The following is a 57,671-nucleotide window of genomic DNA, read 5'->3' as shown; positions in this document are numbered from 1 at the left end:
GTATCCACCAAACCTGTATCCTGCAACTTTTTCATTGCAGTGCCTGCATGTCCCACACCTGGAATAATAATGTGGCTATATTTTCCGAAGTCTTCTACGGTATTAATCATGCCATGCGTCACTTGGATTCTATCCAATGCCGCCGTCAATGAAAATATATTCCCCGCTCCGTAATTTACTATTCCAATCATATTTATGAAGTAGTGAGTATTGCGTATAGAGACTAATTTATCTCTATACGAAATACTCAATTCTCAGTACTATAACACTCCCTTCGTACTTGGCAACTGCATATTATCTGCATCGCGTCGTACAGCTTTTTTGATAGATTTCGCAAAAGCTTTGAATATTGCTTCAATCTTGTGGTGCTCGTTATCACCTTCTGCTTTGATATTCAAATTTGACTTCGAAGCATCGGAGAATGATTTAAAGAAATGGAAAAACATTTCTGTTGGCATATCTCCGATTTTCTCACGCTTGAATTCTGTATCCCACACAATCCAATTACGACCACCGAAATCCAACGCCACTTGTGCCAAGCAATCGTCCATCGGCAAGGTATAAGAATACCGTTCAATACCACGCTTATCACCTAATACTTTCAAAAATATTTCACCTAAAGCGATACCTGTATCTTCAATCGTATGGTGCTCATCAATATGTAAATCACCTTTCGCCTTCACCGTTAGGTCAATCGCACCGTGACGTGCGATTTGGTCCAACATATGGTCAAAAAAAGGTAAACCTGTATCAATATCTGCTTTACCCGAACCATCCAAATTCAACTTGATATAAATATCCGTTTCGTTTGTTTTACGAATGTGTTCTCCAGTACGTGTTCCCAATTTTAAGAACTCATAAATCGCTTTCCAATCTGAAGTTTCTAAACCAATAGAATCTTCTGCATACTCCACACCTTCAGCTTTACCTAATTCATCATTGTTACGTAACCAGATCGCTTTAGCACCTAAATTTTGTGCCAATTTCACATCATTTACACGGTCTCCGATGACGAATGATTCTGCCAAGTTGTATTTTGTAGCATCAAAATATTCACTCAACATACCAATTCCTGGCTTACGAGTTTCCGCATTTTCATGCGCAAAAGTACGGTCTATATGTTCTTTAGCAAAAGTAACACCTTCGCCTTCTAATACTTCAAGTATAAAATTGTGTACTGGCCAAAAATTCGCCTCCGGGTGTGAATCTGTACCCAAACCATCTTGATTCGACACCAGTATCAATTCAAAATCCAATTCTTTAGCAATTCGTGGAAGATATTGCAAAGCACCTGGATAAAACTTCAATTTTGCAAAAGAATCAATCTGTTGATCTTCAGGCTCAATAATTAATGTACCATCACGATCAATAAATAAAACTCTTTTAATCAAATCAGCCATGTTTTCTTATATATAAAATTGCTTAATAGCCTCTATTAATTTAATATTCTCTACCGTTGTACCCACTGTAATACGTAAACAGCCTTCACACAGCTCCACTTTCGAACGGTCACGTACGATAATTCCTTTGTTCACCAAGAAATTGTACAACTCGCGAGGTTCAATCAATTTGGCTAGTATAAAATTAGCATCCGAGGGTGTGATATGATGTATTTGTTCAATTCCTGCTAGAGCTTCTACTAATTTTTCACGCTCCTCTACTGTATCTTTTATCCAATTATTTACCTGTTCCACATTGCCTAAAGCTTCCAAAACTAAGTCTTGTGTGGCTTGATTGATATTGTAAGGAGGTTTTATTTTATTGAATATGTTTATAATTTCCTTACTTGCGAAAGCCATACCCAAACGTAGAGCTGCCAATCCCCAAGCTTTAGACAAAGTCTGTAGAATCACCAAATTTGGAAATTCATTTAGCTCTTGCGTCAATGAACGTTGCTTCGAAAAATTGATATATGCCTCGTCAATAACTACGATACCATCAAAATTTGTCAATACTGTTTCAATATCTTGACGACGAATACTATTTCCTGTAGGATTATTTGGCGAACAGATAAAAATCATTTTTGTATGTGCATCAATCGCTGCTGCAATCCCGTCCAGATTTAATTGATAATCCGCTGTAAGATTCACTTTGCGGATCTCTACATCATTAATATTCGCTGACACTTCATACATTCCATATGTAGGTGGAACCAGAATCACATTGTCAGCCCCTGGTTGACAGAACGCTCTGTACAGAATATCAATAGCCTCGTCACTACCATTCCCCAAGAAAATATTTTCAGCAGGAATCCCTTTAATTGTCGAAAGTCTGTCTTTAACTTGATGCTGTAATGGATCAGGATAGCGGTTGTAATGATGAGGTAGAGGTGAACCAAATGAATTCTCATTCGCATCCAACAATACCGACGCTTCTCCTTTGAACTCATCACGAGCAGAAGAATAAGGGACTAGTTTTTTTATGTTGTCCCGTAATAGATTTTCTAAGTTAAAAGACATAATTAGAGCCTGTTAAAATTTTGGCGTAAATATGAGGAAAAATACACAAAAACACTAAACATTATACCAATTTCCTTCTAAACTTAGCTCTGTATTATCAAATTCTAATTTTGCCTCCGCTAATAAAGGAGAAAGATCACGGTACCTAGCGGAGTAATGTCCTAATAATAACTTCTTTGCACCAACTTGTTTTGCAACTTGGGCCGCTTCCAAACTTGTACTATGAAATGTTTCAATAGCTCTATCCACCATCTCATGCAAAAATGTACTCTCATGATAAATCAAGTCTACATTTTGTACACTAGACAAATATGATTCGAAGGCACGCGTATCTGAGCAGTATGCATAACTTCTAGAAGGTGGAGCTGGTTTTGTTAACTCTGATGCCTTATACACAGTTCCATCGATATCAACACAATCTACTCCCCTCTTTAATTGCTGTAGAAATACGGTAGGAATATTCATATTTACAATTCTTTCACGTATTATTGAGGCGTTGCGTGGAGCTTCATCAAATCGAAAACCTGTTGTAGGAACGCGATGTTTTAATGGAAAAGATTTTACAGAAATCGTATTATTTTGAAATATAAATTCCTCCTCATTTGTATTAGTCGGATGAAAAATCAGATTATACTGTAGATACGTTTCTGAATATTTAAGTTGGATATTAATAATATCGATTAACGGTTCGGGGCCATATAAATGAAGATCACTAAAACGACCGTGCAAATTCATTGATGACAATAAACCTACCAATCCCAAATAGTGATCCCCATGCAAATGACTAATGAAAATATGTGATATCTTGTTGCTCTTTACACCATAGCGGTGTAGTTGCATTTGAGTCCCTTCTCCACAATCAATTAAAAATATTTGTTCATTGAAATTTATAATTTGAGCGGTTGGATGACGTTCAAACATCGGTGTGGCTGAACTGTTGCCCAAAATTAAAACTTCAAATTTCATATACCTATTATCCTCCTATTAAATCACGCTGAAGTTCATTACCAAAAATCATATCCTCAGCTGTAGACAACGATTTTAAGATGATAAAATGCTGATCCAAGTGTAGCATTTTTAAAGTCTTTGCTACCTCTGGATTCAAATTTATTAATATAAATATTCCTCCAATTGAATTACATAAACGATGAGCCAACAGCCCCATTCGTAAACCTTCTTCGTTAATTTCATTTACCTGATTAAGATCTAGCACAATATTACGCTGACCAGCAGTATTACGTAACATAAACTCTCCTTTAAGATAATTTGCAGCTATTCCATCAATTACCTCACGTAATGGTTCTATTACTACGTAACGCTCATGTTTGTCTATTGTGTATTTCATAATCAAGTATATAATATTTATAGTTCTAACAATGCTTTGCTGACATTATTTTCTACACGATCCAAAACCTCACCAGCATCTGGATATTGAAATTTTTCGCCTGTAATATGATCGTATAACTCAATGTATCGCTCAGAGATTGATTTCACGATTTCATCAGTCATCTCAGGAACCTGCTGTCCGTCTTTACCTTGAAAACCATTTTCAATCAACCATTGACGTACAAACTCTTTCGACAGCTGCTTTTGAGACTCCCTATTGGCTTGTCTTTCTTCATATCCTTCTAGGTAAAAGTAACGCGATGAATCTGGTGTATGAATCTCATCCATCAAATAGATAATTTCATCTTTCTTTCCAAATTCATATTTCGTATCAACTAATATCAATCCTCTTTCTTTAGCAATTTCCGTACCTCTTTGGTATAATGCGTGTGCATAGTTTTCTAATTGCTCATAATCCGCTTTGCTTACTATTCCTTTGGCTATGATATCTTCTTTCGAAATATCTTCATCATGACCTACAGCCGCTTTGGTTGTTGGTGTTATAATAGGCTGAGGAAATTTATCATTTTCTTTCAACCCCTCAGGCAATTTAACCCCACAAAGTTCACGTCCACCATCGCGATAGGTACGCCAAGCGTGACCAGAAAGATATCCACGAATAACCATTTCTACTTTGAATGGCTCACACATATGCCCAATTGTAGCAGATGGATCTGGAACAGAAATAACCCAGTTAGGAATAATATCTTCAGTAGCCTTTAAAAACTTAGCTGCGATCTGATTTAACACTTGCCCTTTGTAAGGAATCGGCTTAGGCAACACCACATCAAATGCTGAAATACGATCTGACGCAACCATCACTAGATATTCATTGTCAATCGTATAAACATCTCTAACCTTACCTCTGTAAAATGCAGTTTGCTTATCAAACTTAAAATTAGTTTCTTTTATCGCACTCATTGTATATTCAAAATAGGCACCTTAATTGGTGCCCTTTATTATGTAATTAATTTTTATTCAAATCTCCGTAAGCTTCTAAAATACGTTTCACCAATTTGTGACGCACGACATCGCTTCCTGTCAAATAAACGATTTCAATACCTTTAATACCATCTAAAATATTAATAGCTGTAGCCAATCCAGACTGATTCTTCTTAGGCAAATCTATTTGTGTTAAATCACCCGTAACAATAAATTTGGCAGTAGGGCCCATCCGTGTTAGGAACATTTTCAGCTGCATGTCGGTCGCGTTTTGTGCTTCATCTAATATCACAAAACAATTATCCAATGTACGCCCACGCATAAAAGCAAGCGGTGCAACTTCAATCGTTCTATTTTCTAGGTAGCCTTTCAGCTTCTCTGCTGGAATCATATCATCCAATGCATCATACAATGGTCTTAAATAAGGATCAACTTTTTCCTTTAAGTCCCCAGGCAGGAAACCTAGATTTTCACCAGCCTCTACGGCAGGACGAGTCAAAATAATTCTTTTTATTTCTTTGTTTCGTAAAGCACGAACGGCTAAAGCTACTGCGGTATAGGTCTTACCCGTCCCTGCAGGTCCAACAGCAAATAGAATATCATTTTTATCGATGCTATCTACCATCTTACGCTGATTGGCTGTACGAGCACGAACTATTAGCCCATTTGGGCCATACACAATAGGTTCTCCTTTGAACCCTACTTGTGCATCGTTTTTAACTTTGTCACCAGCGGTATCCAAATTTGATTTTACACCCAACAATTCCTCTAATTGGATTAACTCAAGATTATTGTATTTGGAAACGTGATCTAATATAGTAACAAATATGGATTCAAATATCTTTTGCTCACTCTCCTCACCCAATACTTTGAGTTCAGTTCCCCTAGCGATTAGTTTTAGCTTTGGAAACCTGTGCTTAATAGATTCAAAATTTTCATTTTCTGGCCCCCAAAGTGAAGCTAAATTGACACTCTCTAAATTGATTATTAATTCACTCAAGTTATTTTCTTTTTTAAAATAGGGTTTGTATTAAGAAGAAAGATTTCCTGGCTTAAAATATGCAAGATATTTTATCTTCCAAAGCAAAAATACAAACTAAAATTCTGACTCACACCAATTATGAAAAATATTCATTATTTTGAAGCGAAATAAGGTATTAACATCTGTAGTTTTTATACCTTTGTAATCTGTTTTTAGAAAATATTAAGGAATAAGATTTAGCGCGAATCTCTGACGCACTAACAAAAAAAATGAGTGTAATTACGTTAACAACTGATCTAGGGTATCGCGATTTTTATCAAGCGGCACTTAAAGGGAGCATTATATCATTGCTTCCTGACGTCAGGTTGATTGATATCACGCACGAAATCCCTTCTTTTAATATTCAAAATGCAGCTTTCGTCATACAGAATGCCTATCATTATTTTCCTAAAGACACCGTTCATCTTATTGGTATTGATACTGTATTCCAAGAAGGCAGTAGATATATTGCAATGAAATTTAATGGCCACTACTTTGTTGGCGCAGACAATGGTATTTTTAGTCTTATATTGGGGGAAAACAAAGCTGAAGACTTACATGAAATTGAAATCATGCAAGACTTACGCTTTTTGCATTTTCCATTAGCAGATATTTTAGTGAAAGCGGCATGCCATATTGCATCGGGCAAAGATATTGGCGAATTAGGTAGTAAAATTGACGCTCCTCTTCAAAAAGTTACTTTATTGCCAATCATTGAAAGTAATATTATTAAGGGCCACGTATCTTATATAGACTCTTTTGGAAATGTTATAAGTAATATCAGCAAGGACTTATTCAATCAGGTACAAAAAGGACGTAATTTCATTTTACATTTTAAACGTAATGAGAGCATTAACAAGATGAGTTGGCATTACAATGAAGTGTCTGAAGGTGAGAAGCTCTGTCTTTTTGGAATCTCAAACTATCTCGAAATTGCCATCAACAAAGGTAACGCAAGCGCCTTGTTAGGGCTTTATCCTGATGAAACAATTATGATTGAATTTATTGCTTAAACTAAAAACCAAATCCCAACATAATGGATACTCTATGCATATGATATTTGGTATGCGTATAATTATCAAAGCCCTTTAATTTTTCATCGCCCGTCTCCACTTCTATCGGCGTTTTATTAGGCCACGTATAGGTATAATATCTATTTTCTGTCGCCCCTTGATATTTGTATCCTATTGAAAATGTCAAAAACTCTTGTCTACGTTTCGTATTGAACACAAACCCAATTTGAGGTGATGCGAGTAAACCTCCTTTGAACGTAATTTTTTCTAACTCGGAATTGACATCCTTATTAACACTTCCTATCCCATAACCTAAATCAATTGCACCAAATATAGAAGTTGATTTATCTGCACGATGTACATATTTCGCTTGAGCAAATAAGGGAATAATCTTAAAAGTATTGTTATCGTGTTCGTTCAACTCATATTTTTCATATCCAGCACCTATTCCTGCGTACATATCTGCAATCAATTTTACACTATGAATCCCTCGAAATGAAACTCCTAATTCATGTGTAGCTGGGCCATAAGTCAATATACCACCTTCGAAGAGCGTTATATTTTTTTTGTCCTGACCAAAAATAGATGTACTGGAGAAAGCTATAAGTAATAATAATAATATCTCTTTCATATTATTCGACAATGGGCTGCACAGAAATACAACTTAACAATTTCAACTTGGCTTTGTTAGAATAATCATACTGACATACACCATTTTCACCAATGACTATTAAAGATTTTGGACCTGGAATTACATCTGTACTATTCAATTGCGCTAGATGTTCCAATTGCACATCTCCAACTTTGTTGACATCCTTCGCATCAAAACTTTTAAACCCAAATTTACCCTCACAAATATAAAGCACATCATTCGCCAAGCCTAATCCATGCGGGTTTTGCATTTGAAAAGTCTTAACTAATTTAGGCTTTGTCAAATCTTTGATATCAACGACTTCTAAGACATTCACCACACCAGCACATATTGCTCCTGTGCGCAAGGTCACAAAGGCATAATCATCATTGACTACTACCGGATCACAAGCACGAACGTGTTCATAACGCGAAAGTTCCTTTGGCTGAGCTGCATTATCAATATTATAAATATACATACCCGCATTAGAACCAATAAACAAGTTGTTCTTATAAGGAAATATGGTCTCAATACCCCAACCTAGCTTGATATTTTTAGTAAATGATGGTTTAGAAGTATTCGACACATCAAATAAGTTTAAGGAAGCATTATCTACTGCGTATAAATATTCATTTGCTAATGTAAAACGTGCCATCGAACCACCTTGACCATAGCTACCTCCTGATGAATTACTATTATTGTAATACACCATTTCGGTTTTAATACTCACATATGGATTATATTTATGAAAATATTCTCTATTGACTACTGTATCGACATATCGAACTATTACATCATTCAGAGATTTTGTTTCATAATTGTATTGATAGACATTTTTGAAAACTTCCTCTATGCGGTTTAGCAACTTAGGATTAGTAGGTGTCGACAAATCAAATGTTAAAAGATCCACATAACTATCAGCATACAATACATTGTCTTTGACAGCCATATCGACATTACCAGGAATATTCAAAAAAGCTACAGCTATTGGTGTTGAAGGATTTGAATTATTAAAAATATGTATTCCTTTCATTGGCTCATTTATGAACAAAAAGTCCTTGAAAATATAAATCTTGCCTGTGTATTCTAACGGTTGAGGTGCTACTACTGTTGTCATCATCTTGCGCACATCTGACATCTTCTCAAAAATCGGCAATCGAGTCTTGTAATATGTATTACTATCTACCTTATCACATCCCGACAAACAGCATAAAGCAAGCCCAAGGAATAAAAAATATTTTTTTAAATTCATAATTTGGTTATTTAGTATACTTTTTAAACGTGACTAAAATCTAATTGCTACAATTTTAAAGAAAAAAATTAAACTTATTAAACAACACCTAGTCTTACCGCACAGTCACAACTACAAAAAAAATGAAAAACTACTTATTCGCATTCTTCTTTTTGCTACAATCATCTCAATTATTATATGCACAGAGTCCTTTAGATACGACGACCACTTTCGAAGATCAACGTCAGCGTGTCAACAACCTTTTAGATGCCAGAAGTAAAAAATTCGGGGATTATGACAACTCTTTAACACAAAAAACTGGAATTTTTGGATTATTCAAATCTAAAAACGACATGCAAAAGTCTATTGATATCTTAAAACAAATTGTTATCACCGACAACAATATTTTCTTAGAAACGCGGAAACTATTAGAACTTAAAGACAGTGAAACGCAAAGATTTGAAAAACTCGCAACTGAATATGATCAGCAGGTAACAGCATATATGAAATCTATTTCCAAATTGCAAGCTGAGAACGAAAAGCTACGTAAAGACATCGAAAAATTTGAAAATGAAGATCACGACAGCAGTAATCAACTCTATATATCCACATTTGTAATAATAGGATTACTCATCGCAAATTTATACCAGTTCAAATTATCAAAATCAAAAAATGTGACGCAAGTTTGATGTCTTCATATAGGAATATATGTACATTTGTCGCCATTAAACAAGCATTGAGTGAACAATAATGGCTAGACAAAGATTGAATAGTGGCAATACCCAAGCTGATGAATTACCAAAACCGAAGATTAACAAAGAACTTCTAAAAAAAGCTCTTCATATTTTCTCATACTTAAAACCGTATAAAGGAAAATTTATCATTGGTATGATTTTCTTGATTATGTCAAGTCTTACAATGATGACTTTCCCAGCTTTGTTGGGCGCTATGGTCGATGCAGCTCAAGGAAAGCAAACTTTCAGCTGGCTACCTGCAGAAATTATCTATATTGGAGGAGTATCTTTTGCTATCCTTTTTATTCAGTCGCTCACTTCATTTTTCAGAATACGTCTATTTGTAGAAATTGCCGAAAAAGCCTTAACAGCTATACGTCTTGAATCTTACAGTAAACTGATCACTTTACCTGTAGATTTTTTTGCCAACAGAAGAGTTGGAGAATTAAACAGTAGACTTTCTTCGGATTTATCACAAATACAAGATACGTTGACGACGACATTAGCCGAAGTCATCAGACAAGCGATTTCATTAATATTAGGTGTGTTATTACTTGTTTGGGTTTCACCAAAATTGGCCTTAATGAACCTTAGTATATTACCTATACTTGTCGTTACAGCTATTTTCTTTGGCAAATTCATCCGCAAAATATCAAAAGAAACACAAGATCAACTTGCTGACTCTAATAGCATCGTGCAAGAGACGTTATTAGGCATCACTAATGTTAAAGCCTTTGTAAATGAGTTTTACGAATCGCAACGTTATAGCCAAAAATTAGGAAATGTAGTCAAGCTAGCCGTTAAAGCAGCGACTTTTAGAGGCATGTTCGCTTCATTCATCATCTTCTGCATCTTCGGAGCCATTATCGCTGTAATCTGGTATGGAGCCTCATTAGTAGCTGCAGGTGAAATTTCAGTCGGTGATTTAACAATGTATATTCTTTATTCAATGTTTGTCGCTGGATCAATGGGAAGTTTTCCAGAATTATATGCAGGTATCCAAAAAGCTTTAGGTGCTAGTGAGCGTGTGATTGAGATCTTGAATGAAAAGTCTGAAAACATCATCATCAACGAGAATAATAAAGATATTACAAAACCAATTGCTGGAAAACTAACGTTCTCTGCCGTTCAATTTGCATACCCATCTCGATCAGATATTAATATATTAAAGGACATCTCTTTCACTGCCAATGCCGGTGAAAAAATTGCCATAGTAGGTCCTAGTGGAGCAGGTAAATCGACAATTGCTTCGTTGATATTACAATTTTACACCCCTTCAAAGGGTCAAATACTGTATGACGACCTTCCATTGTCTGCATACACACTCACTGATATTAGAAACCAAGTAGCTATCGTTCCTCAAGATGTTTTATTGTTTGGAGGAACTATACGTGAAAACATCAATTATGGAAGATTAGATGCTGACCCTAATAGCATTATTGAAGCCGCAAAGCGTGCCAATGCGCATGATTTCATTATGGGTTTTCCAGAAGGTTATGATACAGTTGTGGGTGAACGCGGCGTAAAACTTTCTGGTGGCCAACGTCAACGAATTGCTATTGCAAGAGCATTACTCAAAGATCCTTCTATATTGATTCTAGATGAAGCAACATCAGCGTTAGATTCAGAGTCCGAAAGATTAGTTCAAGAAGCATTAGAAGAGTTGATGAAAAACAGAACTTCAATTATCATTGCACATAGACTTTCGACAATTAAAAATGCAGACAACATCGTCGTTATAGAAAATGGTATAGTTGCAGAATTTGGAAACCACGACGAATTGACTTCTAAAGGCTCGGGACTATACCATCACCTTTACACACTACAGTCCGCCAAACGTACTGTCGAAAGTTAAAGTTTTGTTAATCACACATTATCAAAACTTTTTGGAATGATGCTTGTTTTATAATGACACTAGATAGGTAGTTATTTATATACAATCAAATTTCAAATATTATGAAAAATAAAAACGGATTAGTAGCATTTGCATTATTGGGTCTTGCGGTGGGAACAGCTGCTTATTATTTATTAGCGACAGAAGACGGCAAAAAAACTTTAGATAAAGCTAATTGCGGAATTAAAGATTTAACAAAATCGATTAAAGATCTTTCTAAAAAAGAATCTAAGAAAGCATCAAAATTAGCTGCTAGTGCTAAAGAAGAGCTTGAAAACCTTACAGCAAAGGCTAAAGATGCAGGAAGAAACGTATTAGATAAAGTGTCTGATAAAGCATCATCATGGGCAAATAAAGCATCAGATGCAGCTCAGGGATTAGCCAATAAGGCAGAAGATATTACTGACAAAGCAAAATCTGATATTTCAAACGCTTAATCAAGCATTAAATCGGCTTATTTCAAAATATGTGTATCTTTGTCGTACATGAGTCTTTTGAAAGAAGTCAAAACTTTAGTCCATAAAGATCTTATCTTAGAATGGCGATCAAAACATGCTATTAACAGCATATTCTTATATGTAGTATCTACAGTTTTCGTGTGCTATCAAGCATTCAAAACTGTAGATGATACGTTGATGTGGAATGCATTATTCTGGATAATCCTACTTTTTGCATCGATCAATGCCATAAGTCGATCTTTCGTTCAAGAAAGCCAATACCGACAACTCTATTATTATTCTATTACTGGTCCAAAAGCGATTATACTATCCAAAATAATATATAACACAATTTTGATGGTATTTTTGTCGTTGATTGCATATTTTACCTATTCTGTTATTTTCAAAAACCCTGTAGGTGATGCATTTTTGTATTTCATAGCAGTTTTATTAGGTAGTATAAGCTTTGCTACAGTATTCACTATGGTATCTGGCATTAGCTCCAAAACAGGCAACAACAGCACCATAATGGCAATATTAGCTTTTCCTGTTATTATCCCCCTCCTGATTGTATTAATTAAGTTATCAAACAACGCTTTGCAGGGGCTAGATCGAGGCATCAGTTTTGGCGAAATAGCTGTACTTATAGCAATTAATGTCATTACAATTACTATTTCTTTATTGTTATTTCCTTACCTTTGGAGGGATTAAATTTTTAGCTAAAAATGAGAAAAAATTGGTGGAAAATTCTGGCGGCGTGTATGGTTTGTGTGTCTGTGGTCGCTGGTTTAGTCGGTCCTGTGCCCGAGCTTCACATCCTCAACGAATCAATTCGAAACGTTTATTTCCATGTTCCTATGTGGTTTGCAATGCTTATTCTGTATTTGGTATCTGTTATTTACAGTATTAAATATCTTAATAGCAATGACATTAAACACGATATAATGGCTGTTGAAGCAGTAAATACAGGAATTATATTCTGTGGATTTGGCCTCTTGACAGGAATGCAATGGGCTAATATTACATGGGGTGAACCGTGGCCTAACGACCCTAAATTGAACGGTTCTGCTATCGCTACGCTTATGTACCTCGCATATTTAGTATTACGTAACGCATTAGACGAAGAGCAAAAACGAGCAAAAATTTCTGCTGTTTACAATATTTTTGCGTTCCCAATCATGGTCGTACTTCTTTATATACTTCCTAAACTAACAGACTCTCTACATCCGGGGAGTGGTGGTAACTCTACTTTTGGAGAGTTAGATATGGACAATTACATGCGTCCAGTTTTTTACACAGCTGTTGTAGGGTGGATATTAACAGGTATTTGGGTATCTACGATTCGTTACAGACTGCGTTTATTAGAAAATAAAGCAAATAAAATTCAATAATAGTATAATGAAAAAATTTAGCTTAGCCTTAGCCTATATGCTAATTTCAATAGGTCTATTTGCACAAGACAATACTGTTGAAATGGCTACATTGTTAAGAAGTTCAGGAAAGATTTGGGTAGTAGTAGGTGTAATTTTGACTATTGTAATCGGTCTATTCATCTATTTATTCACTATTGATAAAAGAGTAAAGAAATTGGAAGACAAGTAGTCTTTCAATTTTTTCTATTTTAGCCCATGATTATTGATCAACACAGAAAATTCTCTCCTATCAACATACTTTGGGTATGTATAATGGGTACATTATTGTGTTTAGGGGCATTTCTTCATCTACCCGATGAATTAAAACCGCTTCTTCTGGAGCCAGCGGTAGACAATCTTTTTAATATTCGATTGGGGAACGGAGTTTCGGCTCAATCCAATGTCTTGACCACACTGGTACTTACGTTATTGCAAGCTTTCCTACTTAACAAGATTATAAATCATTTTAACTTTCTAGGAAAATCTACTTTCCTTACAGCCCTATTATTTATGACATTGGTTTCAGTATTTATACCATTTTTGGTACTGTCACCTACATTGATATGCAATTTTATCACCATATGGATGATAGGCAAATTATTCAATATCTATAAACAAACAGATGTCAAAACATTAATGTTTGATTTAGGAATGATTGTCGCGTTAGGGAGCTTGATTTATTTTCCATTTATTGTAATGCTCATTCTATTATGGATTGCACTCATTTTATTCCGGCCGTTTATATGGCGAGAATGGGTTACACCGATTCTTGGGTTTGGACTAGTGTATTTTCTACTAGGTGTAGTGTATTATTGGATTGATCGATATGACGATTTTTTAGCTATTTTTAAACCTTTAGCAAATCCATTACCATTAGAGCTTACAGTTGATTACGGTGATTATTTTGTAGTCTTTCCTATTGGAATAGCATTAATATTATTTCTATTAGTACTCAAAGAGCAATATTTCAGAAGCATTGTACATCTTAGGAAGTCGTTTCAACTTCTATTCTACATGTTACTGTTGATCATTGGCTCCTATTATTTAAATGAGCGAAATACGATTAATCACTTTTTACTTTGTGTGCCTCCATTAGCTATTTATTTAGCCTACTATTTTGCTTATTCAAAAATAAAATGGCTTTATGAAAGTGTTTATATCGTCATAGTAGCTTCAATTATTTATTTTCAATTCATTTAAACACTTAATAAATAAACGATTAACCTTTTTTAACAAAATAGACTGAGGTATTCATTTAAAAATAAATAGTTTTGTATCCAAGAAAAGTTAGTAATATTATTAACCTAACAGTATAAAAGAACAATCCTACATCGGATTCTAATAAATATATGTATAGAAAGTCCAACATATTGATTGCCCAAAAAGCGATAAAAATCATGCTCGGTACAGCATTTATGCTCACTAGCAGTGGCGCTTTTGCTCAAGAAACGACTTCACATTCTCCTTACTCTAAATTTGGTTTAGGTCAGATGCGTGAAGATTTATTACCACAAACAAGATCAATGGGGGGCATTTCCTCTGCCGTTAGGTACCAATCAGGCCTTCCAATTCTAAATATTGCAAATCCAGCGAGCTATTCTGGCTTGAATAGAACTGTTTTGGATGCAGGATTGTATGGTAATATGACCCAATTAAGTAAAGGAACAGCTCAGAATAATACAGCAGATTTTGCGTTCTCCCATTTTGGATTTGGATTTTCAGTAGCACGTAATCATGGTGTTGCATTTGGACTTATGCCTTATTCAGATGTTGGTTACAATAACACTGAAACACGGACGATGAGTACCATTACCACTCTTCAATCCAAAACTGGTGAAGGGGGACTTAATAAAGCCTTCGTTGGGTACGGATTCTCCCCTTTTAAAGGCTTTAGCATAGGTGGTAATGCAGGATTATTATTTGGTGAATTAAAAGATAATTTAACAGTAAGTTTCCCGAATGACTTCAATGCATTAAATGCCCGAAGTCAAGCAACTCGCTTGGTAAGAGGATTAATTGTAGACTATGGTGCACAATACTCTTTTCCTGTAAGCAAAAAACATAACATTACATTAGGATATTCAGGTTCATTAAACAACACCGTTACAGAGAAAACTTCTCACTTAACGACTCGTTCACAACCGTCATTAGATCCTGATTTTGAGAATGTAGCATTAGACTCTTTACCTCAAACTGGGGAATTAACCCGTAATATTAATCTCCCAATGAAGCACAGCGTAGGTATTACTGTTTCAAAAGGATATGACTGGATGATCGGTGCAGATTTCAAATATGCTGACTGGACATCGTATCAAACACGTGCTGGTGAAAGCAGTCTAGGTAAAAACTATGGTATAGCGTTAGGTGGTCAATGGAAACCAGATGCATCTTCAAATAAATATTGGGATATAGTAGATTATAGATTAGGTGTTCGATATAATCAAGGCCACATTACTGTAAATAATAACAGAATTGATGATATGGCCATCACTTTAGGTTTTGGTTTACCACTTCCTGAGACAAATTTTGGACGTACTTCATCTAGAATTAATATATCAGCAGAATTTGGCCAACAAGGTACTCTAAATAACAACTTAGTACGCGAACGTTATATTAACATCAATATCGGTTTTAATATTAACGATCTATGGTTCCAGAGAAGAAGTTATGATTAATAGTATCATCACGAAACATACAGTATCCCTATTTACATTTAGTATAATAGGGATTTTGTTATTTACTGCCTGCGAAAATGAAATGAAGGATATCAATGCGATTGAAAATATCCAACAAGAAGAGGCTGTTGATTTATATAAAGATGTCAAAATCATCTATAGTGACTCCGCTATTGTGAAAGCACAATTGACGGGGCCTGAAATGAAGATTTATCACGATACTACACAAGGAAAAAATAATAATTACGAATTCGAGAAGGGTTTACAAATTATATTCTATGATGCCGCTGGTAAAGAAACACAACGCATTAAATCAGATTATGGTAAACAAAGAAGTCAAGAAGGTATAACAGAGTTTAGAAAAAATGTAATTATTAATATGGCTGATGGATCAGTGATAAAATCCGATGAAATCTTTTATGACGAAAATCAAAAGATTTATTACAATACAGTACCTATTACGATGGATTTTAGAGATGCTAGAGGAAGTATGCAAGCAACTTCATTCAAGTCTGATACTGATTTCAAAAATATTCAAGGTGAAAATATGACAGGATTTTATATACCATCGAATAACAATCAAGTACCGGCTTTTGGACAATAAATCGTGATATAACAAAAAAGTAAAAAAGATGTTTTGAATTAGCTTCTAATTTATATGCTTTTTTTTTATAAAAATTGTATCTTGCGCCTTGTTTAAAAAACAAAGTCAATTAAATAACTAAAGAAAACATAAATACAATTACGGAATATGGGATTAATGGGTAATTTGCGTAATCGTGCAGGATTAGTAATCTTTGTCATCGGTTTAGCAATTGTTGCATTCTTATTAGGAGATATTATTCAATCGGGTACTCCATTTTGGATGCAAAAACAAAATGAAGTAGGTAATATCAATGGAAATGGTATTGATTATCAAGATTTCAATGCTATGGTAGACCAAACCTCGAAACAATATCAGCAACAAATGGGTGGTAGTGAAACTCCACAAATTAGAAATTTTGCGGTACAACAAGTATGGAATCAAATGGTTTCTCAAGAATTATTGAATTCAGAAATTGAAAAGGTTGGTATTTCATTAGGTAAAGAAGAATTAAATGATTTGATTTCTGGTCAAAATCCAGCACAACAAATTGTACAAACTTTCACTAATCCACAAACAGGACAATTCGACAGAGCGTATTTAGCTCAAGTAATCACAGAATCAAAATCTAATCCGCAGATTGCTCAACAATGGGAATCAATGTTAGAGCAGGTTCGTACACAAAGATTGGTTGAGAAATATTCAAACTTAGTAAGCTCTTCAGTTTATGTAACTGCATTAGAAGCACAAGACGAATATACTGCTAAAAACAAATTAGCGAACTTTAAATATGTTCTTTTAGACTACTCATCTGTAAATGATGCTGACATCAAATTGACTGACGCAGATTACAAAGAGTACTATGATAAAAACAAAAATCTATTTAAAAGCGAAGAAGAAACTCGTTCAATTGAATACATTTTAATTGATGCTAGACCTACGAAACAAGATTCAGCGTCTACATTAGCTTCTATACAAACTTTAAAACAAGAATTAAGCACTTCAGCTAATGATTCTTCGTTTGTAGCGATAAACTCAGACAATAAAGTTCCTGTAACTTTCTATAAAAAAGGTCAATTGAGTCCAGCTTTAGATTCTGTTGTGTTCTCAGTTCCTACGGGAAGTACTGTTGGCCCTTATGTATCAAACGGTCATTATGAAATCGCAAAAGTATTGGATGCTAAATTCAGTGCAGATTCAGTAAAAGCATCTCATATTCTATTGAATGCAACAGCTGAAGGAGGTGTAGCTAAAGCAAAAGCTAAGGCAGATTCGATCAAAGGATTGTTAGCTAAAGGTGAAAAATTCGAAACATTAGCAATAGAATTTAGCCAAGATCAAGGTAGCAAAGTAAATGGTGGAGATTTAGGCACATTCACAAGAGGTCAAATGGTAGGGCCTTTTGAAGAAGCTGCATTCAACAATAAACCAGGCGATATAGTGATTGTAGAATCACAATTTGGTGTTCATATTTTAAGAATCGAAAAACACATCGGTAACTCTAAAATTGTCAAATTAGCAGTAGTAGATAAAGCTATCGTAGCTGGCAAAGAGACAACTGATGCAGCTTATACAAAAGCTAACAACATATTATCTGAAATAAACAGTAATAATTTTGCTGAGGTAGCTAAAAAACACAATCTAAATGCTGATAAAGCGACTAGTCTCCGTGGTATGGACAACACATTAAATGGTGTCGATGTACCAAGAGAATTAGTAAGATGGGTGTATGAATCAAAAGCTGGAGATGTTACTGATAAATTATTCGAAACGGATGAAAACTTTATAATTACTAAAACAGTTTCAATAAGTCCAAAAGGTATAAAACCATTGGATGCTATTAAACCTGAAATTCAATTAGGTGTAACGAACTTGGTAAAAGCTCGTATGCTGAAAGAGAAAATGAATAATGCATTAAATGGTGCTAGTTCGATAGATCAAGTAGCTCAAAAATTAGGTAAATCAGCGGTTAATGTAGAAAACATTGTATTAGCTAACCCTGTTATCCCTGGAGTATCGTTTGAAAGTGCAGTTATTGGTACAGTATTCGGATTGCAACCAAATAAACCATCTAAAAGCATCGAAGGTACTCAAGGTATATATGCATTGCAAGTATCTAGCTTCGTAAATCCAAAAGAAATGGTAGAATCTGAGCGTCAATCCCAACAAAAACAAATGTTAGCAGCTAAGCAACAACGTTCTTGGGGATCAATATTTAAAGCATTGATGGACAATGCAGATATTGATGACAATCGAATTAGATTTTATTAAGATATTATAATTATTTTTATAGCCGAACATGTGTAATGTTCGGCTTTTTTATTTTTGAAGAAAATGGAAATTCAGGAAAACATAGTAAATAAAGTAGCACAAAGTGGACTAATTACGATTGATTTGGCAAACTATTCTCCAAACCAAGAAGACATTATTGTATACGATATAAAAGAGAATCTATTTCACGAACTGATTTTACGTGAGAAAGATTTCAGAGACTTTGTGAAAGAATACGATTGGACACAGTATCAAGATAAACATGTAGGTATTACATGTTCTACAGATGCTATAGTCCCCACTTGGGCATACATGATTTTAGCAAATAAATTAACACCATTTGCTAAGTCTATTACCTTTGGTACAAAAGAAGATATCATTCGCCAGCAATATACAGAGGAAATCAACGCTATAGATTATTCTAAATATCAAAATGAGCGCGTAGTGGTAAAAGGATGTGGAGATATTTATATACCTGAAAGTGCTTTTGTAACATTCACCGCAAAACTTTCAACTGTTGCCAAAAGTATCATGTATGGTGAGCCCTGCTCTACTGTTCCTGTATACAAGCGTAAAAGTTAAACTATTTGACTAGCAATTCGTCCTAATTATATGAAAAAATTTTACGTAGCATTATTAGTTCTCTTCATTGGTTTAAATTTTGGATATAGCCAATCTTTACCTTATCTAAAAGAGTCTACTTTTAAAGAAGGTGAAAAATTATCGTACAAATTGAAGTATGGTTTTCTGTCGGCCGCAAATGGTGTGCTATCTGTTAATAAATCAAAACTACAATTTAGTAATAAGAATGTCTACCATTTGAGTGCGTTTGGACAGACTTCATCTGGGTTTTCTATTTTTTATACGGTCAAAAATAAATACGACTCCTATATCGATGGAAATACATATCAGCCATACCTATATACTGAAGATATTCACGAAAATAGTTATACACGTAAAGAGTATGCGACATTCGATCAGCGAAATCATACTGTGAAGGGTGCAAAAGGCACATTTAAAAGCCCGAGCTCACAGCTATTCGATTTAGTATCTGCGTATTACTTTGCTAGAAATTTAGATTTATCTTCATTAAAATCTGGTGATTCATTCAAAATTCCTTATTTCTTAAATGACGAAGTAGCAGAGTTAAAAGTAACCTATGTAGGTACTGAAAAGATAAAAACTAGCCTTGGAACTGTAGAATGTATAAAACTAAATCCAGAGATTAAACCTGGACGAATTTTTAAAAAGGATAGTAAATTATATCTTTGGGTCACAAATGATGGGAATCGTATTCCTGTACGAGCACATGTTGAAATTTTAATTGGCTCGGTAACTATGGAGTTAACTAAAGCTCAGGGGCTTAAATACGATTTAAATAAAAAAGTAAGCTATTCAAAATAATAAATAATGATTGAGGTTGGTAACGTCCTAGTACATGAAGATATAATAAGCAACGATTTCGTGTGTAATATATCGAAATGCAAAGGTATATGTTGTATAGAGGGGGATTCTGGAGCACCTTTACGCCAGTCTGAGAAAGCTATATTAGAGGAAATTTATCCAAAAGTAAAGCATTTGATGACCGAAAAAGGAATTGAGGCAATAGAAAAATATGGAACCAGTGTAATTGATGCAGATGGAGATTTGACTACTACCTGTGTGGATGGGAATAAAGAGTGTGCCTATGTGACTTGGGAAAATGGAATTACTAAATGTGCTATAGAGAAAGCCTACGAGCTAGGAGATGTGAACTGGAAAAAACCAATTTCTTGTCATTTATACCCTATTCGCACAACACAATATCCCGAATTTGATGTATTACACTACGACAGATGGCATATCTGTCATGATGCTTGTACATTTGGCAAAGAATTAAAAGTTCCTGTATACAAATTTCTTAAAGACCCTCTTATTCGTGAATATGGAGCAGATTGGTACGAAGAATTAGAAAAATCGATAGAATCCATCTAAGGTATTTTTGTTATATTAGTTAACTTTAATTCAAGATTATTGGTACGTACCATTTTCATGCGAAACTTAAAAGAAATACAAAAGCCCATAGCCACAGAAATAGCCTCTTTCGAAAGAAAGTTTAAGCAGTCGATGCAAAGCTCTGTTCCACTATTGGACATCATAACACAATATTTATACAAGCAGAAAGGGAAGCAAATGCGTCCTATGTTTGTATTTTTTGCAGCAGGTTTATGCGGTGAAATAAACGAATCTACTTATCGAGGTGCATCATTAGTAGAATTATTACACACAGCTTCATTAGTTCATGATGATGTAGTAGATAATGCCAATGAGCGAAGAGGATTATTTTCTGTCAATGCACTATGGAAAAACAAGGTAGCTGTACTTGTCGGAGACTTCTTGTTAGCCAAAGGATTATTGCTTTCTGTCAATAATGAAGAACATAGGTTGCTAAAGATTGTTTCCCATGCAGTAGAACAAATGAGCGAGGGAGAATTGCTTCAGATCGAAAAAGCACGTAAATTGGACATCAAGGAGGATATATATTACGAGATCATTCGTAAAAAAACGGCATCTTTGATTGCATCTTGTTGCTCATGTGGAGCTTCCTCTGTCGGAGCTGATGAACAAACAGTTGAAAAGATGCGACTTTTTGGTGAGAAAGTTGGTTTAGCGTTTCAGATTAAAGACGATTTGTTTGATTTCGGCCTAGATGATGTCGGAAAACCTGTAGGTAATGACATCAAAGAAAAGAAGATGACTTTACCATTAATCTATGCTTTAAACGAAACCTCATCTTCACAAAAAAGAAGCATCATAAATCTGGTGAAAAATCACAATGAAAATCCAGAAAAAGTAGCTGAAGTTATTCAGTTTGTGCGCAATAGTGGTGGACTAGAGTATGCAACAAACAAGATGTTACAATATCAGCAAGAAGCATTTGATATTTTATCTGAATTTCCAAATAATGAATACAAAACTGGACTTCAAGAATTAGTAAAATTTACCACAGAACGTAATAAATAAAAATGAGTAACGAATTAATGTTTTTTGGAGGATTTATAATTTTTATAATCCTCATGCTTGCTATCGATTTAGGATTGTTTGGCAAAAATGACAAACCGGTTTCTTTGAAAACCGCAGCAATCATGTCTATAATATGGGTGTCCTTTGCTTTAGGCTTTGGAGCAATCTTATATTTTTGGGGAAATGAGTTGCATAATGTACACGACTTAGCACGTCTCAAAGAAGTCGTTGCAAAGCATATACATGATGTGAAAGTAACAGACGACCTGGCTTCTAGTTTACAAGCCTATAACAAAGCTCTTACTCTAGAATATTTAACAGGTTATGTTGTTGAATACGCATTATCAGTAGACAACATTTTTGTTATGGTATTACTATTTACTTCTTTTGGTATTCCAGAAAAATTTTATCATAAAGTATTAGTATGGGGGATTATAGGAGCTATAGTAATGCGTTGTATTTTCATCTTTATTGGCGCTGCATTAATCGCTAAATTTGGCTGGATTTTATATGTATTTGGAGCATTCTTGATATACACAGGATTTATGATGTACATTAATCGTAATCAAGAAGAAGAAGTCGATCCACAAAATCACCCTGTTGTGAAGTTTGCTTCGAAATATTTCAAAGTCACACACAAACTTGATAGCGGGAAATTTTTCGTAGTTGAGGATGGTGTAAAATACGTAACACCTTTATTTTTAATTTTATTAGTGATTGAGTTTACAGATTTAATTTTTGCCGTAGATTCAATACCTGCTATATTCTCTGTTACTAAAGATCCTTATATTGTTTTCTTCTCCAATATATTTGCTGTATTAGGACTTCGTTCGATGTTCTTTTTATTAGTTAATATTATCGATAAGTTCCATTATTTGAAAGTTGGATTAGCCTTTCTTTTGGTATTCATCGGAGCAAAAATGCTTCTACATAGCTACCTTAAAGAATGGGGCTTTACCACTTCACATTCATTAATTATCATTATTTCTATCCTAGCTATAAGTGTCGTAGCATCATTGATGTTTCCGAAAAAGAAAGATTACTCCGCTTAATAATATAATAGATAACATACAGCAAAGGGCTATTATGAAACATCATAATAGCCCTTTGTATTTAACAATATATACCGCTATCTACCCCCCAATATATGCTTTAATAAGAATTGAATAGTTTCTAGGACTTAGATTTATTAAGCTTATGCACTTAACAAAAAAAGGATTGTTTAGTATATACTAAACAATCCTTTCTACATTATTAAAATAAAATGATATGTCTATTTTAAAACTACGCTACCTCTACCCATTATTGCATTATCTGTATACAGAAGAACAGTATAAGCTCCCTTTCTCAGTTTATTCGTATCATTCCAAAGTAACTGATATTCCTCTCCATTATTAGTGAAATTAATAGACTCTTTAAATGTATACTGAGACTTATCGCCATGTACATAAAACACATCATTAGATGCAGCGATAAGATTACCTTGTGGGTCTATAATGCGTGCATAAACTACTTTTTTCCCTTTCCTTGCCAAAGGATTATCCACTATACTGAACTTAATTTGCAACTTGTCAGCGCGCTTTGCCCTTGTTTCAATCTCGAGTGAACCATTTTTCTTTTGTTCAACGCCATTGATAAAAATATTTGACACTTTTAGCGATGAAGCTATTATTACTTTTTGGTTCAGTGCAGAATTGTCATTGGCCAATTTTTGAACTTTATTAGAAGTTTCCTTGACTGTCCCCTGCAATTCGCTATTCTCTCTTTTAAGTAATTCATTCTGAAACTTCAAATCATTGACTTCAGTCAATAAATTTGAAACATTACCTTTAAGAGATTCCAACTGAGAATTTGCTAATTGAATTTGGCTATCCGTAATCGTGTTATCTTCTAAGGCTGCTCGCAAATTTGCTATAATTTCTCTAGCCTGCTTTTGCTGGTATAAAACGCCCTGGGGCAATCCTTGGATATTTTGACGATCAATATTATCAAGCTCTGCCTCGATCCTGTCTATCTCAATTTGTAATTTTTCTTTCTGAAGAGTCAACGTATAAAGTTTCTCTCCTGAAGATTTGTACTTCACGTAGAAATAAACATTCGTAGCCAACAAAGCGACTATAGCCACAATAAAAAAGTAAATCTTAGATTTATCCTTATTTATCTGGGGGTCTAAACGAGTTTCCTTAGTTGATATGTTCGCTACTCTTTCTTCCATTTTCCAACCCCAAATTTAAAATAACACATTATTATTCTTTGTATTAAAACTTTGTTTTCAGTAGATGATAGAGAAATAGCAAAAACTATTCCAAATTATCAACATATCAGTATAATGATAATAAAATTTATTATGTAAGCATTCATGCCTTGACAATATGAATGATTCGTAATTAAATGACTGATTTATTTAAAATTTTATTTTTGATATAATCAACAATATAATCCTTTGAAACAGAGTCATCATGATCTTTAGCCTGCAAATTTAGATAGGTTTCAATGGAGCTATTCGCAAAATCGTTCATTTTAACAACAGTATTACCTAATCTTATTTTTGAAGAATGAAGTCCAAACTGTGCTAAAGTATCATCATCAAAATCAACAATTACCCCTCGTTCATGTACACCCTTTCCACTAAATTGGATTTCAAGCCCCATAGGCTCAAAAGTACATCTGATTAGTTCGCGTACACTTGTCATACTATTTTGATCAATAACAATATGATGTTGATCACCAATGAATAATTTATCAGCATTAAAATAATCAGGTAAGTGAATAATTAAGTCTAAACTATTAACCATTAACCTTCGTGTATCCTCCTTAAAAAAAGAAAGAATATGAATGATTATTTCTTCAAAATTGACCGAAGAACAGTAAAAAGCAGTAGAATTAATTACAGGTATAGCGTTTACTTCTGCATATTGCAAAAATTTATTTTCACAAGCTATGATTCTTAATAGAGAACCCTCATCAAAACTGGTGTTAAAAATCCAATCTTTAGATTGGATGCCTTTAAGCAAAAGTATTTTTTGAACATTAAATAAATCTTCACTTTTAAAAATATCATCCGTACAACACTCATCAATTTCGAAAACTCTCAATTGAGTATCAGCCCCATTAAAATAAGGTAAAAACCCTGCGTTAACTTCACCTCTATGGGTAAGTAGCTGCACTGAAAAACCCTTTTTAAGTAAATTATTTGGTGTAAAAATGCCCGCAAAGGAAAAGGGTGCATAAATTAGGATGGATTCCGAATATTGATTTTGTTCCATAATGCAATATTATTCAATAAAATCAATATTATATATCATTTGGCTAAGGAAGTATTAAAACAATCCTTAGCCAAAGTAAAATTTTATAATACAGCTAAAGCAGCTTCGTAATTTGGCTCATCTACAATTTCAGCTACTTGTTCATTGTAAGCTACTTTACCTGCTTCGTCAATGACAACTACAGCTCTGCTTAATAGTCCCTCTAATGGTCCATCTGAAAATCTCACACCATAGGTATCAGAAAAGTTTGAATTTTTATATTCAGATAGTGTTACGACATTTTGAAGTCCTTCTCCTGCACAGAATCGTCCTTGTGCAAAAGGTAAATCTTTAGAGATACACAAAACTACCGTATTATCTAAAGATGATGCAATCTGATTAAATGCTCTTACCGAGGCAGCACAAGTACCCGTATCAATACTAGGAAAAATATTTAGGATAATTCTTTTTCCTTCAAAATCTTTTGTTGACTTTTGCGACAAATCTGAAGCCGTTAATGAAAATTCTGGAGCTTGATCGCCAACCTGTGGCAATGCTCCATTAGTATTTACGGGCGTACCCTTAAAAGTAACTTGACTCATGATGTTCTATATATTTTGATTGTCAAGTTAACAATTTATATCAATCAAAAAAAGACAAAATATTATTTTATTTGCAAAATAAATACTATGTTAGCATATTATTTTAAACTTCCCAACTCCATAAAATATGAAAAAAATACTTTTCGCCCTCTTGCTGGCAAGTCCAACACTAACTTTTGCTCAGGGTTCACAAGTGAACACCCAAGGCATTAGAGCACTAGGTATGTCTGGTGCAGGTTCAGCATTGTTTGTTGATGAGACTAGTATATTTTATAGCCCAGGTGCCTTAGCAAAAGCTACTGAAAACAGTATTTCTATTGGTGCGTCTGCGGTGATGTATCGTTCTGCTTTCAAAGAAGTAAACAGTAACGTTCAACATGACACGGAATTTCAAATTTCACCTCCATTTTCAGTTTTTGCCTCATTCGGGCCTAAAAATTCATGGTGGAAGGCTGGTATTGGGGTGTATACACCATTTGGTGGTGGCGTAAATTGGGGTACAGAATGGCCTGGCCGTTTTGAGCTTAACCACCTATCCATGAGGGCTATATACATCCAACCAACGTTAAGTTTTAAAATAACAGAAAACTTTGGTATTGGTGGGGGCTTCGTTTATAATATAGGATCAGTCGATTTATCAAGATCAATCCCCGTATTTGATCAAAATGGAAATCCTGGACGCGCTGAATTAAATGGAATCGGTACAGGTATGGGATATAATGTAGGTATACACTACAATCTAGAGGATGATTTTGCTATTTCATTGAGTTATCGCTCACATGTCCGTACGAAATTAGAGGATGGTGATGCAGTCTTCACAGTACCGACAGCGCTGTCAACGTCATTTCCTAACACCAAATTTTCTGCAGAATTGCCTCTACCATCTTCATTTAATCTAGGAATCGCATTCCCATTAGGAGATAAAGTAGACTTAGCCGCTGATGCAACATTTATAGGATATAGTATTTACGAAAAACTGGTTTTTGATTACGAACAAAACACACCCGTATTATCTGATACTGAACAAATCAAAGATTATGAAAATGCACTATCTGCTAAGGTCGGCTTAAATATTCATGCTAATGAAAAATTAGACCTACGCTTTGGAACAGGATATGTATACACACCAGTACGCTCAAAATATGTATATGCAGAGACCCCTGACAATAATCGTGTAATGGGCTCTATTGGATTCACATATAATATATCAGATAAATTTGATTTCTCAGGTGCATATACTTTACAAAGAATTATAGAACGCACAACGACAAACATAGCAACAGGAATGAGCGGTACTTACAAGACTAATATTCACGCACCAGGTATTTCTTTAACCTATAAATGGTAATCATCATGAAAAACAATATAAAACTATACGTAGGGTTGGCAGCAATTGCATTAATGGCATCTTGCAAACCAGAAATTGTGAAAGAATACGAAACGAGCAATCCACAAAATGTAAATTTTTCAAAATATATAGCTGTTGGGAACTCGCTTACGGCAGGTTTTGCGGATGGCGGATTGTACCTTGAAGGACAGCAAGTTGCATTTCCAGGTTTACTTGCTGAACAAATGAAATCATATGGTGGAGGATCCTTTGAAACACCATTTTTTTCTGAAGCACAATCTAACGGCTCAGGTTATTTACGACTAAAATCATTAGAGAACGGGCGACCTGTAACAGAATCAGTTACAGACAAACTAGCTTATACAGGAGCTGGAGTATTAGCAAAATACAGCGGTGGAGAGATAAATAATTTAGGGGTCCCAGGAATGCGTTTAGATCATTCCGGAGTAGCTCTCGTTAGTGCAGGAAACATGTACTTCTCTAGACTTTTGCCTGATGCTGAGGTCGGGAAAAAAAGTTACCAAGATTTTGTTGAAAACAGAAGTCATACATTCTTCTCTTTTTGGTTAGGCAACAACGATGTTTTAGGCTATGCCACAAATGGTGCAGTAAACGATAATCCTGCTGGAACTACTGTATTGACAAATGAACAAACATTTAAAGCTGTCTATACACAATTCATTGGAAAACTTACAGCTAATGGTCAAAAAGGAGTAGTAGCTACTATTCCTGACGTCACGACGATTCCATATTTCACTACTGTAACACGTAAAGCATTATTGGATGCAGCTTCAGCTATAGCAGGGCAACAAATCCCAGCATTAGTTATAGCAACCAAATCAGGACCACGTGTGGCAACTGACAATGATTTATTCATATTGCCTTTTTCATCACTTGCGCCTTCATTATTAGGAAAACCGAATGCTCTACAGGCACCTTATGGATTCCATACGGCTAACCCAATTGAAGACAAATACGTACTAGATGCTGAAGAAGCTGCAAATATAAAAGTACATATCGAAAAATTAAATGCGATAATAAAACAAATTGCAACTGATAAAAACCTTGCTTTGGCCGATGCAAACGCATACCTAACAAGAATAAAAAATGGGATGTTATATAATGGTTTCGGTATTAGTTCAGCCTATATTACTGGAAATGTATTTTCATTAGATGGTATACACCTAACACCTATAGGCAATGCTATAATGTCAAATTTAGTAATTGACGCCATCAATGCTAAATATGGCACTAAACTAGAAAAAGTCGACGCCTCAAAATTTAGAGGTATCAAAATGCCTTAAGTGTCATCTAATCACTAAAAAATACAAAAAGGTCACTTTTACAGTGACCTTTTTGTATTTTAGTATTAAAGTTTATAAAAACATGAAAGTTTCGTTACAACGTAAAAATAAGGCCGTTCATTTTGAAGCATCTAGTGAATTATCATCTATTAAAGTGAACATAGATGGTTCTGACGCTATTGGTGGCGAAGGAAAAGGTGTAAGACCAATGGAATTAGTCTTGATGGCATTAGGCTCATGCAGTGTATTTGATTTAACAACTATTCTCCAAAAACAAAGACAAGAAATTGAAGATATTCAAGTCGAAATACAGGGAGATCGTCGCGAAGAAGTTCCAAATATTTTCACAAAAATTCACATTAATTTCTTTTTAAAAGGAAAAATAGATGAGGTGAAAGCACAAAAAGCGGCTGAGTTAGCCGTGAAAAAATATTGTTCAGTTCATGACATGTTAGCAGCCGGAGGTGTCGATATAACCTATAGCCTTACTTTTAAAGCATAGACGTTATCTACAAATAATCTAGCTATATACAAAACGAGGTGTCTATAAATATATTGACACCTCGTTTTTATTAATGTTTTTTATATAATTACACTTTAATTTATTGATCTCCTATTGTCATTGGAAATTAATTAAATTATTTCTTAGTCGTAATAACAATCACCCCATTTTTACCCTTATCGCCGTATTCCGATATTTCACTTTTGCCCTTTAATACAGTTATCGATTCGATATTAACAACATCTAAAGAATGGATATCAAAATCTAAATCTTTAGCAATACCATCAACAACTATTAATGGCCTCTTTTCGATAGCCAGTTCGTTGATAAGTTTGTTTGAACCTAGTCTAAGATTTAGATTCCCCTTAGTCTTCAGTGAAGCATCATCACCTATATCAATCTTAAATGTACCTGTTGAAGACTTTCCAACCTCAGCCCCCCTAATTGATAATGTTCGTACTTCAGAAACGTTTTTATCAGAAGAAGAAAGATGTTTCTTTGTCTTAATCTCTATCACTCCATCCTTACCCTTGTCACCATAAACTGCTGTGGCACTTTTATCTTTGAGAACATTCATGCTTTCAATATCATTTGGATCTAAATCCTCCAAATTATAATCCTTTCTCTTTTCAACTCCATCGATAATAAACAACACCCTCGCTGTCTGCTCTTTGAACTTTTCTTCGCTTTGTAAAGAGATTGCATGAATTACACCTTCATAATCTTCCCAGTTAGACACTAATGAGCTGTATTTCAATTTCATAAGCGACCTTCCCGACATATGCGTCAATCGCTTTAAATTATCATCAGTTATGGCTAAAAATTCATTTTTTGAAAGAATTTTACCGTCGTAATCGTAAATAAACTTTTTAGTTTGGTCTATTTCAGACTTATTTTTCAGTAGTTTGACAAAATCAACTTGAGTTTGTTTATCATTAGAAGAATTCTTCTTTTTTGAAGTCATTTCAAATAATCCCTCAGAATTTTCCTTTCCAATTTTTTCGCGAATGTCTTCTTTGTTTTTATAAATACCAACTGATGCAATTTCAGTTCTAGGAAAATTTAAAAATTCGTCAAGGCTAACTAATTCCCCGTCTATTTGATAGTGTAGATTTTTCCCTTCCAATTGCTTTCTATCAAAGTCTGGTGCTACCAATTGATACTCTTTTTCTTGCCTACCGGTATCAATAGCCAATACTTCTGTCCCAATAGTTTGCTTTAGCAACTCATCAACCTCTCCTTTTATTTTAGCTTGTAAAGGTTCAGAGATTGCTGCAGTTTGCTGAGATCTTTCAACAATCTTTTCAATATCATTTTCAGCTTTACTTACCGTAAACGATGCTCCTGCGATCAAGAAAACAGGCAATAAGAAAGCATATTTGCTCAATTCCAATTTGGAAGAGCGTTTTTTGTTCATCATCATAATGCGCTTTTTTAAGGTTTTAAAATTAAAATGGTTACTCATGCCTACCGAAACACCTTGTTTGGTGACATGTAGTAGCGAATATTGATAGGTTTGCTTGTCTACCCCTTTATTTAGCACCTGTTGATCGGTCAGGAATTCTAAATTTTGACGTACCGCTTTGCGCATCAGCCATACGAAGGGATTGTACCAACAAACCACCAATATTATTTCGAACAACAAAATATCTACCGTGTGATGGCCTCTCACATGGATGATTTCGTGCGCCAAAATATCTTGCAACTCAACGTCTTGATGTTGCTCTTTATGGATATAGATTTTATTGAAAAATGAAAATGGAACTACTGCATAAAATACATTACGAAATAAATACGATTGCCAAATCGCATTGTTGGACTGAATATGTATGTGTAATAAGCTAAAAAGCTGAATAATCAATTTGAAGATAAAAACTATTGCTACAATACCTACTATCCCCAAAAATAGATCCGCGAGTGTAATTGCAGAATCTTTTCCGTGTAAATCTTGCTGCGCTAACAATTCTAACCACAGCTCTGGGATTTCTTGTCCAATCGGCATTTCATACCTTGTAAACCAAGATGTGAAATCCAAAAAAGGATAAACAAAAGCATATATACAGCCGATGATAAAGTAAATTCTATTCAATGAATAAAATGTTAATCCTTTCAACAAAAAATGATAACCGAGGTAAATAAAGCCGAGCAAAAGATTGACTTGCAATATATAAGTTAGCAGACTTTCCATAATCTTAAGATTTATTATTCTTTATCATTTCCAAAATTTCGTTTAGCTCGCGCTCACTTAACTTCTCTTCTTTGATAAAAAAGGAAACCATTTCTTTATATGAATTTTTGAAATAATCTCCGACAAAGGAATTCATGAATGTGGCACGATAATCTTCCAAGGTGATAACAGGTTCGTAACGCTTAGCATTCGCGTATTTGACTGCTTTCACATACCCCTTCTTTTCTAGATTCTTAATGGTAGAAGCTAAAGTAGTATACGGAACTTGCTCTTCTGGCTTGAGATTGTCCAATATTTCTTTGACAAAACCTCCCTTCAATTGCCAAATAGACAACATTGCTTCCTCTTCCTGTATTGTTAATTTCTCTAGATTCATGGGATACTAATTATAATCATCAACACTAATCTACGAATAATTCGTAGATATACAAATTTTTCGTAAAAAATTTAATATTTTTTGACAGAAATAAATAATTAATGAGTTAAAGAATTGTCAGGATTTACTTTTATGACTGACAAATGTCATATAAACTCCTTTTATGTTTAGTTTTTCTTGTTGAATTTTATACTTTTGTGTATATACAAGAAATTTGATTATGTCAGAAACAGCATCTATTACTTTAAATGGCAAGACGCTAGAATTATCTGTAATCACAGGTACGGAGAATGAAAAAGCCATTGATATTTCAAAATTAAGAGACCAATCAGGATATATTACATTAGACCCAGGATTTAAAAATACAGGAGCTACTAAAAGTGCAATTACATATTTAGATGGCGAAAAAGGTATTTTAAAATATCGTGGATATAAAATTGAAGATTTAGCTGAAAAATCAACATTTTTAGAGGTGGCATACCTTCTAATTTATGGTGATTTACCGTCTAAAGAAACATTAGAGCAGTTTAGATCAGACATCAAAGGACAAATGATAGTTCACGAAGATATGAAAAATTTCTTCGCTGGCTTTCCTTCAAAATCCCACCCTATGGGGCAGTTATCTTGTCTTGTAGGTGCCTTATCTGCATTCTATCCAGAATCTTTAAATCCTAATCAAAACGATAAAGAAGAATACCAAACAATAGTAAATTTATTGGGTAAAATGCCTACAATCGTTTCTTGGATTCAAAAGAAATCATTAGGTCACCCAGTTGTTTATCCTAAAAAAGATTTAGGATACATCGACAATTTCATGAATATGATTTTTGGTGAAGTAAACTGTGATAGAATTTTTGATGATGCGGTATTAGACGCTATGCGTGTATTATTGATTCTTCATGCTGACCACGAACAAAACTGTTCTACTTCGACAGTACGTATTGTTGGATCATCAAATGCTAACTTATATGCTTCTGTATCGGCAGGTATCAATGCATTATGGGGACCATTACATGGTGGAGCAAATCAAGCGGTTATCGAGATGTTAGAAGACATTAAAAATGATGGTGGCGATGTAAACAAATATTTAGCTAAAGCTAAAGATAAAAACGATCCTTTCCGTTTGATGGGATTCGGTCACCGCGTATACAAAAACTTCGATCCTCGTGCTAAAATCATCAAAAAAGCAGCAGATGATGTTTTAGAGAAATTAGGTATTAATGATCCTGTATTGGATATCGCTAAAGGCTTAGAAAAAGCAGCTTTAGAAGACCAATACTTCATCGATAGAAAATTATATCCAAACGTTGACTTCTACTCTGGTATCATTTACCGTGCTTTAGGTTTTAACGCAGAAATGTTCACTGTATTATTTGCATTAGGTCGTCTTCCAGGATGGATCGCACAATGGAAAGAAATGCGTGATAATAAAGAGCCTATCGGTCGTCCAAGACAAGTATATACTGGTGAAGTAAATCGTGAATACATAGATCTTAATAATAGATAAGTATTATTAAGATAATAATAGTAAAAGGCAGAAATAAAATTTCTGCCTTTTTTTGTACCTTAAATAAAAGATATTAAGTCAGATGGGATATTACTATACACACATATTCGTCTTTTTATTCTTACTACTTTCTAGTTGTAATCAACCCAATTATAAGAAAGAGGCTATTGAGTTGAATAATAAAGGCTCCCAATTTTTCTTGCAAAATAAGAAAGATAGCGCACTTATATACTTTACACTAGCCACTGAAAAAAATCCGCAATATCAAATTGCTATTCAGAATAAAGTGAATGCTCTAATTTCGCTACAGCAGTATGAACAAGCACTTGTAGCCATAGCTGATTTACTAAGAATCCAAGCATATGCAGAAATCTTTACGATCAAAGGTATGTTATTAGACAAACTAAATAAATCCGATGAAGCAAATAAAGCTTATAAAGAAGGTATCAAAAAATTTGAGGATAGAATAGTTCATACTTCCGAAGCTGAAAAAAGTATGATTATGCTGAAAATTAGTGAATTGTATTTTTTAATGGGTGATACCACAAAGGCAAAAACCATACTTCTAGAAGATAAAATAAAAGCTCAGAATTTAGGAACAGTCGACTCCATCCTTAAGAATTTGAATAATAAAGCCCGATATATAGACGTAATACTCAACAAAGTGAGCTAATCCTCATTTTTCCACCACTCACTACTTTTTAAATCATCAATTTCGCGGCGATCTCGTTTTGTTGGACGACCTGCACCACGATCACGCTTTAAAATTGGAGCCTGAAACATCGATTTGTAGCCATGTGTTTCTTCTACTGGTGTATGATCCTCATAAAATTGTATAGCCGTCTTGGCATCCACACGTCTTTCCAATAATCCTGTTACAAAAATTACCTTACGCTCAATTCCCTTCTGTACAGCAAAGGTGTCCCCTACTTTCACCACATACGATGGTTTTACATTCTGACCATTTAACTTTACTCTACCAGCTTTACACGCTTCAGTAGCCAGACTTCGAGTTTTGAAAATTCGAATTGCCCACAAATATTTATCTATACGTAATTTTTCAGATTCATTTGCCATAGCCAAAAATACTAACATTCTGTCAAAATAATGACCTATAACCACTATTGATTTCCAGAAAAATGAGCATATTTGTACTTAATATTAAGTGATTTATACAAGAAAAAAATGGAAATACAAAAACTTCAAAAATTAATCGAAGAGGCTTGGGAAGATAGACAATTATTAGGTAATAAAGAATACTTTGAAGCGGTACAAACTATCATCATGAAATTGGATGTAGGTGAAATTCGTGTCGCTGAGCCTATTGGAAATCGTTGGCATGTAAATGATTGGATTAAAAAGGCAGTAATCCTTTATTTCCCAATCCGGGATATGAAAGTAATTGAAAATGCCCCTTTCGTATACCACGATAAAATGAAGTTAAAAACTAATTACAAAGAATTAGGTGTACGTGTAGTACCTGGAGCTTCTGCTCGTTATGGTGCATATTTAGCAAAAGGTGTGATTATGATGCCTTCTTATGTGAATATCGGTGCTTTCGTTGATGAGGGTACAATGGTAGATACGTGGGCTACAGTAGGATCATGTGCACAAATTGGCAAAAACGTTCACTTATCAGGTGGTGTAGGTATTGGAGGTGTATTAGAACCAGTTCAAGCGGCTCCAGTAATCATTGAAGATAATGTATTCGTTGGGTCTCGTGCTATTGTAGTAGAGGGTATTCGCGTAGAAACTGAAGCTGTATTAGGGGCTAATGTGGTGTTAACGGCTTCTACAAAGATCATTGATGTATCAGGTCCTGAGCCGGTAGAATACAAAGGTTATGTCCCAGCTCGTTCGGTAGTTATTCCTGGTTCTTATACAAAAAAATTCCCTGCTGGCGAATATCAAGTACCTTGTGCGTTGATCATTGGTCAACGTAAAGAATCTACAGACAAGAAAACATCATTGAATGAGGCTTTGCGCGAGCATAACGTTGCTGTATAATATTACATATTCAGAATGGCAAATACATTTGTAGATAGAGAAGATTTAAATCAAGCATTAGAAACACTTAAAAATGGTGGAATAATATTGTATCCAACTGATACCATTTGGGGTATTGGCTGTGATGCGACTAATGCCGAAGCGGTAGAAAAGGTATTTGCACTGAAAGGAAGAGATAAAAACAAAAGCATGCTCATCCTATTACATAATGATAATCAATTGGCAAGCTACGTTCGAGAAATTCCCGAAGTAGCTTACGAGTTGATTGAGTCTACCGATAGACCTATGACAATTATTTATTCTGGCGCCAAAAATCTAGCTGAAAATGCTATTGCTGAGGACGGAACGATAGGTATCCGTGTGGTGAACCACGTATTTTGTCAACAATTGTTGCAACGCTTTAGAAAACCTATAATTTCTACATCCGCCAACATTAGTGGACAAACTTCAGCTAGCAATTTTGATGAAATTTCGGAAGAAATCAAACAAGCTGTAGATTATATCGTTAAATTTGGTCAGCAAGATCTTTCAAAAGGTAAACCCTCCATCATTATGAAGCTTGATCCTTCTGGAAAATTTGAATTCATTCGTAAATAAATATATACCATGAAAAAATTATTTAGTTTTTTTGTTTGTCTTGTTGCATTGACTACTGCAGTATTAGCGCAAGAAGGTATTGCTCCAGCCAAAGCCGGGGTACAATACGGCAAAGTTATCACGAGTAAAAATGCCATTTCTGTACAAAAATTAGAAAACACATTAAAATCCAAGAAACAATTTTCGGGTAAAATAGAAGGTGAAGTTGTAGGAGTATGTAAGAAAAAAGGATGTTTCTTAACACTGAAAAGAGAAGGTCAAACAGACCCTATCATGGTTCGTTTCAAGGATTACGGATACTTTGTACCAGCGGATCTTGTTGGTAAAACCGTTGTATTGGAAGGAAACGCAAAAGTTAAGAAACTTTCAGTAAAACAGCTACAGCACAATGCAGAAGATGCAGGTAAAAGTGCAGCTGAAATAGCTAAAATTACTAAACCGAAAACTGATATTAACATCGTCGCAGATGGCGTTCTTGTCGTAAAATAGCATTTTAAACAACATTGAGAGAAGGCTGTAGTAATTATTATAGCCTTTTTTCTATTTTTGCACCTATGAATATCTTCAAGACCTATCCTTGTCAGTCTATTAATCTTAAAGGGAAACTATTGACTTTTGATAAACCCATCATCATGGGAATTTTAAATATCACTCCTGATTCTTTTTTTGATGGCGGTAAGCATAACTCTGTTGAAAATGCACTCACACGTGTTGCTCAAATGATAGAAGAAGGTGTTGATATTATCGATATCGGCGCTTATTCATCCCGTCCCGGAGCTCCACTTATTTCCGCACAGGAAGAAATCGACAGAGCTATTCCTGTCATAGAATCGATAAAAAGAAAACACCCCCATATCACTCTATCCATTGATACTTTTAGATCAGATGTAGCGAGAAAAGCAATACAAGCTGGAGCACATATCATAAATGATATCTCTGGTGGAATTTTAGATGATAGCATGTTTCAACTTGTAGCTGAGTTACAAGTACCTTATATTTTAATGCACATGCGCGGTACACCTGAAACTATGCAACACTTGACTGACTATAACGATATAGTAAATGATGTAGCGGTAGATTTGGGCAAAAAAATATCAAAATTGCGTGCACTTGGGGTTAAAGACATTATTCTGGACCCTGGTTATGGATTTGCCAAAACTATGGCACAAAATTATGAATTACTATTACGTGTAAATGAACTCCATTATCATGGGCTTCCAATTTTAGGAGGAATTTCACGTAAATCAATGATATACAAAAAGCTAGAAATTACTCCTCAAGAATCACTCTCTGCAACTACCTCACTAAACACATTACTGTTGGAACGTGGCGTTCAAATTCTTCGTGTCCATGATGTAAAAGAAGCTAAGCAACTTACACAATTATTATTCTAATCCGCTACTCAATGAAGAAAAACAAAGATACACTAACCATAGGTTTTGCACTATTTGCCATGTTCTTTGGAGCAGGAAACCTACTTCTACCTCCATTCATTGGTTTACAAGTTGGGCATCATACCCTAATCACTATTATAGCTTTTGGACTTACTGGAATAATACTGCCATTCCTTGGAATACTTTCTATTGTGAAATCTGGAAATACAATATATGATTTAGGTAATCGTATTCATCCATTACTAGCCCCTATTTTAGGAACAATCATTATGCTTTGTATTGGCCCTCTTATTGCTATTCCAAGAACAGGTGCCACAACTTTTGAGATTGGTATAGCACCTAATTTCCCAAGTTTCAGTCCAATTCTTTTCTCTGCGATATTTTTTGGAATTACATGGGCTTTGAGCATTTCACCATCAAAAGTTGTTGATATCATTGGAAATATCCTAACACCATTATTACTAGTATTGCTTTTTGTATTGATACTAATGGGGGTAATCAATCCAATTGGTGAATATTCTACATCCATATTAAGCACAGCCGAATCCTTCAAATTTGGCTTCGTGGAAGGGTATCAAACAGTTGATATGTTAGCGTCTTTGGTATTTGCAGGAATAATTATTGCTGCTGCACAAAGCAAAGGTTACACAAAATTAGGCGACAAAAGTTCTGTTGTTATTTCTTCAGGTATTATATCTTCCGTGTGTTTAATCTTTATCTATGGAGGATTAGTATATCTCGGGGCAACATCAGGTATTGAAGACAAAGGAATTAGCCGATCAGCATTACTGATTCATATCGCAAAAAGCACATTAGGGGATTATGGAATGATAGCTATAGGAGTATGTATTGCTTTAGCATGCTTAACCACATCGATTGCATTAACTTCTGCGGTAGGATCATTTTTCTCTGAACTGACTGGTGGTAAATTAAGTTATAAAGTTTTGGTAACAGTGTGCTCAATATTTTCTGCAATTTTAGCCATTCTTGGAGTTGACAAAATCATTCAATTCGCTTATCCTCCCCTTACATTTGTCTATCCAATTGCAATTACGCTGGTACTTTATATTATAATTTTTGGAAGTTTTATCAAAAGTAAAGCTCCCTATATTGGAGCATTATTGGCTTCAACTATCGTTGCTTTTATTAGTTTAGGAAGTATGTTGGGCTGGTGGAGTGCAGATCTATACAAACAATTACCCTTTGCTGATGTAGACTTGGGATGGTTGACACCATCAATTATTGGTTTTGTGATTGGTTTAATTATTTCCAAGGCAAAAACCGAATCTATAAAAAGCTAATCCTATACATTTAAATAAAAAGAGCAAAGGTTTTTAATCTTTGCTCTTTTTATTATCTATAACTACCAAATATGGTAATTACCTGACTGTACTTCCTTGCTTAATACTGGAAGTAGGATTTACGAAGTCTAATCTGCCATCAGCATCTTCTGCCATCAAGATCATACCTTGAGATTGAATACCTTTGATTTCGCGAGGCTCTAAGTTTACTAAAATAGAAACCTGTTTACCAACGATATCTTCAGGTGCGAAGAACTCTGCAATACCCGAAACTACTGTACGTTGATCGATACCAGTATCGATCTTCAATTTCAATAATTTCTTGGTTTTAGCTACTTTCTCGGCTTCCAAAATTGTTCCAACACGAATATCCAATTTCATGAAGTCATCAAAAGTAATATTTGGTCTAGCTGGTGCTATTACACTATTAGCCGCAGCATTTGCCGCTTTTGAATCTGCCAATTTTTGTAATTGTGAATCCACTTGTTCATCTGTAATCTTTTCAAATAACATTTGAAATTCACTCAATTGTGTATTTGTAGAGATCAAATCGGGTTGACCAGCATTCTGCCAATCTTGCTGAGGAAAATTTAACATCTCGAATAACTTTGTAGAACTCTTCGGTAAGAATGGCTGTGCCAAAATAGCTAAATTAGCAACAATTTGAGTTGCCACATTCAAGACTGTTTTTACTCTCTCTTCGTCTGTTTTGATTACTTTCCAAGGCTCTTCGTCTGCTAGGTATTTATTACCTAGACGTGCTGCATTCATAAAATGTACTAATGCTTCACGGAAACGATAATCTGATATTGACTTTTCAATTAAAGCAGGATATTTCGCTAATTCACCAAATACAGCATTATCTGTAGCGTTGAACGCCGATCCCATCAACACTTTACCATCAAAATACTTGTGAGAAAGCACCATTACTCGGTTCACAAAATTTCCAAGGATAGCAACAAGTTCATTATTAACACGTGCTTGAAAATCTTTCCATGTAAATTCCGAATCAGAAGTCTCTGGAAGAATAGATGTCAATACATAACGCAATTCATCTTGTTTACCCGGAAATTCTTCTAAATATTCATGCAGCCAAACAGCATGATTACGTGAAGTAGATAATTTATCTCCCTCCAAATTCAAGAACTCATTGGCTGGAACATTATCTGGTAAGATATACTCACCATGTGCATGTAGAATAGCAGGAAAAATAATACAGTGAAAAACAATATTATCCTTACCAATAAAATGAATCAACGTAGATTCATCCTCTGAATTAGCTTGTTTTTTCCAATAATCTTCCCAGTTTTTACCGTTATCGATAGCCCATTGTTTCGTAGCAGAAATATAACCTATCGGCGCATCTAGCCAAACATATAATTTTTTACCCTCAGCCTCTTTCAATGGTACATCTACCCCCCAATCCAAATCACGCGTCATCGAACGAGGCTGCAAGCCTGATTTCAACCAAGATGAACATTGACCAAAAACATTTGACTTCAATACATCTTTCTTACCGTCGATCAACCATTCCTCTAACCACGGTTGGTATTTATCTAATGGCAAATACCAATGTTTTGTTTCTTTTAGAATTGGAGTTTTACCACTTAATGTTGATTTAGGATTTATAAGATCCGTTGGGCTTAATGAAGTTCCGCATTTCTCACATTGATCCCCGTAAGCACCCTCACTCTGACACTGTGGGCAAGTACCCGTAATGTATCTATCTGCTAAAAATTGATGAAATTCTTCATCATAATATTGTTCCGAGAACTTCTCTATGAATTCACCTTTTTCGTACAAATTCAAGAAAAATTCTTGAGACAATTCATGATGAATTGGCTCTGATGTACGGTGATATATATCGAAAGAAATACCAAAGTTTTCGAAAGATTCCTTTATTTGCTTATTATACTTATCAATAACTTCTCTTGGTGTAACTCCCTCTTTTTTAGCACGTATCGTAATCGCAGCACCGTGTTCATCAGACCCACATACATACACTACATCCTTATTGTTTAGTCGCAAAAAGCGCACAAAAATATCGCCCGGAATATATGCCCCGGCTAAGTGACCAATATGTAAAGGACCATTTGCATAAGGCAAAGCCGAAGTAATCGTATAACGTTTTTTAGACAAATTGCTCAATATATTGTATTTTTAAGGTGAAACTTTTAAAAAAATTAGAGTACAAAGATAATTCAATTTGTCCTTAATAAATAAGCCTTACACAAATTATTATTATTAAGTATTCATCTAATTAGTGAACATAAACTAAACACATTAACTGTTTGACAATGAGTATTCCTCCATCGTTAAAAAAGGGTGACAAAATAGCTATAATTTGTCCTGCTAGCTATATATCTTCTGATCTCACAAGAGCCTATGACATTCTTAGAAGTTGGAAATTAGAACCAATAATATTTCCTTCTGTAACCGCACAATACAATCAATTTGCAGGAACAGATGAACTACGGGCACATGATTTTCAAGAAGCGTTAGATAATCGTGAAATAAAAGCAATAATCGCCGGGCGCGGAGGCTATGGTTGCGTTAGAATTATAGATAAAATTGATTTTACTTCGTTCAAAAAAAATCCGAAATGGATAATTGGATTTAGTGATATAACAGCTATACATAGCCATATTCAGAACCAGTTCGAAATACCTACTATTCATGGTCAAATGGTCAAATCCTTTTTGGATGCTACGGCAGAGTCACTCTCTACTTTAAAAGACGCACTGTTTGGACGAAATATAGATATTAAATATTCATATAATGGATATCCAAATCGATCAGGAAATGCTAAAGGAATACTTACTGGAGGAAATCTTGCTTTACTACTAAGTGTTCTCGGTTCAGATTCTGATGTCAATTACGAGAATAAAATACTTTTTATTGAAGATGTAGGAGAGTCTCATTATAATATTGACAGAATGTTATGGACATTAAAACGTGCCAAAAAAATAGACAAGTTAGCTGGACTAATCATAGGTGGATTTACAGACATGAAAGATTCAGATCCTTCGTTTGGGCAACGATACGAAGACATAATAATGGACAAGATACGTCAATTTGACTATCCTGTTGCTTTTGGATTTCCTGCAGGACATATTGAAGACAATCGGGCTTTGATTTTTGGCAAAGAAGTATCGATGAATATATCGAATGACAATATCACGCTAAACTATATATAATAAATTATGAGTCGATCAACTAGTCACATACGCAAAGATATTGGATTATTAATCATAAGAATTGCCATTGGTACTTCTATGTTAGCATTTCACGGCATTCCGAAAATATTGAGAGGTGTAGAAAGTTGGGAAAAAATAGGTTCTGCTATGCATAATATTGGTATAACATTTATGACGCCAGCATGGGGATTTATAGCTATCCTAACAGAAACAATAGGTTCAATATTGATTATTATAGGTTTATTCACACGACCAACAGCAATAGTATTAGCCATCACAATGCTAATAGCATTCATATCACACCTTTCCAAAGGTGACAGTTTTGCAGGATCATCTCACCCTTTAGAGTTAATGTTCATTTTTATCGCACTAGCCATTGCTCGAGCAGGTAAATTTAGCATAGACAAAAAATAAACATATTTTGTCATTTTGATTAGAGTTTTTTGAAAATTCAAAAAACTCTAATTTGATTTTTATTAAATGATTTAGTCATTTAAGAATTGAATAATAAAAAAGCTTTTTCAATAAACCAAAAAACTCAACGAAATACAGATATTGTAATAATATTTGCAAAAATAATAGAGGTTAATTCCTACACTGCATAAGTCCCTACCTTAGTTTCATAAATACAGAAATTATGATCATGGAGCGCATAGAAACAGGGAATAATATAATCGAAAGATCTATAAACCAAATACAAAGTCAGGCACAAAAAGTATATTGGAACTTGACGAATGACGAACTCGCACAACAAACATTAGATCTTAATCAAGGTAAATTAAATGATTTAGGTGCTTTGTGTGTTGAAACTGGGAAATTTACGGGGCGTTCTCCAAAAGATAAATTTATCGTAAAAGATAGTTTAACATCGGATACTATTGATTGGGGCGAAGTTAATATTGCTATATCAAATGATATTTTTGAAAATCTATTTCAAAAAATGACTTCATTTCTTGCGCAAAAAGATATCTGGGCAAGAAAATGTTATGCCGGCGCTGATCCCCAATACAAAATCAATGTTACAGTAATAAATACTAGACCTTGGGCTAATTTATTTTGTAATAATCTATTCATAACACCAACGTCAGATGAGTTAGCTACATTTGAACACGAATGGTTAATCTTACAAGTTCCAGAATTTGAAGCTAATCCAGAAATAGATGGCACTAGATCCTCAAATTTCACTATTGTAAATTTCACAAAAAAAGTAATCTTAATAGGTGGCTCTGCCTATACCGGTGAAATGAAAAAAGGTATTTTCTCTGTATTGAATTTTATACTTCCGCATCAATATGGTGTATTGCCTATGCATTGTTCTGCAAACGAAGGTAAAGACGGTGACGTATCTTTATTTTTCGGTCTGAGTGGCACTGGTAAAACAACACTTTCTGCTGATGCTAATCGTGCCTTAATAGGAGATGATGAACATGGTTGGACAGACAATTCAGTCTTCAATTTTGAAGGTGGTTGTTATGCTAAAGTAGTAGACCTCAGCGCAGAAAAAGAACCAGAAATTTACGGCGCGATAAAACCTGGCGCTTTATTAGAAAATGTAAATTTCTTTGCTGGTACAAATATTGTTGACTTCACAAATACTACATTAACGGAAAATACACGTGTTGCTTACCCTATTGATTATATCCCAAATGCTAAACAACCTTCATTAGGCGCAATCCCAAAAAACATATTTTTCTTGACTTGTGATGCATTTGGAATACTACCTCCAATTTCAAAATTGACAAAAGAACAAGCGATGTATCACTTTATTTCTGGTTATACTGCAAAGGTAGCTGGAACAGAAGTGGGTATTACAGAGCCACAAACTACATTTTCAGCGTGTTTTGGTCGAGTATTCTTACCCTTACATCCTACGCAGTATGCTGAATTATTAGGTAAAAAATTAGAACAACATCCTGAAGTTAATGTTTGGTTAATTAATACAGGATGGACTGGAGGAAAATACGGAGAGGGTAAACGCATGAACTTAAAATACACACGCGCTATGATTAATGCAGCAATGCGCGGCGATTTAGATCATGTGGAATATGTGCCTCATGTAATATTCGGAGTATTGAAACCACAATCATGCCCTGGTGTACCACCAGAGGTTTTAAACCCAAGAACAACTTGGTTGGATACCGAAGCTTATGACAAACAAGCTTTAGCATTAGCTAATTTATTTGTCAATAATTTCAAACAATATGAAGACCAAGCAAGCAAAGAAATTCGTTCAGCTGCTCCAAAAACTTCACTATAATATTAAATAGAAAAGCCTGTACAAATTGTACAGGCTTTTATTCTTTATCATTTATACTTAAACTTAAAACACTTTACTGTGCCAACTTTCAGAAAATGGAATTTTCCATTTTGTCAAAAGCTCTTCTGATGATCCTATCAAATTGTTAAATACAATAGTATCATTTTTAATGATCCCATCTTTGACTAACTTTTCGAAATCATTACGAGATGCTAATTGCACATTATTTTCAACGTCAACATAAGACACGCGCATCCGATTAAAAAAATCTATTCCAAACTTGGATCCTAATGATTTAATAAAGTGTACAGATTTATCAATAGAACATCCAGTTACACCTGCTACTTTTTCATCAACCTCAAGTACTAAAAATAAATTATAAAGAACAGAACTCTTCCCTGCTAAAGCAGAGCCGTGTGCTGTCCAAGAACTTACAAAATCCTGAACCAAAATATTGATTTCATCTACTTCAGAATCCAATAAAAACCGATCAGACTGATAAATCCAAACTGTACTCATAGTATTAATGATTATAATAAGGGGATATCATTATGTAAACAATCACACCAGTAACAGCAACATACAGCCACATGGGGTATGTGATACGTGCTAATTTTTTATGACGTTCGTAAGCACCTGCTATACCACGCACAAAAGTGAACAATACAAAAGGTATGATAATTATTGATAATAAGATATGCGTTATTAAAATAAAGAAATACACATATCTAATCGCGCCCTCACCGCCATAAGACGTAGACACTGATGTCATGTGATAGGCTACATACATCAACAAAAACAATCCCGAACAAACCATACATAGTTTGATTAGGTTTTCATGCAACTTTGTATTTCCTCCTTTTACAGCTGATACCGCCCAAACCAACAATACAGCAGTTAAGCCATTTATAGTCGCATATATTGGGGGTAAAAATGATAACGGCTCTACATCATAACCCATTTTTGGTAAATTAATACCAAACAATGCTGCAACCGCCAAAGGCACAATAATAGATAATGCCCAAATTATACCCTTATACTTTTTTTCTTCTTCAGTCATTGCCATATTACTTCTTTTCTATTTTTAGAGGATTATTACGTGCCTCCTCTACTAATTGTACTTTTATCTCATCTTCCAATCTCTCCATCTCCTTATTTTGGTTCATATCGTAAAAGCCACGAATGCGTCTTTCGGTATCAATCAATAAATAATTATTGCTGAATGTAAATGTAGAATCTTGATTGATATGTGCATCAATCAAAAAATTACTTTGCACATAATTCGTGATAGCCGTATCAGGCTTTACAACAAACCATGTTGATGTATATGGTTTAGCATATACATTTTGAAGTCTCTTTAAATCTTCAACAGATTCATTAGGATTAAGAGAAATTGAATAAAATTTTACTTTATGAATATTCTTAAAACGCTCAACTACCGGCTTCAAACTTGAGATCAAATTTTGAGATAAACCGTCATCATTTGCGGTAAATAAATGAACTACAGAAATTACTGTATCTTCCTTCAAGAAATCAACAGTATCCAAGTCTGCATTTATTAATTTTATCGGAGCAATTTGGTGATAACTCGTATCCGGTCTTTCACGCCCCATCTTACGATTCATCTTACCAGTAAGTACTTTATCTCCATAAATCGGAAGTTTCAAGTATTGATTAGATCCGATTTTATTAAGCGTTATATACAAAAATCCTGGCACTAGTAGTACTATAGCCAGGATTATGATAGTCGATATATTTCTCTTTTTAGAGCTGTTATTCATTACTACTTGTTAGGGAAAATTGCATGTTCTTGAAAATGGTGCAATAAATAATCTCCTTCTACCAACATCAATACAATGAAGTAAATGATGAAAATAAATACAATACCACATGTTACAATAAAGCCAGATTTCTCAAACTTCAAGTGCATAAAGTATGCTACAATATAATATGCTTTCACTAATGTCAATACGATATAAATCGTATTAACTAAAGCTCCTTTTTGTAAAATTCCCCAGTGGTGAACAAAACCTAATGCAATTAAAAATTCTAATGCTGTCAATGCCAACAATACAAAGAATATTTGCCATATCTGTTTTTTGCCCATGCCTTCTCCATGCTCGTGAGCTTCGTGTCCAGCTATATGATCGTGATGTGCCATTTAGATAATAATATAATTAAGTCAACAATTAAACTAGATAGAAGAATGTAAATACGAATACCCACACTAAATCTACAAAGTGCCAGTATAGACCTACTTTTTCAACCATCAAATACGTACCTCTATTCTCAAATGTATTGTTCATTGCCATAAAAAGAATGATAATGTTTAACAAAATACCGATCGAAACGTGGAAACCGTGGAAACCTGTAATCGTAAAGAATAAATTAGAGAACTGTAATGCTGCAGTATAAGAAATATCTTTGGTAAAATAAGGCTGTAGTGCTGCCGCAATAGCATCTGGATCAACTAACCCTGTAGCTGGATTTCTTCCGAACCAAAATCCTTGGTGATGTAAGTGAGACCATTCAATAGCTTGACAGCCTACGAACGCCAAACCACCAATAATCGTCCAGATCATCCATTTAATAACCTCTTGTTTTGAATTACGATGTCCTGCTTCTACGGCTAATACCATTGTCACAGAAGACATAATCAAGATAAAGGTCATGATACCCACGAAAACCAAAGGTTGACCTGACTCAGCAATACCCGGTACAGATTGGAAAATTTTATCCGCATCTATCCACGTAGGTTGAGCAAATTTTTGAGCACCATAATAAATTAAGAATGCCGAAAACGTAAAAGCATCTGATACTAAGAAAAACCACATCATGATTTTTCCATACTCTAAATTCCAAGGTGACTTACCACCAGACCATGGTCCGTCTTTTACCTTATCCAATTGCGATACAGTTGTTGTACTCATTGTTTACTATTATTGATTCAAAAGTAAGAAAACATATATATAAATCCATAAAAGATCTAGAAAATGCCAAAAAATAGCGGCTAGATCCATTCTAAAAACATTGCGATCTGAAGCAATTGGTTTAGCAGCACCAATAAATGCACCAAATAAAACCCAAAGTCCAGCTACAATGTGTGCCAAGTGCAAACCTGTGAAGATATAGATGAATGACTGTGAAGCATTGTTGTTTATAAAATAAACACCCTGTTTAGTCAATGTACTCCAAGATTGCAATTGTAATATAAAAAACACTATACCTAACACGATTGTGATAATTAATAGTATTTTTTGTTTTGCAAGCTGATTTAATTGAGCCGCTTTAACGGCTAAATGCAATGTCAAACTGCTCGCCACTATCACTAGTGTACTGTATATAAACGCTTGTGGCAGTATTGTTTTAATTCCTTTATCTACGCCACTCGCTGTATATACGATAAAACCACTTGAAAGCGCTGCAAACATCATAAACATCCCAATCATGCCCAACCAAAGGTTGAATTTTTGGGCTTTACGTTGCCTGTGTAAATCTTCCAATTTTATTTCGTTAGCTCCCATTTATATTATTTAAAAGGAATAAAATCAAATAGTAATACTAATTGTGTCAATGGTAAATACAAAAACGATATGTACATTACCTTTTTAGCTGTCTCATCTTTTTGTTCGATAAGATGTTGGTAACCAAACCAAGTAAAAGCTAGTCCTCCCAACAAAGAGATTATCGTAAATACCCAACCACCAAATCCGTAATACATAGGTAAAAATCCTACAGGTATCATTATAAGTGCAGATATAAAGATAAACCAAGCTGAGGCTTTATCCTTTTTTAGACTTGGTAACAATTGAATTCCCGCTCGTTTGTAATCTTCATCAGCTACCCAAGCAATAGCCCAATAATGTGGATATTGCCAAAAAAACTGAATCAAAAACAAAATAAAAGGTGTAATAACAATAGCTGATTCACTAACCGAAGCATAAGCTAATCCAAATCCCGATGATTCAAAAGCAGCAAAATAACCTATAAGGGGTGGCAATGCACCAGGTATTGCACCAATGAATACAGCAATTCTAGATTTAGGTTTTAACGGTGTATACACAAAGGCATACAGAAATATAGAAAAAACTGAAAGTAATCCAGCGATAAAATTTAATTGCACAAGTACCAATGTACCCAAAATGCCCATAAACAAACTCAACACTAAAGCCTGACCTGTGGTCATTCTTCCTGCTGGTAATGGGCGATCCATGGTGCGCTTCATCAACTTATCGATATCCTTTTCAATGATTTCATTAAAACCATTAGCTGCTCCTGTTACCAAAAATCCGCCAATCGTCAATAATACCCAATTGACCCACATGATATCACCCTGTTGCTTCGCTCCTATCAAAAATGAAATGGATGCCGAAAACACAACAGTTAACGTTAAACGTAATTTTACAAGTTTGTTAAAATCTGAAATAAAAGTTTTCATTTGACTACTCTTCTCTTTTTCTCACTTAGATAATACTACATTATCTATCTTTTCAGCTTCGTCATCAAAAGCATCAAATAATATTGCGCTCCGAAAAACAAACTTGCAATTACTAAATGTGTCGTCTGTGCAAAAGCTGGAACTGCAAATCTAGCTAATATAATTCCAGACAACATTTGTAATACTACTAATATTAAGATTATCCATGCATATTGACTTTGAATTGACGATTTACTGAATCTGCTCTTCACTAAAAAGAAGAAACACACGGCAACCAATAAAGTCACATAACCTAATATTCTATGGATATCGTAATTAACACCTATAGATTCAATCCATTGAGATCGTTGTATACCATCTGCATTTAGATGATCGATAATCTCTCTGACCTCTGTACCATATACGACTTGAACTAACGTAATAATTAATGATACAATCGCTAATGCCTTAAGACCAGTTGAAGGATAATTCACTAATATCGTCTTATTACGTAATGTCGTAGCTAAATAGAACGTATAAATACTTACTCCTACTATAAATAAAGCTAGCAACATGTGCACTGTAATAATCCACGGCATCAAATTGGTAGATACTACTATAGATCCTAACCATGCCTGAACGATTACAAAGAAAACATTAAGAACGCTCCATACAAAAATGGATGGTTTTGATTTAATATAAATAAAGGAGTAAATGGCGCTGAATAGTAAGGCAAATCCTGCTAAAACACCGACAAGACGATTTATATATTCTGTCCATGTCTTAGCTGCGTTAAACTCTTCATGTTCTAAAATAGATTTATCATGACGAAGTTTATCTGCCATATCAGAGTATCCAAAGAAATCTACAATTTTTGCAAAACGCTGATTCTTTTTAACTCGTCCTTCTATATAATGCTCTTCATAACCTTGAGGTAACTGACTAACATCTGTCGGAGGAATAATTCTATTGAAGCACTTTGGCCAGTCTGGACATCCCATACCCGAACCAGTACTTCGTACAACACCACCAGCGATAATTACAAGGAATAAAGTGATAATAGTAATTCTATTAACATTTATAAATCTCTTCTCACCTGCTGGATACATTACACTCTATTTATAATCTGTCAAAAATCTACAGAGATAGAAGGTAGGTAAAACCTAACCTTCTACTCTATTATTATCTTTATTCCATTGCTCCTGGATACGAATAGCCTCTTCATTTCCTTCGAAATCATGTGGCATATTCGAACTCATAGTTTGCGAGAATGGCGTACTTTGAGGGATAAAATCCTCGTTGTGACCTGGTTTACTGTAGTCATAAGGCCAACGGTATACTGATGGAATTTCACCTGGCCAGTTTCCGTGAATATGCTCTACAGGAGTAGTCCACTCTAAAGTATTTGAGTTCCATGGATTTTGAGTAGCTTTTTTACCTCTACAAATTGAGCCAAAGAAGTTAACTAAAAATGCTAACTGCCCAACACCTGCAATGATTGCTGCCCAAGTAACTAATATATTTACTGAAACCCACTTTTCCATAAATGCGAATTCTGTAAATGCATAGTAACGACGAGGCACACCATCAATACCCATAAAGTGCATCGGGAAGAATACCAAGTATGCTCCAATAAATGTTAACCAGAAGTGGAAATAACCTAACTTCTCGTTCATCATTCTACCGAACATTTTAGGATACCAGTGATAAACACCACACAACATACCAAAAATAGATGCTGATCCCATTACTAAGTGAAAGTGAGCTACTACAAAATAAGTATCATGTAAGTTGATATCTAATGCTGCATTACCTAAGAACAAACCTGTCAAACCGCCTGATATAAAGAATGATACCATACCGATAGCAAACATCATCGCTGGAGTGAAACGAATGTTACCTCTCCATAATGTAGCCATATAGTTAAATGATTTTACAGCTGAAGGAACAGCAATAATCAATGTTGTAATCATGAATACTCCTCCTAAGAAAGGATTCATACCCGTCACGAACATATGGTGACCCCAAACGATGAATGACAACACCGTGATACCTACTAGAGAGTAAACCATCGCATGGTAACCAAAGATAGGCTTACGTGAGTTTGTAGAAATAACTTCTGAAGTCAAACCTAATGCAGGCATTACTACAATGTATACCTCAGGGTGACCTAAGAACCAGAATAAATGTTGGAACAAGATTGGTGAACCACCTTCATTTGGTAAAATTTGACCTTGAACAACTAAATCAGACAAGTAGAAAGATGTACCTGCAGAACGATCGAAGATCAATAATACTACCGCAGAAACTAATACTGGGAAAGATAATAAACCTACTATAGCTGTTAAGAAGAATGACCAAATAGTTAATGGCATTTTCCAAAGATCCATTCCTTTAGTACGCATATTCAATATCGTAGAGATGTAGTTAACACCACCTAATACTTGAGATACGATAAATAAAGTCATTGAAGCTAACCACATAGTCATACCCAATCCAGAACCTGCAATAGCAGTTGGCACGGCTGATAGTGGTGGATAAATTGTCCATCCTGGAGATGCTGGACCACTTTCGATAAAGAAAGATGCGATCATGATAACACATGCTACAAAGAAGAACCAGTATGATAACATGTTCATCAATGGAGATGCCATATCTCTTGCACCGATTTGATAAGGAATCAATAAGTTACTAAATGTACCAGACAAACCTGCTGTCAATACAAAGAAAACCATCATTGTACCGTGGATAGTAACCAAAGACAAGAAGAAATCTGGTCTTATACGACCTCCTTCTGCCCATTTACCCAAGAATACTTCCAATATTGGAAACTCTTTATCCGGCCAAGCTAATTGAATACGGAACAAAAGAGATAATAACATGGCAAAAACTGCCATAATGATACCTGTGATCAAGAATTGCTTCGCAATCATCTTGTGATCCTGACTAAATATGTACTTAGTTAGGAACGTCTCATGGTGATGACCATGTGCATCATGATGAGCTGCGTCGTGTGATAAAACTGTACTTGACATATTATTTTATAAAAATCTTTTATAATTAATTTACTGAAGCTGTTTTCACACCTTCTGATACATTGTTACTAGCGAACTCCTTTTGCAAATCTTCAGTGAAGTATTTACCTTGTGTAGCTAACCACTCTTTATATTCAGCCTCTGTAACAACAATAACTTTCTTACCCATATTCCAGTGACCTTCACCACAGATTTTATTACATAACATAATGAAATCATATTTTGGATCGTTCATTCTATCACGCATTTCTTCTGTAGTCACCGTAGGTGTAAACTGGAAGTAGTTCGTCATACCTGGTACAGCGTTAATTTGTACACGGAAATCAGGAATATAGAATGAGTGGATAATATCTTTAGATAAAATATGGAAACGTACTGATTTATTTACTGGTATTACAATATCTTGAGGTTGCAAATCATCCCAAGAAGATTTGTCTTTAAAGTCAATACCGTAAGGGTTAGTAGGTGTAGTTAATTTGTAATTACGTTTACCTATTTCGCCATCATTACCTGGATATCTAATACTCCATTTAAATTGTTCCGCTAATACTTCAACTTGAATAGCTGATTTTTGCAATTCTTCTGGAACATTCGTGATGGATCTCCATGTAAAGAAACCAAACAATACCAAAACTGTCAACACAATTGCTGGAACAATTGTCCACAACTTTTCGATAGCATCGTTATGTGGATAATAATATGCTTGACGTTTAGCTTTAGCTCTGTATACGTATGTGAATACAAACAATACAGCATGCGTCAATACTAATACTACAGTAGTAATTACTAATGTAATAATAAACATGCGATCAATTTCTTGACCATGTTCAGTCGCAGCATCTCTCCATGACCAGCTTCCCCACACTACATAAGAATAGTATACAAAAGCAAAGAAAACAACTAAGAAAACAAGGAACAATGCAGCTTGTAAATTATTATTACCGTACTCATTGTATTTACCATTCATTTTTCTAGTTAATACATAGACTGAATGAATTTTTCCAATTACAGCAATTATTGTACAGATAACTAAGAACAATAATACATAGTAAAAGAAGTTTTTATAGACCTGAGGGTCTATCGTTTTTACCTCTTCAACTTTAGCCGTTGCTGTAGTTGCAGTGCTTGCATCAGAAGCTGCTGCTGCCACAGTAGCAGCAGTATCAGCAGGAGCTGCCGCACTATCAACAGTTGCCGCAGCAGCAGGAGCTGTAGCTACCGCTGTTGTGTCAACTACTGTCGAATCACTCTGCATTGCCATTACTGGCGCTGCAAAAAATAAGCTGATTATAAGTAGTAAACCCGCTATGGATTTAAACCCGTTATTAATTTTTAAATTCATTTCTTATATAACGTTTGAACGTAACTTCTATCAATTCAATATTAAATCTGATGGTTTAAGCTTTCATCAAGGAACGGATGATGCTTAGGAGCCAACGGATGTTTGCTAATTTTATTCATTACTAAGAAAGTAAATAAACCTGCAAAACCTATTGCTGTACCAATTTCGATTAATCCAAAACCTCTATCTGTCTCTACTGTACCAGGCATAATCATAATATAGTAGTCCAACCAGTGACCACACAATAATAATATTGCAACGAACAACATCATGTTTTGCTTACGTTTAGCATCTCTATCCACTAATAACAATAATGGAGCTAAGAAATTAATAATAATACTCAACCAAAACCATGGTTTGTATTCTGGTTCCCAGCGCTTGTAGAAGTAAACTGTCTCCTCAGGGATGTTAGAATACCAAATTAACATGAATTGAGCAAACCAAACATATGTCCAGAAAATAGAGAAACCAAACATTAACTTACCTAAGTCATGTAAGTGATTCTCATTTACCCAAGCCATGTAACCACCTTTTTTCAATAATATTAAGATAACAGTCACTACTGATATACCACTAACCCACATTGCTGCGAAATTGTACCATCCGAACATTGTAGAGAACCAGTGTGCCTCTAATGACATGATCGTATCAAATGACCAAATAGGTGTTGTGAAACCAAATATTACTAAGAAAATAGCTGATAATTTAAAGCTTTGTTTGTATGAAGAAAGACCTCCTTCTAGATCTTCTTTGTAAGACAATTTAGCTAAGATGAATGCAAAAATACTGTAACATCCCATGAACAAGATTTGACGTATAAAGAATCCTGGAATATTCAAGAATGCTTCTTTACCTGCTACCAATTTATCATAGTTAGCGTGATTAGGGTCAAATAATGTTGGATCTGTCCAGTGGTGATATAAAGTATGTGTATAAATACCACCTGCTGCAATGATCAATAAAACCACTGATGCAATAGGTAATATAGAAGCCATAGCCTGAGGAATACGAATTAAACCTGCTGACCAACCTGACTGAGTTACCATTTGTAAGGCAATAAAGAATGCTCCTGCCGCACATACGCAAGCAAAATAATATCCCATCAATAGTAGATTGGCGAAAGTTCGCATTGTATCACCTGTGTATAAACCATATCCTATGGCAGCAACACCTAATACAATAGCAACCAAGCTAACAATCTTCGCTGTACCAGCAAAAGTATATTGCTCGCTGAAATTATAATCGTGATGATGATTGTGAGTTCCCATTTATTTAATTGATGTTAGATTATTTCTTTTGTAATTCTTGAACATACATAACTACTTTCCAACGCTCTTCTGGATTCAATTGAGACGCATGTGATCCCATTGTATTCAAACCGTAGTAAATAGTATGATAAATTTTTCCTGCAGACAAATCTGCCATTAAACCACCTCTTGAAGAGTTTGCTGCCGCTGATCTTCCATATGCTGGTGGATTAGGGAAGTTTTCTAACTGACGCGTACCTCTAGAATCCGTTACCGAACGATCTTTAGTGATTGTACCATCACCTTTACCTTCCTTACCATGACATACAGCACAATTTACTAAGTATAAGTGTTGACCTTCTGCTAGATTTTGCTCGTTAACAGCTACTGGGTTAGTCAACTCAACGCCTGCTCTTGTATAATCTTCAGGTGTATTTACATACTCTGAATTAAATTTCTCATATCCTTGAGGTAAAGTACCTGCAGGGGGAGTTTGCGCTGTTTGTTTATTTGCAAAATTATTATTTGGTTGATCGGGATTGTAAGCTAAAGGATCATACATATTACGCGAAAATTCCAAACCAGTGCTTCGTGTAGTTCCGTCTCCACAAGCTGTAGTTACTGCTGCAAATGCTACAGCCGCACATACTGCATTAAGAAAATTCTTCTTATTCATAACTAACATATTTTCTTTCATTGTATTTAACTTCTACTGCACCAGCTTCTTTCAATAAAGAATCAATTAAAGCGTGATCAGTATTTTCACGTGCGTCTACTGCCAAAATAAAACGATCATCTGTCGCTCTTAAGTCCATCACGCGTGGTGCGCGTCCCGGAAATAAGTGATTGCGATAGAAAAAAGTAGCTACCATACCCAAAGCACACAATAAAATTGTAACCTCAAAAGTAACTGGTACAAAGTTAGGCAAAGGCATCGAAGGCTTACCACCAATATTCATCGGCCAATCATAAGACATCGTGTAAAACAATAAACTAAATCCTAACAAGAATCCTAAACAACCGAAACAAAATGCTGCTATAGGTAATCTAGATGGTTTTACTCCTAACTTTGCCTCTATACCGTGAATCGGCATAGGGGTGTAACAGTCATATATACTGATATTATTTGCTTGCAATTTATCTATCCCGTGCATCATTTCATCAGGATCCGCAAAACTTCCTACTATATATTTTGTATTGCTCATTGCTCTTATTTTTTACGTAAAGCGTTAATTTCTTCTTCAGTTACCGAATCGTATTTCCTTAATGAATTTTTAAAGAATTCAACTTGATCATCAGGGAAAGCACCTTCTTGAATAAGTTTAGTTTTATGTTGTAAACTTGAACTTTTCAATAATAATTTCACTTCCGCTATAGCTATACCTGGCAAGAAACGCAAGAATAACAAGAAAAGTGTAAAGAATAGACCAATAGATCCTACAAAGATACCTACGTCAACCCATGTAGGGTAAAACATTGCCCATGAAGATGGTAAATAATCACGGTGTAATGATGTAACGATAATTACAAATCGCTCAAACCACATTCCGATATTTACGATAATAGACAACACCCATGAGATAGGAATACTTGTACGAATTTTCTTGAACCAGAATAACTGAGGTGAAATCACGTTACATGTCATCATCGCCCAATAAGCCCAAGCATAAGGACCCGCTACACGATTTGCAAACGCATACATTTCATACTCTGAACCTGAGTACCACGCAATGAATAACTCTGTCAAATAAGCAACACCTACAATAGAACCAGTTACCATGATGATTTTATTCATCGCTTCGATATGGAACATTGTAATATAATGCTCAAAGTTCATCACTTTACGTAAGATTAATAATAACGTCTGTACCATCGCAAAACCCGAGAAAATCGCTCCTGCCACGAAATATGGAGGGAAGATAGTTGTATGCCATCCTGGAATTACTGAGGTAGCAAAGTCCATCGATACGATCGTGTGTACAGATAATACAAGTGGTGTAGAAATACCAGCTAAAATTAATGAGATAATCTCAAAACGCTGCCAAGTTTTTACTGAACCATTCCATCCAAATGAGAAGATAGAATAGATTCTTTTTCTCAATCCGCTAGCACGGTCACGTACTGATGCAATATCTGGTAATAAACCACAGTACCAGAAAACTAATGATACCGTGAAATATGTAGAGATTGCAAAAGCATCCCATACTAATGGTGAGTTGAAGTTTACCCAAAGAGATCCAAATTGATTTGGAAGAGGGAAAATCCAATATGCTAACCAAGGACGTCCCATGTGCGCTACAACGTAAGTTGCTGCACAAATAACGGCGAAGATTGTCATCGCCTCCGCTGAACGGTTGATTGAATTACGCCAGTTTTGGCGGAAAATTAATAATACTGCTGAAATTAGTGTTCCGGCGTGACCGATACCTACCCACCATACGAAGTCGGTAATATCCCATGCCCAACCTACTGTTTTGTTTAGACCCCAAGCACCGATACCCGTCCAAAACGTGTATCCAACGCTGATAACCCATAACATAGCTCCACATACGGCTACGATAAATCCAATCCACCAAGCTTTGTTGGGTTTATTTTCAACTGGTAATAAGATATCATCCGTAATTTGTGCATACGTGATGTCCTTACCGGTCATTAATGGTTCTCTTAATATTGATTCGTTATGCGATGACATAGTTGTTTTATTTCAAATAAAGAATAAAATTATGCTTCAAATGTGTTTCTAACCTTAGTCATGTAACCGATATTCGGTTGTACATTGATCTCTTCTAACACATAGTAAACACGCTCATTGCGTAATGCTTTTGACACCTCTGATTCTGGATCGTTCGCATCACCGAAGATAATAGCGTTTGCCGAACATGCTGCTTGACAAGCCATTTTAACATCTCCGTCTACCAACTTACGGTTTTCCATTTTTGCTTTCAATTTACCACCTTGAATACGTTGGATACACATTGAACATTTCTCCATCACCCCACGAGAACGTGTTGTTACATCTGGATTCAATACTAATTGTGTGAACTCGTTGTTCAAATAGTTATCAAAGCGTGAATCATTCCAGTAGTTGAACCAGTTGAAACGACGTACTTTATATGGACAGTTGTTCGCACAGTAACGAGTACCGAAACATCTGTTGTAAGCCATGTGGTTAAGACCCTCAGAAGAGTGAACTGTAGCTAATACAGGACATACAGTCTCACAAGGTGCATGCTCACAGTGTTGACACAACATTGGCTGGTGAACTACTGTTACATTTTCGAAGTCTTGAATATCAGCAATATCGTTCTCTTTCGTGAACTTAGTACCGTTTTCTTCAATTGTGTAGTAACGATCAATACGTAACCAGTGCATTTCACGACGACGACGAACCTCATCACGTCCTACAACTGGAATATTATTTTCTACGTTACATGCTACGATACATGAACCACAACCTGTACATGCATTCAAATCGATAGCCATTACCCACTTGTGACCTGGCTGCTCAAATTTATTCCACAAATCGTAAGTTTTGTGTGTATCAGCAAAACGTCCAGACGCTGAGTTAGGATCTTTTTGATATTGAGCAAAAGTAGTCTCACGAATGATATTACGTCCCTCAATAGTATGATGCGTTTGCGTTTGAGCTAATTCATAAGTACCAGATACTTTTGATACCGACGCTTTAGCGGCAAGTTGAACTGTACCATTGATTATTGAACCTAATGGATACGCATTTTGACCTACATTGTTACCAGCTTTACCTACCGCAGTACGACCGTAACCAACAGCTACAGAAACTGTACCCATTGCTTGACCTGGTTGTAAAACAACTGGCAATTCAATAGATTTTCCGTTTGCCTCAACTTTCACTTTACCATTTTCACCTAAACCTAATTGCTCAGCAAATTTAGGGTTGATAGCAGCATAGTTGTCCCAAGTAACTTTCGACACTGGATCAGGCAATTCTTGCAAGTATGCGTTGTTCGCGTAACGGCCATCGCGTAATGTAGTAGATTCGTATAATTTCAATTCTACATCACCAGCAATTTTCTTCGAATCAGCTACAATAGAAGAAGCTACAGAAGTAACATCTACATTAGCTATATACGC

Annotated in this window: 60 protein-coding genes (2 of these 60 running past the window's edge); 29 read left to right on the top strand and 31 right to left on the bottom strand. The window is 35.0% G+C overall.

Annotated elements, in window-relative coordinates:
• From hisH to IPZ78_RS02120, 7 genes are all read right to left on the bottom strand, one after another.
• On the bottom strand, positions 1-191 hold the 5' end (the start) of the coding sequence (hisH, locus tag IPZ78_RS02150) for an imidazole glycerol phosphate synthase subunit HisH (protein WP_225551284.1). 400 nt of this gene lie to the left of the window's left edge; 191 of the gene's 591 nt are visible here — the first part of the coding sequence; its start codon is at positions 189-191; its stop codon lies off the left edge, out of view.
• 69 nt (positions 192-260) lie between these two features.
• Positions 261-1,400, bottom strand: a complete 1,140-nt coding sequence (gene hisB, locus IPZ78_RS02145) for a bifunctional histidinol-phosphatase/imidazoleglycerol-phosphate dehydratase HisB (protein ID WP_225551283.1) — start codon at positions 1,398-1,400, stop codon at positions 261-263.
• Between the two features lie 6 nt (positions 1,401-1,406).
• A complete protein-coding gene (gene hisC / locus IPZ78_RS02140; protein ID WP_225551282.1) occupies positions 1,407-2,459 on the bottom strand; it encodes a histidinol-phosphate transaminase in 1,053 nt (350 codons plus the stop codon).
• A 54-nt stretch (positions 2,460-2,513) separates the two neighbouring features.
• Positions 2,514-3,425: a ribonuclease Z gene (locus tag IPZ78_RS02135; RefSeq protein ID WP_225551281.1), complete on the bottom strand. Its 912-nt coding sequence runs from the start codon at positions 3,423-3,425 to the stop codon at positions 2,514-2,516.
• Positions 3,426-3,432: 7 nt separating this feature from the next.
• Positions 3,433-3,804, bottom strand: coding sequence for an STAS domain-containing protein (locus IPZ78_RS02130; protein WP_225551280.1), 372 nt, complete (start codon positions 3,802-3,804; stop codon positions 3,433-3,435).
• A gap of 17 nt (positions 3,805-3,821) precedes the next feature.
• Positions 3,822-4,766, bottom strand: coding sequence for a phosphoribosylaminoimidazolesuccinocarboxamide synthase (locus tag IPZ78_RS02125; protein ID WP_225551279.1), 945 nt, complete (start codon positions 4,764-4,766; stop codon positions 3,822-3,824).
• A gap of 46 nt (positions 4,767-4,812) precedes the next feature.
• Positions 4,813-5,787 carry a PhoH family protein gene (locus IPZ78_RS02120; protein ID WP_225551278.1) on the bottom strand — a complete coding sequence of 325 codons (975 nt, stop codon included), beginning with the start codon at positions 5,785-5,787 and terminating at the stop codon, positions 4,813-4,815.
• A gap of 251 nt (positions 5,788-6,038) precedes the next feature.
• Here IPZ78_RS02120 and IPZ78_RS02115 point away from each other — a divergent pair, with 251 nt between their 5' ends.
• Positions 6,039-6,821, top strand: a complete 783-nt coding sequence (locus tag IPZ78_RS02115) for an SAM hydrolase/SAM-dependent halogenase family protein (protein WP_225551277.1) — start codon at positions 6,039-6,041, stop codon at positions 6,819-6,821.
• A 1-nt stretch (position 6,822) separates the two neighbouring features.
• On the opposite strand, the gene IPZ78_RS02110 is transcribed toward IPZ78_RS02115, so the two are convergent.
• Both IPZ78_RS02110 and IPZ78_RS02105 read right to left on the bottom strand, forming a co-directional pair.
• Positions 6,823-7,452 (bottom strand): hypothetical protein, encoded by a 630-nt coding sequence (locus tag IPZ78_RS02110; protein WP_225551276.1) that lies wholly within the window; start codon positions 7,450-7,452, stop codon positions 6,823-6,825.
• Between the two features lies 1 nt (position 7,453).
• The gene (locus IPZ78_RS02105; protein WP_225551275.1) at positions 7,454-8,704 is read right to left on the bottom strand and encodes an LVIVD repeat-containing protein; all 1,251 of its coding nucleotides are present in this window, start codon (positions 8,702-8,704) and stop codon (positions 7,454-7,456) included.
• A gap of 122 nt (positions 8,705-8,826) precedes the next feature.
• On the opposite strand from IPZ78_RS02105, the gene IPZ78_RS02100 reads away from it, so the two are divergent.
• The 15 genes from IPZ78_RS02100 (at position 8,827) to IPZ78_RS02030 (ending at position 22,744) form a co-directional block, all read left to right on the top strand.
• Positions 8,827-9,372: a hypothetical protein gene (locus IPZ78_RS02100; protein WP_225551274.1), complete on the top strand. Its 546-nt coding sequence runs from the start codon at positions 8,827-8,829 to the stop codon at positions 9,370-9,372.
• A gap of 61 nt (positions 9,373-9,433) precedes the next feature.
• Positions 9,434-11,272: an ABC transporter ATP-binding protein gene (locus IPZ78_RS02095; RefSeq protein ID WP_225551273.1), complete on the top strand. Its 1,839-nt coding sequence runs from the start codon at positions 9,434-9,436 to the stop codon at positions 11,270-11,272.
• Between the two features lie 101 nt (positions 11,273-11,373).
• Positions 11,374-11,748, top strand: coding sequence for a YtxH domain-containing protein (locus IPZ78_RS02090; RefSeq protein WP_225551272.1), 375 nt, complete (start codon positions 11,374-11,376; stop codon positions 11,746-11,748).
• Between the two features lie 48 nt (positions 11,749-11,796).
• On the top strand, positions 11,797-12,459 hold the full coding sequence (locus IPZ78_RS02085; protein ID WP_225551271.1) for a heme exporter protein CcmB: 663 nt from the start codon (positions 11,797-11,799) through the stop codon (positions 12,457-12,459).
• A gap of 14 nt (positions 12,460-12,473) precedes the next feature.
• Positions 12,474-13,139, top strand: coding sequence for a cytochrome c biogenesis protein (gene ccsA / locus IPZ78_RS02080; protein ID WP_225551270.1), 666 nt, complete (start codon positions 12,474-12,476; stop codon positions 13,137-13,139).
• Between the two features lie 7 nt (positions 13,140-13,146).
• Positions 13,147-13,350 (top strand): CcmD family protein, encoded by a 204-nt coding sequence (locus tag IPZ78_RS02075; protein ID WP_225551269.1) that lies wholly within the window; start codon positions 13,147-13,149, stop codon positions 13,348-13,350.
• A gap of 26 nt (positions 13,351-13,376) precedes the next feature.
• Positions 13,377-14,360, top strand: coding sequence for a DUF6427 family protein (locus IPZ78_RS02070; protein WP_225551268.1), 984 nt, complete (start codon positions 13,377-13,379; stop codon positions 14,358-14,360).
• Positions 14,361-14,509: 149 nt separating this feature from the next.
• Positions 14,510-15,835 (top strand): hypothetical protein, encoded by a 1,326-nt coding sequence (locus IPZ78_RS02065; RefSeq protein ID WP_225551267.1) that lies wholly within the window; start codon positions 14,510-14,512, stop codon positions 15,833-15,835.
• Positions 15,828-16,439, top strand: coding sequence for an LPS export ABC transporter periplasmic protein LptC (gene lptC, locus IPZ78_RS02060; protein ID WP_225551266.1), 612 nt, complete (start codon positions 15,828-15,830; stop codon positions 16,437-16,439). The genes IPZ78_RS02065 and lptC overlap by 8 nt, the downstream gene beginning before the upstream one ends.
• A gap of 147 nt (positions 16,440-16,586) precedes the next feature.
• Complete coding sequence (locus IPZ78_RS02055; protein ID WP_225551265.1) at positions 16,587-18,689, top strand: peptidylprolyl isomerase; 2,103 nt, start codon at positions 16,587-16,589, stop codon at positions 18,687-18,689.
• Positions 18,690-18,752: 63 nt separating this feature from the next.
• Positions 18,753-19,271, top strand: coding sequence for a DUF2480 family protein (locus IPZ78_RS02050; protein WP_225551264.1), 519 nt, complete (start codon positions 18,753-18,755; stop codon positions 19,269-19,271).
• A gap of 30 nt (positions 19,272-19,301) precedes the next feature.
• Entirely contained in the window at positions 19,302-20,093 is a 792-nt protein-coding gene (locus tag IPZ78_RS02045) for a DUF3108 domain-containing protein (protein WP_225551263.1), read from the top strand.
• Between the two features lie 6 nt (positions 20,094-20,099).
• Positions 20,100-20,663: a DUF3109 family protein gene (locus IPZ78_RS02040; RefSeq protein ID WP_225551262.1), complete on the top strand. Its 564-nt coding sequence runs from the start codon at positions 20,100-20,102 to the stop codon at positions 20,661-20,663.
• A gap of 57 nt (positions 20,664-20,720) precedes the next feature.
• Positions 20,721-21,692, top strand: coding sequence for a polyprenyl synthetase family protein (locus tag IPZ78_RS02035; protein WP_225551261.1), 972 nt, complete (start codon positions 20,721-20,723; stop codon positions 21,690-21,692).
• 2 nt (positions 21,693-21,694) lie between these two features.
• On the top strand, positions 21,695-22,744 hold the full coding sequence (locus IPZ78_RS02030; RefSeq protein ID WP_225551260.1) for a TerC/Alx family metal homeostasis membrane protein: 1,050 nt from the start codon (positions 21,695-21,697) through the stop codon (positions 22,742-22,744).
• A gap of 221 nt (positions 22,745-22,965) precedes the next feature.
• Here IPZ78_RS02030 and IPZ78_RS02025 read toward each other — a convergent pair whose 3' ends face one another.
• The 3 genes from IPZ78_RS02025 to tpx all read right to left on the bottom strand — a co-directional run bounded on the left by IPZ78_RS02025 (position 22,966) and on the right by tpx (position 25,539).
• Positions 22,966-23,907, bottom strand: coding sequence for a hypothetical protein (locus IPZ78_RS02025; protein ID WP_225551259.1), 942 nt, complete (start codon positions 23,905-23,907; stop codon positions 22,966-22,968).
• 172 nt (positions 23,908-24,079) lie between these two features.
• Positions 24,080-24,958, bottom strand: a complete 879-nt coding sequence (locus tag IPZ78_RS02020; protein WP_225551258.1) for a hypothetical protein — start codon at positions 24,956-24,958, stop codon at positions 24,080-24,082.
• Between the two features lie 83 nt (positions 24,959-25,041).
• A complete protein-coding gene (gene tpx, locus IPZ78_RS02015; RefSeq protein ID WP_225551257.1) occupies positions 25,042-25,539 on the bottom strand; it encodes a thiol peroxidase in 498 nt (165 codons plus the stop codon).
• Positions 25,540-25,666: 127 nt separating this feature from the next.
• Here tpx and IPZ78_RS02010 point away from each other — a divergent pair, with 127 nt between their 5' ends.
• The 3 genes from IPZ78_RS02010 to IPZ78_RS02000 all read left to right on the top strand — a co-directional run bounded on the left by IPZ78_RS02010 (position 25,667) and on the right by IPZ78_RS02000 (position 28,693).
• Complete coding sequence (locus IPZ78_RS02010) at positions 25,667-26,887, top strand: OmpP1/FadL family transporter (protein WP_225551256.1); 1,221 nt, start codon at positions 25,667-25,669, stop codon at positions 26,885-26,887.
• 5 nt (positions 26,888-26,892) lie between these two features.
• A complete protein-coding gene (locus IPZ78_RS02005; RefSeq protein WP_225551255.1) occupies positions 26,893-28,191 on the top strand; it encodes an SGNH/GDSL hydrolase family protein in 1,299 nt (432 codons plus the stop codon).
• A gap of 82 nt (positions 28,192-28,273) precedes the next feature.
• Entirely contained in the window at positions 28,274-28,693 is a 420-nt protein-coding gene (locus IPZ78_RS02000) for an OsmC family protein (protein WP_225551254.1), read from the top strand.
• 136 nt (positions 28,694-28,829) lie between these two features.
• Here IPZ78_RS02000 and IPZ78_RS01995 read toward each other — a convergent pair whose 3' ends face one another.
• Positions 28,830-30,881, bottom strand: a complete 2,052-nt coding sequence (locus IPZ78_RS01995; RefSeq protein ID WP_225551253.1) for a M56 family metallopeptidase — start codon at positions 30,879-30,881, stop codon at positions 28,830-28,832.
• Positions 30,882-30,885: 4 nt separating this feature from the next.
• Positions 30,886-31,257, bottom strand: a complete 372-nt coding sequence (locus IPZ78_RS01990) for a BlaI/MecI/CopY family transcriptional regulator (RefSeq protein WP_225551252.1) — start codon at positions 31,255-31,257, stop codon at positions 30,886-30,888.
• Between the two features lie 220 nt (positions 31,258-31,477).
• On the opposite strand from IPZ78_RS01990, the gene IPZ78_RS01985 reads away from it, so the two are divergent.
• Together IPZ78_RS01985 and IPZ78_RS01980 are read left to right on the top strand one after the other, a co-directional pair.
• Positions 31,478-32,764: a citrate synthase gene (locus IPZ78_RS01985; RefSeq protein ID WP_225551251.1), complete on the top strand. Its 1,287-nt coding sequence runs from the start codon at positions 31,478-31,480 to the stop codon at positions 32,762-32,764.
• A gap of 82 nt (positions 32,765-32,846) precedes the next feature.
• On the top strand, positions 32,847-33,437 hold the full coding sequence (locus IPZ78_RS01980) for a hypothetical protein (RefSeq protein ID WP_225551250.1): 591 nt from the start codon (positions 32,847-32,849) through the stop codon (positions 33,435-33,437).
• Here IPZ78_RS01980 and IPZ78_RS01975 read toward each other — a convergent pair.
• Positions 33,434-33,859 (bottom strand): RNA-binding S4 domain-containing protein, encoded by a 426-nt coding sequence (locus IPZ78_RS01975; protein WP_394371233.1) that lies wholly within the window; start codon positions 33,857-33,859, stop codon positions 33,434-33,436. The two genes, IPZ78_RS01980 and IPZ78_RS01975, sit on opposite strands and share 4 nt — an antisense overlap.
• Positions 33,860-33,949: 90 nt before the next feature.
• Here IPZ78_RS01975 and IPZ78_RS01970 point away from each other — a divergent pair, with 90 nt between their 5' ends.
• Genes IPZ78_RS01970 through brnQ form a run of 5 tightly spaced genes read left to right on the top strand, consistent with a single transcriptional unit; the run spans position 33,950 to position 38,063 of the window.
• Positions 33,950-34,771 (top strand): 2,3,4,5-tetrahydropyridine-2,6-dicarboxylate N-succinyltransferase, encoded by an 822-nt coding sequence (locus IPZ78_RS01970; protein WP_225551249.1) that lies wholly within the window; start codon positions 33,950-33,952, stop codon positions 34,769-34,771.
• A gap of 15 nt (positions 34,772-34,786) precedes the next feature.
• Entirely contained in the window at positions 34,787-35,368 is a 582-nt protein-coding gene (locus IPZ78_RS01965; protein WP_225551248.1) for an L-threonylcarbamoyladenylate synthase, read from the top strand.
• A gap of 9 nt (positions 35,369-35,377) precedes the next feature.
• A complete protein-coding gene (locus IPZ78_RS01960) occupies positions 35,378-35,857 on the top strand; it encodes a DUF4920 domain-containing protein (RefSeq protein WP_225551247.1) in 480 nt (159 codons plus the stop codon).
• Between the two features lie 14 nt (positions 35,858-35,871).
• Positions 35,872-36,762: a dihydropteroate synthase gene (folP, locus tag IPZ78_RS01955; RefSeq protein ID WP_394371232.1), complete on the top strand. Its 891-nt coding sequence runs from the start codon at positions 35,872-35,874 to the stop codon at positions 36,760-36,762.
• Between the two features lie 11 nt (positions 36,763-36,773).
• The gene (gene brnQ / locus IPZ78_RS01950) at positions 36,774-38,063 is read left to right on the top strand and encodes a branched-chain amino acid transport system II carrier protein (RefSeq protein WP_225551246.1); all 1,290 of its coding nucleotides are present in this window, start codon (positions 36,774-36,776) and stop codon (positions 38,061-38,063) included.
• Between the two features lie 78 nt (positions 38,064-38,141).
• On the opposite strand, the gene metG is transcribed toward brnQ, so the two are convergent.
• Positions 38,142-40,211 (bottom strand): methionine--tRNA ligase, encoded by a 2,070-nt coding sequence (gene metG, locus IPZ78_RS01945; protein ID WP_225551245.1) that lies wholly within the window; start codon positions 40,209-40,211, stop codon positions 38,142-38,144.
• Positions 40,212-40,360: 149 nt separating this feature from the next.
• Here metG and IPZ78_RS01940 point away from each other — a divergent pair, with 149 nt between their 5' ends.
• From IPZ78_RS01940 to pckA, 3 genes are all read left to right on the top strand, one after another.
• Positions 40,361-41,260, top strand: a complete 900-nt coding sequence (locus tag IPZ78_RS01940; protein ID WP_225551244.1) for a S66 peptidase family protein — start codon at positions 40,361-40,363, stop codon at positions 41,258-41,260.
• 6 nt (positions 41,261-41,266) lie between these two features.
• Entirely contained in the window at positions 41,267-41,674 is a 408-nt protein-coding gene (locus tag IPZ78_RS01935; protein WP_225551243.1) for a DoxX family protein, read from the top strand.
• Between the two features lie 229 nt (positions 41,675-41,903).
• Positions 41,904-43,517 (top strand): phosphoenolpyruvate carboxykinase (ATP), encoded by a 1,614-nt coding sequence (pckA, locus tag IPZ78_RS01930; protein WP_225551242.1) that lies wholly within the window; start codon positions 41,904-41,906, stop codon positions 43,515-43,517.
• Between the two features lie 63 nt (positions 43,518-43,580).
• Here pckA and IPZ78_RS01925 read toward each other — a convergent pair whose 3' ends face one another.
• The 15 genes in view from IPZ78_RS01925 to IPZ78_RS01855 are tightly spaced (at most 54 nt apart) and all read right to left on the bottom strand, a layout consistent with a single transcriptional unit that may run on beyond the window.
• Positions 43,581-44,036: an ABC transporter ATPase gene (locus tag IPZ78_RS01925; RefSeq protein ID WP_225551241.1), complete on the bottom strand. Its 456-nt coding sequence runs from the start codon at positions 44,034-44,036 to the stop codon at positions 43,581-43,583.
• A gap of 4 nt (positions 44,037-44,040) precedes the next feature.
• Positions 44,041-44,583: a DUF420 domain-containing protein gene (locus tag IPZ78_RS01920; protein WP_225551240.1), complete on the bottom strand. Its 543-nt coding sequence runs from the start codon at positions 44,581-44,583 to the stop codon at positions 44,041-44,043.
• A 1-nt stretch (position 44,584) separates the two neighbouring features.
• Entirely contained in the window at positions 44,585-45,298 is a 714-nt protein-coding gene (locus tag IPZ78_RS01915) for a thioredoxin domain-containing protein (protein ID WP_225551239.1), read from the bottom strand.
• Positions 45,299-45,300: 2 nt separating this feature from the next.
• Complete coding sequence (locus tag IPZ78_RS01910) at positions 45,301-45,678, bottom strand: cytochrome C oxidase subunit IV family protein (protein ID WP_225551238.1); 378 nt, start codon at positions 45,676-45,678, stop codon at positions 45,301-45,303.
• A gap of 28 nt (positions 45,679-45,706) precedes the next feature.
• Positions 45,707-46,447: a cytochrome c oxidase subunit 3 gene (locus IPZ78_RS01905; RefSeq protein WP_225551237.1), complete on the bottom strand. Its 741-nt coding sequence runs from the start codon at positions 46,445-46,447 to the stop codon at positions 45,707-45,709.
• A gap of 9 nt (positions 46,448-46,456) precedes the next feature.
• Positions 46,457-47,041: a cytochrome c oxidase subunit 3 gene (locus tag IPZ78_RS01900; protein WP_225551236.1), complete on the bottom strand. Its 585-nt coding sequence runs from the start codon at positions 47,039-47,041 to the stop codon at positions 46,457-46,459.
• A gap of 5 nt (positions 47,042-47,046) precedes the next feature.
• Entirely contained in the window at positions 47,047-47,955 is a 909-nt protein-coding gene (gene cyoE / locus IPZ78_RS01895; protein ID WP_225551235.1) for a heme o synthase, read from the bottom strand.
• 44 nt (positions 47,956-47,999) lie between these two features.
• Positions 48,000-49,043: a COX15/CtaA family protein gene (locus IPZ78_RS01890; RefSeq protein ID WP_225551234.1), complete on the bottom strand. Its 1,044-nt coding sequence runs from the start codon at positions 49,041-49,043 to the stop codon at positions 48,000-48,002.
• Positions 49,044-49,097: 54 nt separating this feature from the next.
• Entirely contained in the window at positions 49,098-50,969 is a 1,872-nt protein-coding gene (locus IPZ78_RS01885; RefSeq protein ID WP_225551233.1) for a cytochrome c oxidase subunit I, read from the bottom strand.
• 25 nt (positions 50,970-50,994) lie between these two features.
• A complete protein-coding gene (locus IPZ78_RS01880) occupies positions 50,995-52,311 on the bottom strand; it encodes a cytochrome c oxidase subunit II (RefSeq protein WP_225551232.1) in 1,317 nt (438 codons plus the stop codon).
• 41 nt (positions 52,312-52,352) lie between these two features.
• A complete protein-coding gene (locus tag IPZ78_RS01875) occupies positions 52,353-53,579 on the bottom strand; it encodes a quinol:cytochrome C oxidoreductase (protein ID WP_225551231.1) in 1,227 nt (408 codons plus the stop codon).
• Between the two features lie 19 nt (positions 53,580-53,598).
• The gene (locus IPZ78_RS01870; protein ID WP_317197564.1) at positions 53,599-54,234 is read right to left on the bottom strand and encodes a c-type cytochrome; all 636 of its coding nucleotides are present in this window, start codon (positions 54,232-54,234) and stop codon (positions 53,599-53,601) included.
• Positions 54,227-54,763, bottom strand: coding sequence for a DUF3341 domain-containing protein (locus IPZ78_RS01865; RefSeq protein WP_225551229.1), 537 nt, complete (start codon positions 54,761-54,763; stop codon positions 54,227-54,229). Before IPZ78_RS01865 ends, IPZ78_RS01870 begins: the two co-directional genes overlap by 8 nt.
• Before the next feature lie 5 nt (positions 54,764-54,768).
• Complete coding sequence (gene nrfD, locus IPZ78_RS01860; RefSeq protein ID WP_225551228.1) at positions 54,769-56,250, bottom strand: NrfD/PsrC family molybdoenzyme membrane anchor subunit; 1,482 nt, start codon at positions 56,248-56,250, stop codon at positions 54,769-54,771.
• 29 nt (positions 56,251-56,279) lie between these two features.
• A protein-coding gene (locus tag IPZ78_RS01855; protein WP_225551227.1) for a TAT-variant-translocated molybdopterin oxidoreductase crosses the window boundary here: on the bottom strand, positions 56,280-57,671 show its 3' portion. 1,614 nt of this gene lie beyond the right edge of the window; 1,392 of the gene's 3,006 nt are visible here — the last part of the coding sequence; the start codon falls outside the window, past its right edge; its stop codon occupies positions 56,280-56,282.

Origin of the sequence: Sphingobacterium bovistauri (assembly GCF_020295405.1) — a bacterium.
GTDB classification, from domain to species: Bacteria; Bacteroidota; Bacteroidia; order Sphingobacteriales; family Sphingobacteriaceae; genus Sphingobacterium; species Sphingobacterium bovistauri.
Note: the sequence above shows the minus strand (reverse complement) of the source record. Positions and strands in the feature narration are given on the sequence as shown.

Coding starts and splice junctions, on each gene's coding strand:
- IPZ78_RS01870 (WP_317197564.1), bottom strand. CDS start 54,234: ATGAATAAGAAGAATTTTCTTAATGCAGTATGTGCGGCTGTAGCATTT.
- IPZ78_RS01990 (WP_225551252.1), bottom strand. CDS start 31,257: ATGAATCTAGAGAAATTAACAATACAGGAAGAGGAAGCAATGTTGTCT.
- IPZ78_RS02055 (WP_225551265.1), top strand. CDS start 16,587: ATGGGATTAATGGGTAATTTGCGTAATCGTGCAGGATTAGTAATCTTT.
- IPZ78_RS02135 (WP_225551281.1), bottom strand. CDS start 3,425: ATGAAATTTGAAGTTTTAATTTTGGGCAACAGTTCAGCCACACCGATG.
- IPZ78_RS01875 (WP_225551231.1), bottom strand. CDS start 53,579: ATGGGAACTCACAATCATCATCACGATTATAATTTCAGCGAGCAATAT.
- IPZ78_RS01865 (WP_225551229.1), bottom strand. CDS start 54,763: ATGAGCAATACAAAATATATAGTAGGAAGTTTTGCGGATCCTGATGAA.
- pckA (WP_225551242.1), top strand. CDS start 41,904: ATGGAGCGCATAGAAACAGGGAATAATATAATCGAAAGATCTATAAAC.
- IPZ78_RS01890 (WP_225551234.1), bottom strand. CDS start 49,043: ATGTATCCAGCAGGTGAGAAGAGATTTATAAATGTTAATAGAATTACT.
- IPZ78_RS01880 (WP_225551232.1), bottom strand. CDS start 52,311: ATGAATTTAAAAATTAATAACGGGTTTAAATCCATAGCGGGTTTACTA.
- lptC (WP_225551266.1), top strand. CDS start 15,828: ATGATTAATAGTATCATCACGAAACATACAGTATCCCTATTTACATTT.
- IPZ78_RS02095 (WP_225551273.1), top strand. CDS start 9,434: ATGGCTAGACAAAGATTGAATAGTGGCAATACCCAAGCTGATGAATTA.
- IPZ78_RS01975 (WP_394371233.1), bottom strand. CDS start 33,859: ATGTTAGTATTTTTGGCTATGGCAAATGAATCTGAAAAATTACGTATA.
- IPZ78_RS01885 (WP_225551233.1), bottom strand. CDS start 50,969: ATGTCAAGTACAGTTTTATCACACGACGCAGCTCATCATGATGCACAT.
- brnQ (WP_225551246.1), top strand. CDS start 36,774: ATGAAGAAAAACAAAGATACACTAACCATAGGTTTTGCACTATTTGCC.
- IPZ78_RS01935 (WP_225551243.1), top strand. CDS start 41,267: ATGAGTCGATCAACTAGTCACATACGCAAAGATATTGGATTATTAATC.
- IPZ78_RS02065 (WP_225551267.1), top strand. CDS start 14,510: ATGTATAGAAAGTCCAACATATTGATTGCCCAAAAAGCGATAAAAATC.
- IPZ78_RS02070 (WP_225551268.1), top strand. CDS start 13,377: ATGATTATTGATCAACACAGAAAATTCTCTCCTATCAACATACTTTGG.
- IPZ78_RS02110 (WP_225551276.1), bottom strand. CDS start 7,452: ATGAAAGAGATATTATTATTATTACTTATAGCTTTCTCCAGTACATCT.
- hisB (WP_225551283.1), bottom strand. CDS start 1,400: ATGGCTGATTTGATTAAAAGAGTTTTATTTATTGATCGTGATGGTACA.
- IPZ78_RS01900 (WP_225551236.1), bottom strand. CDS start 47,041: ATGGGAGCTAACGAAATAAAATTGGAAGATTTACACAGGCAACGTAAA.
- IPZ78_RS02025 (WP_225551259.1), bottom strand. CDS start 23,907: ATGGAAGAAAGAGTAGCGAACATATCAACTAAGGAAACTCGTTTAGAC.
- IPZ78_RS02115 (WP_225551277.1), top strand. CDS start 6,039: ATGAGTGTAATTACGTTAACAACTGATCTAGGGTATCGCGATTTTTAT.
- IPZ78_RS01940 (WP_225551244.1), top strand. CDS start 40,361: ATGAGTATTCCTCCATCGTTAAAAAAGGGTGACAAAATAGCTATAATT.
- IPZ78_RS02030 (WP_225551260.1), top strand. CDS start 21,695: ATGAGTAACGAATTAATGTTTTTTGGAGGATTTATAATTTTTATAATC.
- IPZ78_RS01925 (WP_225551241.1), bottom strand. CDS start 44,036: ATGAGTACAGTTTGGATTTATCAGTCTGATCGGTTTTTATTGGATTCT.
- IPZ78_RS01960 (WP_225551247.1), top strand. CDS start 35,378: ATGAAAAAATTATTTAGTTTTTTTGTTTGTCTTGTTGCATTGACTACT.
- IPZ78_RS02085 (WP_225551271.1), top strand. CDS start 11,797: ATGAGTCTTTTGAAAGAAGTCAAAACTTTAGTCCATAAAGATCTTATC.
- IPZ78_RS02005 (WP_225551255.1), top strand. CDS start 26,893: ATGAAAAACAATATAAAACTATACGTAGGGTTGGCAGCAATTGCATTA.
- IPZ78_RS02035 (WP_225551261.1), top strand. CDS start 20,721: ATGCGAAACTTAAAAGAAATACAAAAGCCCATAGCCACAGAAATAGCC.
- IPZ78_RS01995 (WP_225551253.1), bottom strand. CDS start 30,881: ATGGAAAGTCTGCTAACTTATATATTGCAAGTCAATCTTTTGCTCGGC.
- hisC (WP_225551282.1), bottom strand. CDS start 2,459: ATGTCTTTTAACTTAGAAAATCTATTACGGGACAACATAAAAAAACTA.
- IPZ78_RS02000 (WP_225551254.1), top strand. CDS start 28,274: ATGAAAGTTTCGTTACAACGTAAAAATAAGGCCGTTCATTTTGAAGCA.
- IPZ78_RS02130 (WP_225551280.1), bottom strand. CDS start 3,804: ATGAAATACACAATAGACAAACATGAGCGTTACGTAGTAATAGAACCA.
- IPZ78_RS01965 (WP_225551248.1), top strand. CDS start 34,787: ATGGCAAATACATTTGTAGATAGAGAAGATTTAAATCAAGCATTAGAA.
- IPZ78_RS02100 (WP_225551274.1), top strand. CDS start 8,827: ATGAAAAACTACTTATTCGCATTCTTCTTTTTGCTACAATCATCTCAA.
- IPZ78_RS02125 (WP_225551279.1), bottom strand. CDS start 4,766: ATGAGTGCGATAAAAGAAACTAATTTTAAGTTTGATAAGCAAACTGCA.
- IPZ78_RS02020 (WP_225551258.1), bottom strand. CDS start 24,958: ATGGAACAAAATCAATATTCGGAATCCATCCTAATTTATGCACCCTTT.
- IPZ78_RS01920 (WP_225551240.1), bottom strand. CDS start 44,583: ATGGCAATGACTGAAGAAGAAAAAAAGTATAAGGGTATAATTTGGGCA.
- IPZ78_RS02050 (WP_225551264.1), top strand. CDS start 18,753: ATGGAAATTCAGGAAAACATAGTAAATAAAGTAGCACAAAGTGGACTA.
- cyoE (WP_225551235.1), bottom strand. CDS start 47,955: ATGAAAACTTTTATTTCAGATTTTAACAAACTTGTAAAATTACGTTTA.
- tpx (WP_225551257.1), bottom strand. CDS start 25,539: ATGAGTCAAGTTACTTTTAAGGGTACGCCCGTAAATACTAATGGAGCA.
- IPZ78_RS01910 (WP_225551238.1), bottom strand. CDS start 45,678: ATGGCACATCACGATCATATAGCTGGACACGAAGCTCACGAGCATGGA.
- IPZ78_RS02090 (WP_225551272.1), top strand. CDS start 11,374: ATGAAAAATAAAAACGGATTAGTAGCATTTGCATTATTGGGTCTTGCG.
- IPZ78_RS02040 (WP_225551262.1), top strand. CDS start 20,100: ATGATTGAGGTTGGTAACGTCCTAGTACATGAAGATATAATAAGCAAC.
- IPZ78_RS01970 (WP_225551249.1), top strand. CDS start 33,950: ATGGAAATACAAAAACTTCAAAAATTAATCGAAGAGGCTTGGGAAGAT.
- IPZ78_RS02105 (WP_225551275.1), bottom strand. CDS start 8,704: ATGAATTTAAAAAAATATTTTTTATTCCTTGGGCTTGCTTTATGCTGT.
- IPZ78_RS02075 (WP_225551269.1), top strand. CDS start 13,147: ATGAAAAAATTTAGCTTAGCCTTAGCCTATATGCTAATTTCAATAGGT.
- nrfD (WP_225551228.1), bottom strand. CDS start 56,250: ATGTCATCGCATAACGAATCAATATTAAGAGAACCATTAATGACCGGT.
- IPZ78_RS02010 (WP_225551256.1), top strand. CDS start 25,667: ATGAAAAAAATACTTTTCGCCCTCTTGCTGGCAAGTCCAACACTAACT.
- IPZ78_RS01915 (WP_225551239.1), bottom strand. CDS start 45,298: ATGAATAACAGCTCTAAAAAGAGAAATATATCGACTATCATAATCCTG.
- IPZ78_RS01985 (WP_225551251.1), top strand. CDS start 31,478: ATGTCAGAAACAGCATCTATTACTTTAAATGGCAAGACGCTAGAATTA.
- IPZ78_RS01905 (WP_225551237.1), bottom strand. CDS start 46,447: ATGAGTACAACAACTGTATCGCAATTGGATAAGGTAAAAGACGGACCA.
- IPZ78_RS02045 (WP_225551263.1), top strand. CDS start 19,302: ATGAAAAAATTTTACGTAGCATTATTAGTTCTCTTCATTGGTTTAAAT.
- IPZ78_RS01980 (WP_225551250.1), top strand. CDS start 32,847: ATGGGATATTACTATACACACATATTCGTCTTTTTATTCTTACTACTT.
- ccsA (WP_225551270.1), top strand. CDS start 12,474: ATGAGAAAAAATTGGTGGAAAATTCTGGCGGCGTGTATGGTTTGTGTG.